The 43,717-nt window shown below is 62.0% G+C and carries 38 protein-coding genes and 1 pseudogene; 21 read left to right on the top strand and 18 right to left on the bottom strand.

The window, feature by feature from the left end; genetic code table 11:
- From DL86_RS14350 to DL86_RS14330, 4 genes are all read left to right on the top strand, one after another.
- The coding region (locus DL86_RS14350; RefSeq protein ID WP_036262826.1) for a malate synthase at positions 1–820 on the top strand (820 nt) is incomplete at its 5' end.
- 199 nt (positions 821–1,019) lie between these two features.
- Positions 1,020–1,985, top strand: coding sequence for a bifunctional enoyl-CoA hydratase/phosphate acetyltransferase (locus DL86_RS14345; protein WP_036262867.1), 966 nt, complete (start codon positions 1,020–1,022; stop codon positions 1,983–1,985).
- Between the two features lie 231 nt (positions 1,986–2,216).
- A complete protein-coding gene (gene adh, locus DL86_RS14335) occupies positions 2,217–3,737 on the top strand; it encodes an aldehyde dehydrogenase (protein WP_036262823.1) in 1,521 nt (506 codons plus the stop codon).
- Between the two features lie 58 nt (positions 3,738–3,795).
- Complete coding sequence (locus DL86_RS14330) at positions 3,796–4,170, top strand: DUF779 domain-containing protein (RefSeq protein ID WP_036262821.1); 375 nt, start codon at positions 3,796–3,798, stop codon at positions 4,168–4,170.
- A 138-nt stretch (positions 4,171–4,308) separates the two neighbouring features.
- On the opposite strand, the gene DL86_RS14325 is transcribed toward DL86_RS14330, so the two are convergent.
- Positions 4,309–4,962, bottom strand: a complete 654-nt coding sequence (locus DL86_RS14325) for a Spy/CpxP family protein refolding chaperone (RefSeq protein WP_084572939.1) — start codon at positions 4,960–4,962, stop codon at positions 4,309–4,311.
- Positions 4,963–5,238: 276 nt separating this feature from the next.
- Between DL86_RS14325 and DL86_RS18840 the strand changes: the two genes are divergently transcribed.
- The 5 genes from DL86_RS18840 (at position 5,239) to DL86_RS14300 (ending at position 9,551) form a co-directional block, all read left to right on the top strand.
- Complete coding sequence (locus DL86_RS18840; RefSeq protein WP_051953481.1) at positions 5,239–5,823, top strand: hypothetical protein; 585 nt, start codon at positions 5,239–5,241, stop codon at positions 5,821–5,823.
- Between the two features lie 148 nt (positions 5,824–5,971).
- Positions 5,972–6,952, top strand: coding sequence for a phosphoserine phosphatase SerB (serB, locus tag DL86_RS14315; protein ID WP_036262819.1), 981 nt, complete (start codon positions 5,972–5,974; stop codon positions 6,950–6,952).
- Between the two features lie 27 nt (positions 6,953–6,979).
- Positions 6,980–7,744, top strand: a complete 765-nt coding sequence (locus DL86_RS14310; RefSeq protein ID WP_036262818.1) for a LamB/YcsF family protein — start codon at positions 6,980–6,982, stop codon at positions 7,742–7,744.
- A 12-nt stretch (positions 7,745–7,756) separates the two neighbouring features.
- Positions 7,757–8,476 (top strand): 5-oxoprolinase subunit B family protein, encoded by a 720-nt coding sequence (locus DL86_RS14305; protein ID WP_036262816.1) that lies wholly within the window; start codon positions 7,757–7,759, stop codon positions 8,474–8,476.
- A 1-nt stretch (position 8,477) separates the two neighbouring features.
- On the top strand, positions 8,478–9,551 hold the full coding sequence (locus tag DL86_RS14300) for a 5-oxoprolinase subunit C family protein (RefSeq protein ID WP_036262814.1): 1,074 nt from the start codon (positions 8,478–8,480) through the stop codon (positions 9,549–9,551).
- On the opposite strand, the gene DL86_RS19945 is transcribed toward DL86_RS14300, so the two are convergent.
- From DL86_RS19945 to DL86_RS14285, 3 genes are all read right to left on the bottom strand, one after another.
- On the bottom strand, positions 9,544–9,873 hold the full coding sequence (locus DL86_RS19945; protein ID WP_210165413.1) for a hypothetical protein: 330 nt from the start codon (positions 9,871–9,873) through the stop codon (positions 9,544–9,546). The two genes, DL86_RS14300 and DL86_RS19945, sit on opposite strands and share 8 nt — an antisense overlap.
- A 341-nt stretch (positions 9,874–10,214) precedes the next feature.
- A complete protein-coding gene (locus DL86_RS14290) occupies positions 10,215–11,459 on the bottom strand; it encodes an argininosuccinate synthase (RefSeq protein WP_036262858.1) in 1,245 nt (414 codons plus the stop codon).
- Positions 11,460–11,757: 298 nt separating this feature from the next.
- A complete protein-coding gene (locus tag DL86_RS14285; RefSeq protein WP_156964669.1) occupies positions 11,758–12,600 on the bottom strand; it encodes a hypothetical protein in 843 nt (280 codons plus the stop codon).
- Between the two features lie 254 nt (positions 12,601–12,854).
- Between DL86_RS14285 and DL86_RS14280 the strand changes: the two genes are divergently transcribed.
- The 11 genes and pseudogenes from DL86_RS14280 to DL86_RS14230 all read left to right on the top strand — a co-directional run bounded on the left by DL86_RS14280 (position 12,855) and on the right by DL86_RS14230 (position 27,273).
- A complete protein-coding gene (locus DL86_RS14280; protein ID WP_036262808.1) occupies positions 12,855–14,027 on the top strand; it encodes a phosphoserine transaminase in 1,173 nt (390 codons plus the stop codon).
- Positions 14,028–14,250: 223 nt separating this feature from the next.
- Positions 14,251–15,837: a phosphoglycerate dehydrogenase gene (serA, locus tag DL86_RS14275; protein ID WP_036262805.1), complete on the top strand. Its 1,587-nt coding sequence runs from the start codon at positions 14,251–14,253 to the stop codon at positions 15,835–15,837.
- 405 nt (positions 15,838–16,242) lie between these two features.
- On the top strand, positions 16,243–17,553 hold the full coding sequence (locus DL86_RS14270) for an outer membrane beta-barrel protein (protein WP_051953476.1): 1,311 nt from the start codon (positions 16,243–16,245) through the stop codon (positions 17,551–17,553).
- Positions 17,554–17,877: 324 nt separating this feature from the next.
- The gene (locus DL86_RS14265) at positions 17,878–18,114 is read left to right on the top strand and encodes a hypothetical protein (protein ID WP_156964668.1); all 237 of its coding nucleotides are present in this window, start codon (positions 17,878–17,880) and stop codon (positions 18,112–18,114) included.
- 8 nt (positions 18,115–18,122) lie between these two features.
- Complete coding sequence (gene kdpF / locus DL86_RS19385; RefSeq protein ID WP_156964667.1) at positions 18,123–18,212, top strand: K(+)-transporting ATPase subunit F; 90 nt, start codon at positions 18,123–18,125, stop codon at positions 18,210–18,212.
- Between the two features lie 12 nt (positions 18,213–18,224).
- Positions 18,225–19,952, top strand: a complete 1,728-nt coding sequence (gene kdpA, locus DL86_RS14260) for a potassium-transporting ATPase subunit KdpA (protein ID WP_036262801.1) — start codon at positions 18,225–18,227, stop codon at positions 19,950–19,952.
- 72 nt (positions 19,953–20,024) lie between these two features.
- The gene (gene kdpB, locus DL86_RS14255; protein ID WP_036262800.1) at positions 20,025–22,142 is read left to right on the top strand and encodes a potassium-transporting ATPase subunit KdpB; all 2,118 of its coding nucleotides are present in this window, start codon (positions 20,025–20,027) and stop codon (positions 22,140–22,142) included.
- Between the two features lie 10 nt (positions 22,143–22,152).
- Positions 22,153–22,749, top strand: a pseudogene (locus DL86_RS20540) (K(+)-transporting ATPase subunit C); the annotation flags it as partial.
- 596 nt (positions 22,750–23,345) lie between these two features.
- A complete protein-coding gene (locus DL86_RS14240) occupies positions 23,346–26,054 on the top strand; it encodes a sensor histidine kinase (RefSeq protein WP_036262799.1) in 2,709 nt (902 codons plus the stop codon).
- A complete protein-coding gene (locus tag DL86_RS14235; RefSeq protein ID WP_036262797.1) occupies positions 26,051–26,749 on the top strand; it encodes a response regulator in 699 nt (232 codons plus the stop codon). Before DL86_RS14240 ends, DL86_RS14235 begins: the two co-directional genes overlap by 4 nt.
- Positions 26,750–26,781: 32 nt before the next feature.
- Positions 26,782–27,273, top strand: coding sequence for a PTS sugar transporter subunit IIA (locus tag DL86_RS14230; protein ID WP_036262796.1), 492 nt, complete (start codon positions 26,782–26,784; stop codon positions 27,271–27,273).
- Between the two features lie 32 nt (positions 27,274–27,305).
- Here the strand turns inward: DL86_RS14230 and DL86_RS14225 are convergent, their stop codons facing one another.
- The 5 genes from DL86_RS14225 to DL86_RS20535 form a co-directional block, all read right to left on the bottom strand.
- On the bottom strand, positions 27,306–28,916 hold the full coding sequence (locus DL86_RS14225) for a phosphoenolpyruvate carboxykinase (protein WP_051953474.1): 1,611 nt from the start codon (positions 28,914–28,916) through the stop codon (positions 27,306–27,308).
- A 244-nt stretch (positions 28,917–29,160) separates the two neighbouring features.
- Positions 29,161–29,940, bottom strand: coding sequence for a HugZ family pyridoxamine 5'-phosphate oxidase (locus DL86_RS14220; RefSeq protein ID WP_036262842.1), 780 nt, complete (start codon positions 29,938–29,940; stop codon positions 29,161–29,163).
- 159 nt (positions 29,941–30,099) lie between these two features.
- A complete protein-coding gene (locus DL86_RS14215) occupies positions 30,100–30,366 on the bottom strand; it encodes a BQ00720 family protein (protein WP_036262795.1) in 267 nt (88 codons plus the stop codon).
- Between the two features lie 52 nt (positions 30,367–30,418).
- The gene (locus DL86_RS14210; protein WP_036262793.1) at positions 30,419–30,841 is read right to left on the bottom strand and encodes an Hsp20 family protein; all 423 of its coding nucleotides are present in this window, start codon (positions 30,839–30,841) and stop codon (positions 30,419–30,421) included.
- A 230-nt stretch (positions 30,842–31,071) separates the two neighbouring features.
- The gene (locus tag DL86_RS20535) at positions 31,072–31,923 is read right to left on the bottom strand and encodes a CarD family transcriptional regulator (RefSeq protein WP_245276385.1); all 852 of its coding nucleotides are present in this window, start codon (positions 31,921–31,923) and stop codon (positions 31,072–31,074) included.
- A gap of 52 nt (positions 31,924–31,975) precedes the next feature.
- On the opposite strand from DL86_RS20535, the gene DL86_RS20530 reads away from it, so the two are divergent.
- Positions 31,976–32,635, top strand: a complete 660-nt coding sequence (locus DL86_RS20530) for a hypothetical protein (RefSeq protein ID WP_245276384.1) — start codon at positions 31,976–31,978, stop codon at positions 32,633–32,635.
- Between the two features lie 466 nt (positions 32,636–33,101).
- Here DL86_RS20530 and fdxA read toward each other — a convergent pair whose 3' ends face one another.
- The 9 genes from fdxA to DL86_RS14155 form a co-directional block, all read right to left on the bottom strand.
- The gene (gene fdxA / locus DL86_RS14195; RefSeq protein WP_036262837.1) at positions 33,102–33,440 is read right to left on the bottom strand and encodes a ferredoxin FdxA; all 339 of its coding nucleotides are present in this window, start codon (positions 33,438–33,440) and stop codon (positions 33,102–33,104) included.
- A 263-nt stretch (positions 33,441–33,703) separates the two neighbouring features.
- Positions 33,704–33,985, bottom strand: coding sequence for an RNA-binding S4 domain-containing protein (locus DL86_RS14190; RefSeq protein ID WP_036262789.1), 282 nt, complete (start codon positions 33,983–33,985; stop codon positions 33,704–33,706).
- A gap of 77 nt (positions 33,986–34,062) precedes the next feature.
- The gene (locus tag DL86_RS14185) at positions 34,063–35,217 is read right to left on the bottom strand and encodes a CobW family GTP-binding protein (protein ID WP_036262834.1); all 1,155 of its coding nucleotides are present in this window, start codon (positions 35,215–35,217) and stop codon (positions 34,063–34,065) included.
- A gap of 112 nt (positions 35,218–35,329) precedes the next feature.
- Entirely contained in the window at positions 35,330–37,021 is a 1,692-nt protein-coding gene (locus DL86_RS14180; RefSeq protein ID WP_084572935.1) for a D-alanyl-D-alanine carboxypeptidase family protein, read from the bottom strand.
- Positions 37,022–37,219: 198 nt separating this feature from the next.
- Positions 37,220–38,500 (bottom strand): FAD-dependent oxidoreductase, encoded by a 1,281-nt coding sequence (locus DL86_RS14175; protein ID WP_084572934.1) that lies wholly within the window; start codon positions 38,498–38,500, stop codon positions 37,220–37,222.
- An 85-nt stretch (positions 38,501–38,585) separates the two neighbouring features.
- The gene (mctP, locus tag DL86_RS14170; RefSeq protein ID WP_036262787.1) at positions 38,586–40,070 is read right to left on the bottom strand and encodes a monocarboxylate uptake permease MctP; all 1,485 of its coding nucleotides are present in this window, start codon (positions 40,068–40,070) and stop codon (positions 38,586–38,588) included.
- Entirely contained in the window at positions 40,060–40,236 is a 177-nt protein-coding gene (locus tag DL86_RS20525) for a DUF3311 domain-containing protein (protein ID WP_245276386.1), read from the bottom strand. Before DL86_RS20525 ends, mctP begins: the two co-directional genes overlap by 11 nt.
- A 226-nt stretch (positions 40,237–40,462) precedes the next feature.
- The gene (locus tag DL86_RS14160; RefSeq protein WP_245276383.1) at positions 40,463–41,980 is read right to left on the bottom strand and encodes a M48 family metalloprotease; all 1,518 of its coding nucleotides are present in this window, start codon (positions 41,978–41,980) and stop codon (positions 40,463–40,465) included.
- Between the two features lie 32 nt (positions 41,981–42,012).
- A complete protein-coding gene (locus tag DL86_RS14155) occupies positions 42,013–42,753 on the bottom strand; it encodes a thermonuclease family protein (RefSeq protein ID WP_162180441.1) in 741 nt (246 codons plus the stop codon).
- Between the last annotated feature and the right edge of the window lie 964 nt (positions 42,754–43,717).

Raw genomic sequence — 43,717 nt, 5'->3', positions numbered from 1 at the left:
CGGCTTCCTCGACCGCACCGGCGACGAGATCCACACCTCGATGGAGGCGGGTCCGATGATCCGCAAGAACGAGATGAAATCGACGCCGTGGATCGCGGCTTACGAGAATGCGAATGTCGATGTGGGCCTCGCCTGCGGCTTGCCGGGGCGGGCGCAGATCGGCAAGGGGATGTGGGCCGCTCCGGACCTGATGGCCGACATGCTGGCGCAAAAAATCGCCCATCCGCTGGCCGGGGCCAGCACCGCCTGGGTGCCCTCGCCGACGGCGGCGACGCTGCATGCGGTGCATTATCACAAGGTCGACGTCGCCGCCCGGCAGGCGGAGCTGCGCAAGCGCGCCCCGGCGCGCCTTGCCGACCTGCTCTCCCTTCCGGTCAGCCGGACCAATTTCGCGCCGGAAGACGTCGAGGAGGAGCTCGACAATAATTGCCAGGGCATTTTGGGCTATGTGGTGCGCTGGGTCGATCAGGGGATCGGCTGTTCGAAAGTGCCCGACATTCATGACGTCGGCCTGATGGAGGATCGGGCGACCTTGCGGATTTCGAGCCAGCACATCGCCAATTGGCTGCATCACGGGGTGGTCGGCGCGGCGCAGGTGCTGGAGCGGCTGAAGCATATGGCGGCGGTGGTCGATCGGCAGAACGCCGGCGATCCGGCCTACCGGCCGATGGCGCCGAACTTCGACGGGCCGGCCTTCCTCGCCGCCCAGGATCTGATCTTCAAAGGCCGCGACCAGAAAAACGGCTACACCGAAGAAATCCTCCACCAAAAACGCCGCCAGGCCAAGGCGCAGCAGGAGAGCCCGATCGCTTCGAACTGACTGAACTCATGCGCTCAATCTATTGTCTCGACGCATGATTCTATCGAAGCGTCCCGCGCCTTCCTGATCTTATCGAGGCGCCTTGCGCTTTCTTGGCGTCTCGCTCTGTCACGATTTTCACGATATTTTGCTCTATCCGGATGGATCGGCGGCGGCGATGGTTCGCCTTCGCGGCCTCGAACCAAAGGGAGCGTCGAGCATGACCAAGGAACGCGGGCACGAGAAATACGAGGCCCTGATCTTCCTCTGTCATGGTCTGGCGCCGGTGCGCACCGCGGTCGCCCATCCTTGCGACGAAAGCGCCTTGCGCGGGGCGCTTGAGGCCGCGAAGGCGCGTCTTATCGAGCCGATCCTGGTCGGTCCCAAAACCAGGATAGAAGCGCTCGCGAGGACGCTTGGCCTCGACATTTCGCCCTTTCGGCTGATCGACGCGCCCCATAGCCATGCCGCCGCCGCAAAGGCCGTGGAACTTGTGAGGATGGGCGAGGCCGATGCGCTCATGAAAGGCAGCCTGCACACCGATGAATTAATGGCCGAGGTGGTGAGCAAGGAGACCGGCATCAGGACCGAGCGGCGCATCAGCCATGTCTTCATCATGGATGTTCCGACCTATCACAAGCCTCTGTTCATCACCGACGCCGCGGTGAATATCTTTCCGACGCTTGAAGACAAAACCGACATTATTCAAAACGCGATCGATCTCGCGATAGCCCTTGGCGTCGCCCAGCCGAAGGTCGCAATCCTTTCCGCCGCCGAGACGGTCAGCTCCAAAATACCATCGACCATCGAAGCGGCGGCGCTGTGCAAAATGGCCGACCGCGGCCAGATCCTGGGCGGTCTGCTCGATGGCCCATTGGCGTTCGACAACGCGATCAGTCCCGACGCCGCCAAGGCCAAGAATATCAAGTCGCCGGTTGCCGGCGACGCCGACATTCTGGTCGTTCCCGACCTCGAGGCCGGCAATATGCTTGCAAAGGTCTTCACCTTTCTCGCCAATGCGGACGCAGCAGGCATTGTGCTCGGGGCGCGCGCGCCGATCATCCTGACCAGCCGCGCCGACACGCTCCGCACGCGGCTGGCGAGCTGCGCAGTGGCGGCGCTCTACGCCCACGCCAAACGCGTCGCCGCGGCGAGCGCCGCCAAGCTTGTTGGATGGACTGCTTAGAGCGCGTCCCGATCACATCGACTCATGTGATCGACAAGGACTCGCTCAAAATCAAAGAGTTGGAGCATGATGTCGTCCGAAAACCGGTTTCCACTTTTCGGCATCATGCTCTAGCGCTGCGCTCGCGCCAAGCCTATTCCAAAATGACGCGCCGGCCCTATTTTAAGGGCAAAAGAGCAGCTGGCGCGTCGCCGCGGCGTCCAAGAACAATTTCCGCTTAGGGAGGCAAAATTGGTCGACAAGATTTTGGCCGACATCGCGCATGAGATCGCAATTCGTCCTCACTACGACAATTTCATCGGCGGCAAATGGGTCCCGGCGGTTAAGGGCCAAACCTTCGAGAATATTTCGCCGATCGATGGTCGTGTGATTTGCACGGTCGCGCGTTCGAGCGCCGAGGATGTCGAATTGGCGCTGGACGCCGCGCACGCCGCGCGGGGGGCCTGGGGCCGCACATCTCCCGCCGAGCGTTCGCTCGCGCTGCTTCGCATTGCCGATCGGATCGAGCAAAAGCTCGACATGCTGGCGATGGTCGAGACCATCGACAATGGCAAGCCCATTCGCGAAACCAAGGCCGCCGACCTGCCGCTGGCGGTGGATCATTTCCGCTATTTCGCCGGATGCCTGCGGGCGCAGGAGGGCGGCATTAGCGAGATCGATCATGACACGGTCGCCTATCATTTTCATGAGCCGCTCGGCGTCGTCGCTCAGATCATTCCGTGGAATTTTCCGCTCCTGATGGCGGTGTGGAAACTCGCGCCCGCGCTCGCCGCCGGCAATTGCGTCATCCTGAAGCCAGCCGAGCAAACCCCGATGAGCGTCATGGTGCTGGTCGATATGATCGGCGACCTATTGCCGCCGGGCGTCCTCAACGTGATCAACGGGTTTGGCGTCGAAGCCGGCAAGCCGCTGGCGCAGAACAAGCGAATCGCGAAGGTCGCATTCACCGGCGAGACGACGACCGGCCGGCTCATCATGCAATATGCGTCGGAGAACATCATCCCGGTGACGCTGGAGCTCGGCGGCAAATCGCCAAACATTTTCTTCGCCGATGTCGCCGATGAAGACGATGATTTTTTCGACAAGGCGCTTGAAGGGTTTTCGATGTTCGCCTTGAACCAGGGCGAGGTCTGCACCTGTCCCTCGCGCGCCTTGGTGCAGGAAAAAATCTACGACCGCTTCATGGAGCGGGCGGTGGCGCGGGTCAAGAAAATCAAGCAGGGCAATCCGCTCGATCCAGCGACGATGATCGGGGCGCAGGCCTCCAACGATCAGCTCGAAAAGATTCTATCCTATCTCGATATCGGGCGGCAGGAAGGGGCCAAGGTGCTGGCCGGCGGCGGACGCGCGGATGTGGGTCCCGAACTAGCGGGCGGCTTCTATGTCCAGCCGACGATTCTCGAAGGCCACAATAAGATGCGCATCTTCCAAGAGGAGATTTTCGGCCCGGTGCTTTCGGTGACCAGCTTCAAGGATGATGAAGAGGCGCTGGAGATCGCCAATGATACGCTCTACGGCCTCGGCGCCGGCGTCTGGACCCGCAATGGGACGCGCGCCTATCGCTTCGGCCGCGCGATAGAAGCCGGGCGGGTGTGGACCAACTGCTACCATCTCTATCCGGCGCATGCGGCGTTCGGCGGCTATAAGCAATCTGGCATCGGCCGCGAAAACCACAAGATGATGTTGGATCATTATCAGAAGACCAAGAACATGCTGGTCAGCTACAGTCCGAAGGCGCTTGGATTCTTTTGAGCGCGGATGCGCCGACCCGTTGCGGTCAAGATATATCAACAAGGGGACTCATTGGGTGATGCAGCGCGTCGTGGCGACCGAAAAAGCCTTGGCGCTGATCGAGCGCCTCAAGGAGACGCATGGCGCCTTGCTGTTTCATCAGTCGGGCGGGTGCTGCGACGGCAGTTCGCCGATGTGTTTTCCGCTGGCGGAGTTTCGCACTGGCGCCAGCGACATTCTGCTTGGCGAGATCGCCGGCTGCCCGGTCTATATCGGCGCCGCGCAATTCGAATTCTGGGCGCATACGCAGCTCATCATCGATGTCGTCGCGGGGCGCGGAGCCGGCTTTTCGATCGAGGCGCCGGAAGGGGTGCGGTTTCTGACGCGCGGGCATGTGTTCAGCGACGCGGAGGCGCAAGCGCTCGAGGAGGAGCCAAAGCCCACTTCGGCCTGACGCCGTGGGCCATGCCGCGCTGGGCGCTTTCGCTTGCATGATTTTGGTATGGAAGGCCTAAAAAGCCGGCTGGGCGCAAGCTCAGCCGGCTGTTGGATTGGAGAGGCCCTGATCCGCTCACATTGAAGCGATCGGCGATTAACGCCGTTCCCACGGGGGAGGAGGAGGACCATTGTCATCATCATCATCGTCGTCGTCCGACCCGTTGTCGTGCGAACCAACGTCGTCCGAATGGTCGCCGCCGCGCCAGCCCTCATGCATCATGCCATGATGGCCGCCCATGCCGTGATGGTCGCCCATTCCGTGAATGCCGCCGAAATGCGGTTTCATTGCATGAAGCAGAATTGGCAGGCGATGTTTCTGCTCGTCGCTCAACGTCGCGTAGAGTGGGGAAGCGGCGTCGGCGATCGCCTTGAGAGTTTCGCCATGCGCGATCTGGGCTTCGCTGATGGCCCGCAGCTTGGCGATAATGTCGGCGGGGCGCTGCTCGGATTGCATTTTTTCACGTCGCTCGGCGGCGGTCTTCTGCGCGGCGCGCAGCGCGGCTTCAATCGGCGGCCAAAGCTTTTCCTGATCCGCAGTGAGCTTCAAGCCGGCATGGAGAGCTGCCAAGCGCGCGTCGAAAAAAGCGGCGCGATCGGCGGACGAAAATTCCCAATGCGGGGCGTGCTTCGCCATTCCCGGCGGGGTAGGAGGAGGGCCGGGCGGCGGCTGTTGCGCATTAGCATCGAAAGCGACGCCGGCGCCGATGAGCGCGGCTAGTGTAAAAGCCATCGGTAAGCGCGATTGCATGTGTGTCTCCAAGAGTTGCACTCTGTTGTGTTAGTCCTCCGCGATATGCGGTTCAAATTAAGCTTTGGTCATGTAGCCAAGGAAAGGCTTGCCAGGCCTTCGCGCGGAGAGCGCCGCGAGCTTGAGAATGCCGCGGCATTGGGCCGCGCCCGGCGGCGGTCCAATCCAACTTCCCGATTAGCAAGACGGTTTCACTTCAAGATGACGCTTTTGTCTTAACTTCGGTTCAATGGCTGGCGTGCAAACTCTCGTGAATTCTTTTCAAACCGCGCCTCGATGGGGTGGGTTGTCGCCATGATCCAGATGAAACGAAACAGCAGCGCCGCCGATTTCGGCGACATTCTCGCCTCGCTCGACCACGCCAAGACGGAGCGGCCTTCTGACGCCGGCGCCGGCAAGGTAAAGGCGGAGGACGATCAAGCCGCGCTGGAGCCCGAGCCGCGGCCGGCTCCGAGGTTGCGGCGGCTCCTGGGAAACATTTCCTGGCGCTGGTGGGGCGAGAACGACGCCGCCCAGTCCGGGCCATCGGCGCCCTACGTAGAGGAAGCCTATGGTCCAGCGGACGCGGCCTCGCCAAATGAGCCTGCGCCACAGGCGTCGGCGCCTTCCCAGTCCGCGCCGCCTGCCCCCGCACCGGCGCCAACTGAAGACGAGGAAATCGCCCAGGAGCTTGGTCTTCATGCGGATCTGGCGAGCGTCGAACTCAAGCGGATCCGTCGCGATTTCGCCAAGATGAACCATCCAGACCGCTTCGCTCCGGCGCAGCGGATCGCCGCCGCCCGCCGCATGACGATCGCCAATATGCTGATCGATGCGCATTTGAAGCAAAAGCCATCGGCGCGCAACGTGGCGGCGGAATAGGCGCCGCGCTGGGGCGAGCTAAAGGCCAGCGGGGACCTAAAAGGGGAATATAATACAGGCTTGCCGTGGGCGGCGTCCTGCGATGAAATGGCGGCGATCGACTTCACCGCCACATCACGGAGGTGACATTTTCACGGAAAGACGCCCCATGACCCATGTCGCGACGCTCGTCTGCAACCCGACCTTTCCGAGCCTGACCGAGAGGCTGCTGCAACTGGCGATCGACGCCTTGCCGAAGCCCGGCCCCTCCCAATGGCTCGACAAGGGCGTAGCGGCCGATATTCCTTTCGCGCCGGACGAACCTGTCGATGCGCGCGCCATCGCGGATGCCGTGCGGGCGGTGATCGGCGCCGCTGAGATCGACGTCATCGTCCAGCCGGCGCAGGGCCGGCGCAAGAAGCTGTTCCTGGCCGATATGGATTCCACCATGATCGGGCAAGAATGCATCGACGAATTGGCGGCGCAAACCGGCAAGAAGCAATTTGTCGTCGAGATCACGCAGCGCGCGATGCGCGGCGAGATCGAATTCGAGCCGGCCTTGCGCGAACGGGTCGCCCTCTTGAAGGGCTTGCATCCCGACACTATCCTGCGGGTGATCGCCAAGAAGATCACTCTGACTCCCGGCGGCCGGACGCTCGTGCAGACCATGCGGCGCGATGGCGCCTATACGGCGCTCATCTCAGGCGGGTTCACGAATTTTACGTCCGTCATCGCCGAGAAGATCGGCTTTCATGAGAATCAGGCCAATGCGCTGCTTTTGGGCGAGGATGGCCGCCTTCTCGGACTTGTCGCCGAGCCGATCCTCGGTAAGGAAGGCAAGCGCGCGGCGCTGCTGCGCTTGCGTGAAGATCATGGCTTACCAGCCGAGGCGACGCTGGCCGTCGGCGACGGCGCCAATGACCTCGCGATGCTTGAGGCGGCGGGCCTTGGCGTTGCCTATCGCGCTCAGCCGATGGTCGCCGCCGCGGCGCATGCGCGGATCGTCCATGCCGATCTTACCGCGCTGCTTTACGCGCAAGGGTACAAGCGCGAGGAGTTCTTCGCGGAGCCGCGTCCACAATTGGATCCTGCCGATTGGAAGCGCAAATATGGCGCGATGGAGAAGGCTCACGAACGCACCCGCTTGTGAGCCATTCGCCGCGGGAATGATGAAGTCATGCGCAGCGTGGATTTGAATTGCGATTGCGGCGAAGGCTTCGGCGCCTATGCGATGGGCGATGACGCCGCCATGCTCGATATCGTGACCAGCGCCAATGTCGCATGTGGCCTGCATGGCGGCGATCCGGAAATCATGGCGCAAGCCTTCAAGCTCGCCAAAGCCAAGGGCGTGGCGATCGGCGCGCATCCGGGGTTTCCGGATCTTTGGGGATTTGGCCGCCGCATGCTGCCCTTTACATCGGGCGAAATCGAGCGGCTTGTCGCCTATCAGATCGGCGCCGCGCAGGCGCTCGCCGCCTATGCCGGGCATCGATTGACCTATGTGAAGATCCATGGCGCCTTGAGCAATCGCGCGATGGAGGAGGCGCCGATCGCGCGCTCCATCGCGCGCGCGGTGAAGGCCGTCGATCCGCGCCTCGGTTTTCTCGCCATCGCCGGAACGGAGCTCGAAGCCGCAGGTCTTGCCGAAGGGCTTTCCGTCGCCCGCGAAATCTACGCCGACCGCGCCTATACGGATGCCGGCCTTCTCGCGCAAAGATCCAATCCGGGCGCGGTGCTGGACGCGCCCAATGTCGTCGCCGATCGCGCGCTCGCCATGGTCGAGGCGGGCGCGATCATCACGGTCTCCGGCAAGCATATTCCGGTCGGCATCGACTCCATTTGCGTTCATGGCGACAGCGCCAATGCGGTGGCGATGGCGAGGGCGGTTCGCTCGCGGCTCGAAGCTGCGGGCATCGCGCTGGCGCCGTTTTTCCGGACTTGAGAAGGCCATGCGATGAAGAACGCCGCGCCGCGCTATCTGCCTGCCGGGGAGAGCGCGCTTGTCGTCGAGTTCGGGCAGGCCATCGATCCCGCGATCCACGACCGGGTCGTGGCGCTTGATGCGGCGATCGCCCAAGCGGAATTGGCCGGGGTGAGCGAGACCGTGCCGACCTATCGGTCTCTCATGATCCACTTCGATCCGCGCCGCCTGACGACGCAGGGCTTGATCGAGGCTCTCGCCGGTCTCAAAGACGCTGAGGTCACGCGCGCGCGGCCAAGGCGCTGGCGTCTTCCTGCCTGTTACGATCCACCCCATGGCGAAGATCTCGCCGAGGTCGAAGCGATCCTCGGGCTGCCGCGAGAGCGCATCGTCGCCTTGCATGCGAGTGCGGTTTACCGGGTCTATATGTATGGCTTCGCACCCGGATTCACATTTCTCGGCGGCCTTCCGGCGGCGCTTACCATCGCCCGCCGCGCCGCCCCGCGCGCGCCGGCGCCGCCGGGATCGCTGCTGATCGCGGGCGGTCAGGCGCTCGTCGCCAGCGTCGCCATGCCGACTGGCTGGTATGCGGTCGGCCGGACCCCGGTGAAGATTTTCGATGCGCGGCGCGAGCGACGTTTTCTCGCCGATATCGGCGATGAGCTTGTTTTCGAGCGCATCGATCCTGCCGCATTCGACGCCTTGAGCGCCGCCGCCGAGGCTGGAGACGCTGGCGCGCTGGAGGAGGCCTGAGATGCGGGCGCGGCTACGGGTGCTTCGCGCCGGTCCTGGCGCGACAATCCAGGACGGCGGCCGCCATGGCTTCCTGCGCTTTGGCGTCACGCCGGCAGGGCCAATGGACTGGACCGCGTTTCGGACCGCCAATCTCACCCTCGGCAATGACGACCGCGCGGCCGCGCTCGAAATATCGGCCGGCGGCCTCTCGGCGCTTTGCGAAGACGCGCCGCTTGCGGTCGCATTCGCCGGCGGCGCCTTTATCTGGCGGCGCGATGGCGTCTTGCTGCCGCAGGCCGCGCGCCTTCTGTTGCGGCCAGGGGAAGTGTTGGCGGCGCAAGCGGGGAGTTTTGGCGCTTGGGCCTATCTTGCGGTGGAAGGCGGTTTCGACGCGCCGCTCGACATGGGAAGCCGGGCGACCCATGTGCGATCTGGCATGGGAGGCGTGGAAGGGCGCATGCTGCGCCAAGGCGATGTCCTGTTCGCCGACCTCTTGCCCGCCGCAGCGCGAATGCAATCATTGGAAGCTTCAGAATTCGACGCGGCGATCGATGCGCCTTGGCTCGCCCGGGACGCCGAAGCTTTTCGCGTCGTCCTTGGTCCCCAAGACGATTATTTCACCGCGGCGGGGCTCACAGCGTTTTTCGCGGAGGAATTCACATTGACGCCGAGGGCCGATCGCATGGCCTATCGGTTCGAGGGACCGGAGATCGCGCATGCGCGGGGCCATGATATTGTCTCGGATGGCATCGCGCTCGGCGCGATCCAGATTGCTGGCGACAAGAAGCCTCTGGTGCTCCTGGCCGACCGCCAGCCCACCGGCGGCTATCCCAAGCTCGGCCATGTTATTTTGGCCGACATAGGCCGCCTCGCCCAGATGCGTCCGGGCGAAGCCTGCCGTTTTGCCGCTGTCGGTCTCACCGAGGCCCGAGCGGCGCTCTTCCGGCTCGAAGACGAAATCGCCGCGACCCCCTCGCTCCTGCATCCTTTGCGCCGGGAGCCCACCTCGAAAGCGCTGATCGAAGCCAATCTGATTGATGGCGTCGTCAATGCTCTCGAGGGATCGAGCCAATATTGCGATTGGCCTAACTAGCGACCGCCGCCGCCATGCCCGCCGCCGCCGCCATGACCGCCGCCACCGCCGCCGTGACCACCGCCACCGCCGCCATGTCCGCCACCGCCATGACCGCCGCCGCCCCAGCCGCCGCCGCCATGACCGCCACCGCCATGACCGCCGCCGCCCCAGCCGCCGCCGCCATGACCGCCGCCGCCCCAGCCGCCGCCGCCATGACCGCCATGCCAGCCGCCGCCATGACCGCCATGCCATCCGCCGCCATGACCGCCATGCCATCCGCCGCCGCCATGCCAGCCGGGGTGACGCCAGCCTCGCCAGCCATAACCGCCGCCCCAGCCATAGCCGCGACGCCACGGATAGCCGCACCAGTACCAGCCTGGCCCATTCCAGCCGTTCGAATACCAACAATAATTATAGCCGCCCCAGTAGAACTGGACCGCTTCTAACGGAAGCGCTTCGCTCGCCGGCGCGTTCACGCCTGCATTCGGCATCGGCCCAGCTTGCGCGGTTCCGCCCAACCCGGCACCGGCCGCTAAAACAACCGCGGCTGCAATGGTCTTAAATCGGAGCATTTGCTTCTCCTTGAGAGTTTCGGTTTCCGCCCCACAGACAGTACATAGTCTAATCTGTGAAATATGAATTGAGACGGATCAAAAGAATTTATCGCCTCGGAACGGATTCTCAGCCGCGGCCGGCGATCTTTCGGGCGCGCTTGGCGAGCGTGCGCAGCCGCAGCGCGTTGAGCTTGATAAAGCCGGCGGCGTCACGGTGGTCATAGGCGACCGCGCCCTCTTCGAACGTCACAAGATCCTGATCATAGAGGGAATTGGGGCTTGACCGCCCGACAACGAAAGCTGAGCCTTTGTAGAGCTTGAGGCGGACCTTGCCGGTGACGAATTCCTGGCTGCGGTCGATCAAGGCTTGCAGCATCTCGCGCTCGGGCGAGAACCAAAAACCATTATAAATGATCTCGGCGTATTTTGGCATGAGTTCGTCCTTCAAATGCGCCGCGCCGCGATCGAGGGTGATCGATTCGATGCCGCGGTGGGCGTAGTAAAGGATAGTGCCGCCAGGCGTCTCATACATGCCGCGCGATTTCATACCTACAAAACGGTTTTCAACGAGATCGAGCCGGCCGATTCCATTAGCGCGCCCGAGGTTGTTCAGATGCGTGAGCAAAGTCGCCGGGGACATGGGCTGCCCGTCGACCGCGACAGGGTCGCCCCTTTCGAAATCCACCTCGATGAAGGTCGGCGCATCAGGCGCGTCCTCTGGATTGAGTGTGCGCGAATAGACGTAGTCCGGCACCTCTTGCGCGGGATCCTCCAACACTTTGCCCTCGGAGGAGGCGTGCAGAAGATTGGCGTCGACGGAGAAGGGCGCGTCGCCGCGCTTGTCCTTGGCGATAGGGATCTGGTTCTTTTCGGCGAAGGCGATCAGAGCGGTGCGCGAGGTCAGGTCCCACTCCCGCCAGGGCGCGATGACCTTGATGTCGGGTTCGAGCGCATAATAGGAAAGCTCGAAGCGGACCTGGTCATTGCCTTTGCCGGTCGCGCCATGCGCCACGGCGTCGGCCCCCAGCTTGCGGGCGATCTCGATCTGCTTCTTGGCGATCAAGGGCCGCGCGATCGAGGTTCCAAGGAGATAGAGCCCTTCATATTGCGCATTGGCGCGAAACATCGGGAAGACATAGTCGCGGACGAATTCCTCGCGGAGGTCCTCGATGAAGATATTCTCGGGCTTGACGCCAAGCAGGATCGCCTTGTCCTGCGCGGGCGAAATCTCCTCGCCCTGGCCGAGATCGGCGGTGAAGGTCACGACCTCGCAGCCATATGTCGTTTGCAGCCATTTGAGAATGATCGAGGTGTCGAGCCCTCCCGAATAGGCGAGAACGACCTTTTTGACGTCTGATTTCGGCTGCGGCATTTGAAGCTCATAAAGGGGGTTTCGGGGCGGGTTTCGAAGTCGCGCGACTATAGTGGGCGGGCCTAGGCGCGCAAGTGAGCGCCTCGCGAGCGAGCGGCAGGCGCGGGGTCGTTTCGGAAGGGCGAAGTTCAATTTTCGAGCGTCCGGCGCTTCCGCCGCTTGAAGCGCCGGCGCGGCGGTCGCCTCGTCCTGGAGCTTGAACAAAAGCCGCCGGCCAAGCGGCGATCGTCAACCGGCGCAGGATCGTGCTGGAGGCGCGCCCGGATATGGCGGGGACGCGGCCAGCCGAGGGCTGGGTCTATTGTCCGGAGGGGAATGTGATCGTGAAAACCTGGCCGCCCTTACAATAATTGTTCGGCTGATATTTGTTCGCTGGCGGATCGAACATCGGGTAAAAATAGGCGTTCTGGCAGGAGGGAGTGCTTTCACAAGCAGCAAATGGATTGCCGCAATGCGAAGGATAGTTTTCAGGTCCATAAGTATTGTTTGCTGGTCCTTGGCAGGCATAATAGGTGACGCCGCTGCAGCCTAGCGTAACCGGGAGATTGTAGGAGGCGCCGCCTGTCCTGGCGCATTGATTTCTTTTCCACAAGGCGTCGGTGCAGTTTGAGGGTATGACGCTGATGTCGAACCAGACGCAGTTTCCTGTCTTGAAGCAGCCTGGAGCGCCGACCGGCAAGAAGATGGTTTCGATCATCGTCTGATGATTCGCTTGCGCATTGTAGCAATTGGCCGGCGGTTGGTTCAAAGCCGCGCAAAAGCGCGAGGACATGCCGTTGCTGGAGACCGTCGCCAAGCAGGTCGCCCCAGCGGCAATCCTCGCCCCTGTCCCGGAGGTTGTGCAGCCTGCGCCCCAAGTAATCGGCCCCGATTTGAAATCGCTGGTCGTAAAGCTCACGAAAATCGGCGCGCTGCGGAGGTTTACGATCTTGACGGGGGCGCTTTTGACCACAGAGAGCGCTGGATTGCATGATTCTACTGCGACCGCCTTGAGCTGAGGATCCGTTATTGGAAGGATCGCGTCTGTATTCGCGTCCTTGAATTGGGGCTCGCTTGTCGCGTCGCTCGGGCAGATCAAGGTCAGGTTATTCTGTGCAGCCAGGACGATGGAGGGGCTTGCCAGCATAGCGGCGATTATCACGAGAATCGCCTGTCGGCGCGCTCTTTGGGTTGTGGGTCGCGTTGGCATTGTTTGACCTCCTCTCGGGTTGCATTCGCGAGATCAAGGCTAACATCTCCGCCTTGCGCCATGCAGACCTGCGCGGCTCGATCCAGTGCGCTCCTTCGAACCTGGCCAGTTGGATGTTCTCCTTGACGACGTCGTATAACGGTCATATCCCCATAGGCGGGACACCTTTCCCCAACGAAAGGCGCCCATCTGAAAGGATGGCTACTATGACAGCGATGGTTCCCGCAGCGCGCCCAGGGTGCGCGAATTTTTCTTGCGGTCCTTGCGCCAAGCACCCCGGCTGGCAATTCAAGAACTTGCAGAGCGCCCCGCTCGGACGCTCGCATCGGGCCAAGATCGGCAAAGCTAAGCTGAAGCTGGCAATCGACCTCACCCGCGAGGTCCTGCAGGTCCCGGCCGATTATCGCATCGGCATTCTCCTGGGCTCGGATACCGGCGCAGTCGAAGTGGCGCTATGGTCGCTGCTCGGCCAGCGCGGCGTCGACGTGCTTGCCTGGGAGACCTTCAGCGAAGGCTGGGTGATCGATGTCATCGAGCATTTGCGCCTGAAAAACGCCCGCGCCATGGTCGCGGATTTTGGCGAGATCGTCGATCTGTCCAGCGTCAATTTCGACAATGACGTCGTCTTCGCCTGGAACGGCACAACGTCGGGCGTGCGCGTCCCTAACGCCGATTGGATTCCCGCCGACCGCAAGGGCCTCACGATCTGCGACGCGACCTCGGCCGCTTTCGCCCAGAAACTCGATTGGCCGAAGCTCGACGTCGCCACTTTCTCCTGGCAAAAAGTGCTGGGTGGCGAAGCCGGCCATGGCATTTTGATTCTCGGGCCGCGCGCCGTCGAGAGGCTGGAGAGCTATACGCCGCCGTGGCCTTTGCCCAAACTTTTCCGCCTGACCCACGAGGGCAAGCTGATCGAGAGCATTTTCGAGGGCGAAACCATCAACACCCCTTCGATGCTCTGCGTCGAAGATTACATCGACGCCTTGAATTGGGGCAAATCGCTCGGCGGCCTCGATGCGCTCGTCGCGCGCGCCGACGCCAATGCGAAGGCGCTCAGCGACTGGGTCGAGAGAACGCCCTGGATCGACTTTCTCGGCAAGGATCCGGCATTTAGATCGAACACCAGCATTTGCCTCAAGATCGTCGACCCGGCGGTCACCTTGCTCGGGCGCGAGGCGGAAGCCAAATTCGCGAAATCGATCGTCAGCTTGCTCGAAAAAGAAAACATCGCCTATGACATCGGGTCATACCGGGATGCGCCGCCTGGCCTTCGCATATGGTGCGGCGCGACGATCGAGACAAGCGATGTCGCGGCGCTGACGCTTTGGCTGGATTACGCCTATCAAAAGACAAAGGGCGATCTCGCCAAGGCTGCGTGATTGCGGCGGGCGGCGGCTTGGTTCGGCGCGGGCGGCCGCCGGCTAGCGATCCTGTCCTGCCCTGCGCTCCGCCGCGCGCGGGATGAGCAAGCGACGCGTCCGCGACGTTTCGGGCGTCTGCAAGACCTGAATATGCTTCAAGCCTGCGTTCCGCTTGCATTTTCTTGACGCGAATCCCGCTCCGCCTTCGCGTGAAAAAATGCTCCAGATATGGAGACGTCCGATGCCGCCGCGCGTGCTTATTTCAGATGCGCTTTCCCTCGCCGCCGTCGCCATTTTCAAGGAGCGCGGCGTCGATGTGGATTTCCAGCCGCAACTTGGCAAGGACAAAGAGAAGCTCGCCGCGGTCATCGGCGCTTTCGACGGCTTGGCGATTCGCTCGGCGACGAAGGTCACCGCCAAAATTCTCGATCAGGCCACTAGGCTGAAAGTGATTGGCCGCGCCGGAATCGGCGTCGACAATGTCGACATTCCAGCCGCGACGGCAAAGGGCGTCATCGTAATGAATACGCCTTTTGGCAATTCCATCACCACCGCCGAGCACGCGATCGCGCTGATGTTTGCGCTAGCCCGCCAGATTCCCCAGGCCGACGCCTCGACGCAGGCCGGAAAATGGGAAAAAAACCGTTTCATGGGCGTCGAGATCACGGGCAAGACGCTTGGCGTCATCGGCTGCGGCAACATCGGCTCCATCGTCGCGGAGCGCGCCATCGGCCTCCATATGCATGTTCTTGCCTATGATCCCTTCCTGACGCCCGAGCGCGCGCTCGCTCTCGGCGTCGAAAAGGTCGAGCTCGAGCCTCTCCTCGCCCGCGCCGACATCATTACCCTGCATGCGCCGATGACGCCGCAGACGAAGAATATTCTGTCGGCCGAAAATCTCGTCAAGACCAAGAAGGGCGTGCGGATCATCAATTGCGCCCGCGGCGGCTTGGCCGACGAGAAAGCTTTGCGCGCGCTCCTCGACAGCGGCCATGTCGCGGGAGCGGCTTTCGATGTCTTCGTCAGCGAGCCCGCAACCGAAAACCCGCTCTTTGGCCACCCGAATGTCGTCTGCACCCCGCATCTTGGCGCCTCGACCAACGAGGCTCAGGAAAATGTCGCGCTGCAAGTCGCCGAGCAAATGTCGGACTATCTGATCCGCGGCGCGATTTCGAATGCAGTCAATTTTCCCTCGATCACCGCGGAGGAGGCGCCCAAGCTCAAGCCCTTCATCGCGCTCGCCGAACGTCTTGGATCTTTTGCCGGCCAGCTCGTCGATAGCGCCATCATGAAGGTGACGATCACTTATGAAGGTTCGGTGGCCGAACTGAAGACAAAGGCGTTGACGGCGGCCGCCATCGCCGGGCTGTTGCGACCCTTGCTTGCGGACGTCAATGTCGTTTCAGCGCCCCTGGTCGCCAAAGAGCGCGGCGTCGCGATCGACGAAGTGACCAGGGCGGCCGACGCGGACTATGAATCGCTTATCACTTTGTCCGTTGAAACCGAGGCGCATAAGCGCTCGGTTTCCGGCACGGTGTTTCACGACGGCAGACCGCGAATCATTTCAATCAACGGAATCCAGGTTGATGCGCTCGTCGCTCCAGCGATGATTTATGTCAGCAATGAGGATAGGCCGGGCTTCATCGGCCGGTTCGCGAGCGTTCTGGGCAATGCCGGCGTCAATATCGCGACCTTCGCGCTGGGCCGCGATCGGGCGGGCGGTTCGGCGGTCGCGCTTGTCGAAGTCGATGGCGTCGCGCCCGGGGATGTGCTCGTCGAAGTCGAAAAGCTTCCCGGCGTGAAGGAAGCCAAGGCGCTGGCGTTTTGAGGGTGCCAGAGCATGTTCAACATGCTCTGCTCCAAATCATTGAATCTGAGCGCTTTCGGATTCCGCAAAATCAGACGCAGCTCTAGCTTTGGTATTGGCAGGCGCTCAAAACAGTATAGGTTAAGGCTGTTGGACGGATGTTGCGCCGTTACGATTGACCGAAATCTATTGTGATTTTTCGCCGTAGAAAAAGGCGCTCTGTTCCTGCTCAATTGCTCGCGATGTGCTGGCGCATTGTTGGGCGATCGGGATAAGGGTCAAGCGAATTGGCGTCTGATGCGCCTGACTGTTGCAGGAAAGCATCGTGGCCCCCGAAAGCAAGTTTGCTTAACCCAACAGATATTGAACCCTTCACCGTCATGTGCGCCTTTTAGTGCTCCAAATCGCCTCTGTGGGAGTGCAAGCATGGCGCATCTACGCAAGTTTTCTGTTTTGCCGACGCTATGCGCCGGTTTGCTCGTGGCGAACGCAGGACAGTTCGCGCATGCCGCGGACCTCGCCGCGACGACTCCCCCGCCTCCGGCCAGTTGGTGGGATACGGTGACGGTTTCCGGCGCCATTGAAGGCGGCTATACCGCAAATCCCGATTATCCCGGCGATGGGTTGAATTTCGGGCATTTGCTCACCGACAAAGCCAACAAGCCGCTGCTCAATCAGGCGCTCCTGACGGTCCAGCGCCCGCTCGATCCGAAATCGACGGATTGGGATTTAGGCTTTCGAGTCCAGTTCATGTACGGATCCGACGCGCGCTATACGCGCTATCTCGGCCAGTTCGATTATCTCATCAATGACTGGAGCCAGTTCACGCCCGTCGAGGCTTGGGGGGTCGTCCACGTTCCCTTGTTTTATTCCGGCGGCATCGATGTCAAGTTTGGTCAATATGCCACCTTGGAAGGCGCCGAGGTCATCTCGGCCGGGGACAATTACCTCTACTCGCATTCCTACATCTTCAATTTTGGCGTCCCGCTCGTGCACACGGGCATCATGACGATCTCGCATGTCGATCCGATGATCGATATTTATGCTGGCGTCGACACCGGCGTGAACACCACCTTCGGCAATCGCCAAGGCGACAATAATGGCGCGATCGCGTTCCATGGCGGCCTCGGCCTCAACCTGCTGGACGGCGCCCTGACGATCATGGCGACCACCCATATAGGTCCGGAAAATCCCGATACCGTCGCCACCGCGCTCGCCTGCAACTGCAATCCAAACAAGGCGCTTCGCTACCTCAGCGACATCACTGCAATTTGGAAGGCCACCGAGTCATTGACCTTCATCACCGACCTCAACTACATCCAGGACAACGGGTTTCGGGCGAGTGGCTATGGCGTCGCTCAATATGCGATCTATGCGGTCAATGATTGGCTGAAGCTGGTCGGCCGCGCCGAGGTGTGGCGCGACCAAAACAATTTCTTCGTCGCCGCTTTCCCTGGTAATTTCGATTTCGTCAATATCCAATATGGTTTCCCGAACACGGCGATCTTCGGGCCGTCGCCGACCCCCTATCTGGAGTTGACCGCGGGCCTCAACATCACCCCGCCGCTTCCGGAGGGGCTGCCATTGGTCAAGTCGATCGTTCTGCGGCCGGAAATTCGCTACGACTCCTCGTTGAATGGAACGCCCGCTTTCAATGGCCAAGGCTATCCCAATTTCGGGATCGGCACGAAAACGTCGCAATTCACCTTTGGCGGAGACGTTATCGTGAAGTTTTAGAGAATAATTCCGTTAAGGCGCGGAGTTTCCCTCGAGATTATACGAAGCCGCCCGGCCAAAACTCTTTGGCCGGGCGGTTCTTTTTTGAGCGCGACCATCGGAAAAAGTAACCCAGGCGTCCGATTTTGTAGATGTTTGCGGGCTCGGCGGTGATGAGACGCCGTTGGTTTTGGCTTTATTACTTTTGATCCACGCAGCTGACCTTCGCCGTCAAGGCCGCTGTTGATCCAGCTCAATGCGGATTGCCATCGTCTATATGAAACTTATATGCGGCAAGCATTTAAGCGCTCTCGATCCTTTATCCCCTGCTTGCGATATCAGGCCGTGGGAGCCCCGCGATCCGTCGGCAAGCATCCCGATACGCTCGGACGGGGTGGGGTTCATCTCTTTGATTTGCGCATGATCCTATCGTCAAACCGGCGTCCGCCTGTGCGGATCATGCTGCAAGGATCGAAAGGACTTCCGATGGAAGGCGTTATCCTCGACTTTGTATTCGTCGTGATCGGCGCGGCGGCCTTTGCCGGCACGGCGCTCTATCTCGACGCATGCGCCAGCTTATGAGGGCAGCCATGACATTCGACAACATACTCGGCGCGATGGCGATCGCCATCGTCATGATCTATCTCGTCGTTGCTTTAATACGTCCCGAGCGCTTTTGAGGAATAGTTTCGATGACCGCTAACGGTTTCATCCAGATCGCGCTTTATTGCGTGGTCGTTATGCTGCTGGTCAAGCCGCTCGGCTATTACATGACACGCGTTTTCAACGGCGAGCGCACCTTCCTGTCGATTCTGTTGCGTCCAATCGAGCGCGGGCTTTATTTCATCAGCGGCGTCAGAGAAAAGGAAGAGCAGAGCTGGCGCGGCTATGGCCTCGCGATGCTTGCCTTTTCGCTGGCCGGTTTTCTCGCCCTCTACGCGCTGCAGCGCCTGCAAGCTGTTTTGCCATTCAATCCACAACAACTCGATGCGGTCGCTCCCGATCTCGCCTTCAATACTTCGGTGAGCTTCGTCACCAACACCAACTGGCAATCCTACGTGCCCGAGACCACGATGAGCTATCTGACCCAGATGGCCGGGCTCACCATGCATAATTTCGTTTCGGCGGCGACCGGCATAGCGCTCGCGATCGCCCTTGTCAGGGGTTTTGCACGGCGCTCCGTGCAAACAATCGGCAATTTCTGGGTCGATATGACCCGCGCTGTTCTCTATGTGCTCTTGCCGGCGTCGATTGTGGTTGGATTGTTCCTGGTTTGGCAGGGCGTGCCACAGAATTTGAACGCTTACGTCGAAGCGACGACTCTCGAAGGCGCTAAACAGGTGATCGCCCAGGGGCCGGTCGCTTCGCAGGAAGTCATCAAGGAGTTGGGCACAAATGGCGGCGGCTTCTTCAACGCCAATTCGGCGCATCCTTACGAGAACCCGAACGCCTTGACCAATTTCGTCCAGATGGTGCTGATCTTCTCGATCGGCGCGGCGCTCACCAATGTTTTCGGTCGGATGGTCGGCAAGGAGCGCCAAGGCTGGGCGATCTTCGCGGTTATGGGAATTTTGTTCCTGGCGGGCGCATTTTTCGTCTATGGGACCGAGAGTAAAGGCAATCCGGATTTCGCCAGCCTTCCAATCGACGCCGCCGCGGGTCCGCTTCAGGCCGGCGGCAACATGGAAGGCAAGGAGGTGCGTTTCGGCATCGCCAATTCGTCCCTCTTCACGACCGTCACCACCGACGCCTCCTGCGGCGCCGTCAACACGATGCACGACAGCCTGCTGCCGCTCGCCGGCATGATCCCGATGGTCAACATCATGCTGGGCGAGATCATCTTCGGCGGCGTCGGCTCCGGTCTTTACGGCATGCTTCTCTTTGCGATTGTCGCGGTTTTCGTCGCCGGCCTCATGGTTGGCCGCACGCCGGAATATCTCGGCAAGAAGATCGAGGCTAAGGAAGTTAAAATGGCGATGTTGGCGATTTTGATCCTGCCTCTGTCGATCCTCGGCTTCACCGCGCTCGCGGTCGTTCTACCGGCCGGGCTTTCGAGCCTCGCCAACGCCGGCCCGCATGGCTTCAGCGAGGCGCTATACGCCTACACCTCGGCCACGGGCAACAATGGCAGCGCCTTTGCCGGGATTAGCGCCAATACGCCTTTCTACAATACGACGCTCGGCCTTGCGATGTGGATCGGGCGCTTCCTGTTCATCGTTCCGATGCTGGCGATCGCCGGGTCTCTCGCCAGCAAGAAACTCGTCCCGGCTTCGGCGGGCACCTTTCCCACCGACGGCGGGCTTTTCGTCGGCCTGTTGATCGGGGTGATCCTGATCATCGGCGGCCTGACCTTCTTTCCCGCCTTGGCGCTTGGCCCAATCGAGGAACATCTCGCCCTGCGCGCGGGCGATCTTTTCTGAGCGCCGCGAGAGTCGGCGAAGCGGAAAACCGTTCGCCGGCAAGGCCCTTTAGCAAATTGCAAGGTCAATCCAATGGAAACCAGAGATAATCCGCGCAGCACTGTGCGCTCCCTGTTCGATCCGGCGATCATCCTGCCGGCGATCGGAGGCGCGTTCCGCAAGCTCGACCCACGCCTCATGGTCCGCAATCCGGTCATGTTCGTCGTCGAGATCGTGAGCCTGCTGGTGACGATTTTGTTCCTGCGCGACCTCATCAAGGGAGGCGCAGATTTGAAATTCAGCTTCCAGATCCTCGCTTGGCTCTGGATTACCTTGCTGTTCGCTAATTTCGCCGAGGCGGTGGCCGAAGGCCGCGGCAAGGCGCAGGCGGCGACATTGCGCAAGGCGCGCACCGATGCGCGGGCAAAGCGTCTCGCGTCGCCGCAGGATCACCGCGTCGAACTGGTTCCGGCGGCGGCCTTGAGACAGGGCGATCTCGTGTTTGTCGAAACGGGCGACATCATTCCAAGCGATGGCGAGATCATCGAAGGCGTCGCCTCGGTCGATGAATCGGCGATCACCGGCGAATCCGCGCCGGTGATTCGCGAGAGCGGCGGCGATCGCTCTGCGGTGACCGGCGGCACGCGCGTTCTTTCCGACTGGATCAAGGTCCGCATCACCGCGGCGCAAGGATCGACGTTCCTCGATCGGATGATCGCGCTTGTCGAAGGCGCGCAGCGGCAGAAGACGCCAAATGAGATCGCGCTCAACATTCTCCTCGCCGGCCTGTCGCTGATCTTCGTCTTCGCGGTGGCGACGATCCCGAGCTTTGCGAATTACGCCGGCGGCGAAGTGTCGGTCATCGTCCTCGTCGCGCTTTTCGTCACCCTGATCCCGACGACGATCGGTGCGCTGCTCTCGGCGATCGGAATCGCCGGCATGGATCGCCTGGTGCGGTTCAACGTTCTCGCCATGTCGGGACGCGCTGTCGAGGCGGCGGGCGACGTCGACACCTTGCTTCTCGACAAGACCGGCACGATTACCCTCGGCAACCGGCAGGCGGCGGAGTTCGTTCCGCTCGCCGGGGTCACGGCCCGGGAGCTTGCCGACGCCGCTCAGCTTGCATCCCTGTCCGACGAAACGCCGGAAGGCCGCTCGATCGTCGTGCTCGCCAAAGAGAAATACGGCATCAGAGGCCGGGACATGAGCGAACTCAACGCCAAATTCATCCCCTTCAGCGCCTACACGCGACTGAGCGGGATCGATGCCGGCGCGAGCGTGATCCGCAAGGGAGCGGTGGATGCGGTCCTGGCCTTCGTCCGCTCGGAGGCCGCAAATCCTCCGCCCGATGCCGAGGGCGCGGCCGTCGCGGCGCGCTCATTGGTCTCGGAAGCGGCGGTTCACGACCTGAACGCAAGCGCTGATCGCATTGCGAAACTGGGCGGGACTCCGCTTGCGGTCGCCAAGGATGGCCGTCTGCTCGGGGTTATCTATCTGAAGGACATCATCAAGGGCGGCATCAGGGAGCGCTTCGGCGCGCTGCGCCAGATGGGAATCCGGACGGTGATGATCACCGGCGACAATCCTTTGACGGCGGCGGCGATCGCCGCCGAGGCCGGGGTCGATGATTTCCTCGCCCAGGCGACGCCCGAGGCCAAATTGAAACTCATTCGGGACGAGCAGGCGCAAGGCAAGCTTGTCGCCATGTGCGGCGACGGGACCAATGACGCGCCGGCCTTGGCGCAGGCGGATGTCGGCGTCGCCATGAACACTGGAACCATGGCCGCGCGGGAGGCGGGCAACATGGTCGACCTCGACAGCGATCCGACGAAGCTGATCGAAATCGTCGAAATCGGCAAGCAGTTGCTGATGACGCGCGGCGCGCTGACCACCTTCTCGATCGCCAATGACGTCGCGAAATATTTCGCGATTCTTCCGGCGATGTTCGTCGCCTTCTACCCGCAGCTCCAAAGCCTCAACATCATGAATCTCGCCACGCCGCAAAGCGCGATTCTTTCGGCGATCATTTTCAACGCCTTGATCATTGTCGCGCTCATTCCCCTTTCGCTGCGCGGCGTCGCCTATCGTCCGGTCGGGGCGGCGTCGATCTTGCGGCGCAATCTGCTCATCTATGGCGTCGGCGGCCTCGCCGTTCCTTTTATCGGCATCAAGCTGATCGATCTCGCGGTCGGCGCGGCTGGCCTTGCGTGAGGATTCCAAAGTGATCAAACATCTGTTTCCCGCGGTGATGCTGACCGTCCTCATGACCGCGCTGACCGGGCTCGCCTATCCGCTCGCGATGACGGGCTTGGCCCAGCGCCTTTTTCCCTATCAAGCCAATGGCAGCCTGGAGATCGGGCAAGATGGAGCCATTATCGGATCGGCGCTGATCGGGCAGAGTTTCACCCGAGAGGACTATTTCCATGGAAGGCCCTCCGCCACGGGCGGCGCCGACCCCAATGATGCGACGAAATCCATACCTGCGCCCTATAACGCCAGCAATTCGGCGGGATCGAATCTGGGTCCGACGTCGAAGGCGTTGATCGAACGGGTGAAGGAGGAATCCGAGGCGCTCAAGGCGCAAAATCCATCCGCGCCGGTTCCCGTCGATCTCGTCACGACATCCGCGAGCGGCCTTGATCCCGACATCACGCCGGCGGCGGCGCTGTTTCAGATTCCGCGGATCGCCAAGGCGCGCAAGCTTTCGGAAGATGCGCTGCGCAGCCTTGTTGAAGACAATACCACCGGCCGTCTGCTCGGCATTCTGGGCGAGCCGCATGTCAACGTGCTGAAACTCAACTTGGCGCTCGACAAGGCCTTTCCGACGCGCGAAAGCCGTAAGAGCAAGGAAAACTCGGCCACAGCTGAGGCGACTCCGGCGCCTGCTGTTGTGCCGTCAATTGCTGCGCCGCCTGCGCTCGAGACGCCCGCAACGACTGCGGATGCCTCGCCTGTTGTCGCCGCGCCTGCGCCGCCGGCCCCCGTCGTCGCCGAGGCGGCGGCGTCGGCCCCCGCGATCGATGCGCCGGTTGCACCTGCTGTCGCGCCTCCATCCGCTAATCCCCCCAAGACAGCGGCGTCAGAGCCGGTAGCGCAAGCTCTGTTTCCCTCGGAAATTTCTTCCGCCCATGCCGACAAGAAGCCGTCCGTTGCGCGCCTCAAGACCTGTTCCGACCAATTCCGCGCCAACGCGGCGACCAACTCCAATGGCGGCCTGAAATGGATGGACTATTGGAGCGCGTGCAAGAAGCGCTTGAAGGGCTGACTCAACATATTGAGCTAGACAAATGAGTAGAAAAGGCCAAGTATTTTCAACGCGAATTCGTTCTCGCTTGGAGCCGTTTTCTCTTCGATAAAGGATAGAGTGCTTCTGATCGTCCCAGCTAAGCACTCTAAGCGAAAGCGCCGGCCGGCATGGAGAAACGCGATAACGCCGAACGTCGGCCTTCACCCGACGCTCTCCTGCGCGATGCGCAGCACGCCGAACAAGGCCGCCTGAAAATCTTTCTTGGCGCCGCGCCGGGCGTCGGCAAGACCTATGAAATGCTGATGACGGCGCAGGCCAAGAAGGTCGAGGGGCTTGATGTCGTCGTCGGCGTCGTCGAGACGCATGGGCGCAAGGAGACCGAGGCGCTGCTGCGCGGTCTCGAAGTCGTTCCGCGCCGCAGCATCGTCTACAAAGGCCATGTCCTCGCCGAGATGAACATTGACGCCATTCTGGTCCGCGCGCCCAGTCTCGTTCTGGTCGATGAGCTTGCGCATACCAATGCGCCGGAGAGCCGCCATCCCAAGCGCTACATGGATGTCGAAGAACTGCTCGCAGCCGGGATCGACGTCTACACGACGCTCAACATTCAGCATGTCGAAAGCCTCAACGACGTTGTCGCCCGGATCACGCGGGTCCGGGTCCGCGAGACCGTGCCGGATTCGATTATCGACCGCGCCGACGATATCGAGTTGACCGATCTGACGCCGGAAGATCTGATCGCGCGGCTGAATGATGGCAAGGTCTATGTGCCTGATCAGGCCGAGCGGGCGATTGCGCATTATTTCTCGCCGGGCAATCTGACCGCCTTGCGAGAGCTGGCGTTGCGCCGCACCGCTCAGCGGGTCGATGAGCAGATGGTCGATTACATGCGGCTGCATGCGATCGAAGGGCCCTGGCCGGCTGGCGAACAGGTGCTGGTCCTCATCGACGCGACGAAAAGCGGCAATGCCGTCGTGCGCTACGCCAAGCGAATGGCCGATCGCCTGAAGGCGCGATGGGCGGCGATTTATGTGGAGACGCCAGCCGACGCGCGCGCCAACGAGGCCGAGCGGGACGCCATCGCGCAGAGCTTGCGCCTTGCCCAACGGCTCGGAGCGGAGGCGATCTCGATCCCGGGCCAGGATGTCGCCGACTCTGTCGCCGAATATGCGCAGGCCAATAATTTCACCCATATCATCGTCGCCAAATCGGAGCATTCGCGTTGGCGCGATTTTTTTGGCGAATCGGCCGCCCAGAAACTGATCCGCGTCGCCTCTGGCGCGAGCGTTCACGTCATCGCACGCCCGACCGACGGGGCCCTCAGCGCCCCCGCGAGGATCGAGCCCGGCAAGAGGGAAGTGAAGCCGGGCGCCTTCATAGGCTATGCCGCGAGCCTTTTCTACGTCGGCGTCGCGGCCATCATCGCCATTCTGCTCCGGCAAAATGGCGTCTCGAATGTTTCGCAGGCCTTTCTGATTGCGGTCCTGGCGAGCGCTGTGAGTTTTGGACTATGGGCCTCGCTGCTCGCTTGTCTCGTCAGCGTGCTCGCCTATAATTTCTTTTTCCTGCCGCCGCTCTACACATTCACGATCGCCGACCCGGAAAATGTCGTCGCGTTGTTCTTCTTCGCGGTCGTCGCCATCATTGCGAGCAACCTCGCGGCGCGCGTCCGCGCCCAGGCGATCGCCGCGCGCCAACGCGCGCGGATCACCGAGGATCTCTATCTTTTCAGCCGCAAGCTCGCGGGCATCGCAACGCTTGACGATCTCCTTTGGGCGACCGCGCATCAGATCGCGCTGATGCTGAAGGTGCGGGTCGTTCTCCTTCTGCCCGAGGAGGGCCGCCTTGACGTCAAAGCGGGGTTTCCTCCCGAGGACATGCTCGACGAAGCCGATCTCGCCGCGGCGCGCTGGTGCTTTGAAAAAAATCAGGCGACGGGACGCGGCGCCGATACGCTGCCGGGCGCAAAGCGCCGCTTCATGCCCTTGCGCACGGCGCGCGGCGCCGTCGGCGTCGTCGGGATCGACCGCGACAAGCCGGGGCTCTTGCTGACGCCCGAAGACTCACGTCTTTTCGACGCGCTCTCCGATCAGGCCGCCGTCGCGATCGATCGCGTCAACCTCGCCAAGGACATCGATCGCGCCCGCCTCGCCGAGGAGACCGATCGCCTGCGCTCGGCGCTGCTCACCTCGATCTCGCATGATCTTCGCACGCCTCTCGCCTCGATCCTCGGCTCGGCGACGAGCCTCGTCAGCCACGGGCGGGAGTTCGACGATTCGGTTCAAGAGAGTCTGCTGCGCACCATTCAGGAGGAAGCCGAGCGGCTCAATCGCTTCATCGGAAATCTTCTTGACATGACGCGGCTCGAATCCGGCCCGCTCAAGCCGCAATCAGGGCCGGTCGACCTCTCCGACATCGTCGGCGCGACGTTGCAAAGGGCCGGCAAGATCTTGGCCGAACACGAGGTCGATATCGATCTCGAGGCCGGATTGCCAATGCTGGATGTCGACATGGTGCTGATGGAGCAGATCCTGTTCAATCTTTTCGACAATGCGGCGAAATACGCCCCGCCTCATTCGCTCATCACGATCGCAGCGCGGCGCGAGAACGGCAGCGTCGCCATTCGAGTCCTGGACGAAGGCGAGGGCATTCCCGAAGCTGACCTCGATCGAATTTTCGATAAGTTCTACCGGGTTCATCGCTCCGACCGGCAGCGCGCCGGCACAGGCCTTGGTCTTGCGATTTGCCGCGGCTTCATCGAGGCGATGGGAGGCTCGATAACGGCGGCGAATCGGATCGACCGGCGCGGCGCGGCTTTCACAATCAAGCTGCCGGCGCTCATCGCGCCAGGGGCGCAGTCTGAGGCCTTGTCTTGACGCCGCGCGCGGGTCCGCTTCGCGTTCTAGTCGTAGACGATGAGCCCGCGATCCTGCGATTTCTGCGTGCGACCCTGGAGAGCCAAGGCTATGTCGTGGCGACCGCCGCCAGCGGAGGCGCCGCTCTCGACATGGTCCGCCGCCACGCCGCCGATCTTCTCGTCCTCGACCTTGGGTTGCCCGATGTGGATGGCCTCGAGGTCATCAAAACCATCAGGGCCGCGAACGAGGCCTTGCCGATCATCATCCTATCGAGCCGGGAAAACGAAAGCGCCAAAGTGGCGGCGCTCGACCTCGGCGCCGATGATTATGTGACGAAGCCTTTTGGCGTTGATGAGCTTTTGGCGCGCATCCGGATGGCGCAGCGGCACCGGTTGCAACAGGAGGGCGAAAAGCCCTTGTTCCGCGCCGGCGATCTTTGCATTGATCTCGTCCGGCGCATCGTCACCGTGCGCGGTAAGGAGGTCAAGTTTTCGCCGCGCGAATATGAGGTCTTGCGCCTCATGGCGGCGCATGCGGGGAAGGTCCTGACCCACCGCTTCATGCTGCATGAAATTTGGGGCGGCGACGCGGATGTGCAATATCTGCGCATCTACATTCGCGCCTTGCGCCAGAAGATCGAATCGGACCCGGAAAGACCTCGTCATATTCTTACCGAGACCGGAGTCGGCTATCGTTTGCGCGAGCCGGATTAGATCAGATCAAAATCCTTTGCTAAGGCATATCCATGGATCTCGCCGATTTTATCGATCCGAGCCGGGTCATTTTTGGCGCCCGCGCGAGCAACAAGGAGCAATTGCTCCGCGATCTCGCATCGAGGGCCGCCGCCCAGCTCAACCTTGACGCTCAGACGATCTGCGCCGCCCTGCAGGCGCGCGAGGAACTGGGGTCGACGGGGCTTGGCGAAGGATTTGCCCTGCCGCATGCGCGAATCGCCGGGCTCGACGCCTTCTTCGGCATGTTCGCGCGGCTCAACCGGCCGATTCATTTCGACTCGATCGACGGCAAGCCGGTCGATCTCGTGTTTCTTCTCCTCATTCCGGCGAATGCCGGCGGCGAGCACCTCGCCGCCTTGGCCGCCGTCTCCCGGCATCTGCGCGACAAGGAATGCGCGGCGAGATTGCGCAAGGCGGCCAGCGCCGCGGCGCTTTGCAGCCTCCTCTGCGACCGCGCGATTCCTGAAGCAGCGCGGTTGGAGCAAAATCAGAAGAAGGTATAGGCTTCTCTGATGGGTCGGCGCGAAGCAAAACTTTACGCCACAGTGAAAAATCCGGGCTGCGCCTCCAGGACCTCGGCGTCGACATGTGGTTCGAATTTCACGAAATTCGCGCGGAACATCTCGACAAGTTTCTTCGCCGTCGCGGCGAATTCTTCCTCTGAAGCCCAGGTCCTCACCGGATCGAGCAGATCCTGTTCGATTTCCGGAACGGACTGCGGCGCCAGCAGGCCAAACCAGGGATCCCGGCGAAAACTTGCGCGCGCGAGCGAGCCGTCTAGCGCCGCGGTCAAAAGCTTGCGCGTGACATGGATCGGCATGCGCCGGCCGACGCCATATTTGCCGCCGGTCCAACCGGTATTGACCAGCCAGCAATCCACCTCATGCGCGGCGATCAGGTCGCGCAGAAGATTGCCATATTCACAGGCGTGACGCGGCATGAAGGGCGCGCCAAAACAGGTCGAGAAGGTGGCTTGCGGCTCGCTCACGCCTTTTTCCGTCCCGGCGACTTTCGCGGTATAGCCGGACAGAAATTGATACATGGCCTGCGCGGGATCGAGTTTGGCGATCGGCGGCAGAACGCCGAAGGCGTCGCAGGTCAGCATGACGATGTTTTTCGGATGGCCGGCGCGTCCGCTCGCCGAGGCGTTGGTGATGAAATCCAGCGGATAGGCGATGCGGGTATTCTCGGTCTTCGAATTGTCGTCGAAATCCAGGGCGCGCGTCAAAGGATCGACCGCGACATTCTCCATGATCGTGCCGAAACGCTCCGATGTCGCATGGATTTCAGGTTCGGCCTCGCGCGATAGTTTGATCGCCTTGGCGTAGCAGCCGCCCTCGAAATTGAAGACGCCCGCCGCGCTCCAGCCATGCTCGTCGTCGCCGATCAGGACGCGCGAGGCATCCGCGGACAAGGTCGTTTTGCCGGTGCCGGAAAGACCGAAGAAAAGCGCCGAATCGCCCTGCGGGCCGACGTTGGCCGAGCAATGCATCGGCATGACGCCAATCGGCGGCAGGACGAAATTGAGATAGCCGAAAATCGACTTCTTGATTTCGCCGGCATAGCTGGTGCCGCCGATGAGCACGATTTTTCGGCTGAAATCGACCGCTATCACGGTCTCCGAGCGGCAACCATGCCGCGCCGGATCCGCTCTGAAAGAGGGCAGATCGAGGATGGTCATCTCGGGGACGAAAGCCGCCGCTTCCTCTTCCGAAGGGCGGATCAACAGGTTCCGAATGAAGAGAGAGTGCCAGGCATATTCGGTGTAGACGCGGACTTTCAATTGATGTTCAGGGTCAGCGGCGGCGAAGAGATCCTGGGCGAACAGATCCATTCCCTTGGCATGGGCGATCATGTCGGCCTGTAGAACGTCGAAATTTTCGGGCGTCATCGCATTGGCGTTTTCCCACCAGATCGTCCGATCGGTGAGCGCATCGCGCACGATGAACTTGTCTTTTGGCGAACGTCCGGTATGGGCTCCGGTTTCGGCGACGAGAGCGCCGCCTTTGGCGATTTTCGCCTCGCCCCGCAAAATGGCTTCTTCATAAAGGCGCGGGGCTTCGAGATTGTAGGAAATGCTTTTCAAATCCTTGAGGCAGAAAGACCCGGATTCAAAAGAGGGGATGAAATGATTGGCCTTGAGCATCGTCTTCTCCGGCGCGTTCGCACCAAGCGCTCTTGCGCTGGGGCGTAGAGACAACGCTGGACGACGAGATAAGATCAGCGGAAATCGCAAATCGGCGCTTGTCGATGCGATTTCATTTGATGGAAGCGCTCTAGATCACGATGCTTTTAGATGGAAACATCCAAAAGCATGAAACGTGATCTATTGTTGAGAAGAGAGCGGGATTTGACGCGAAAAACCGGATTCCACTTTTTCGCATCCCGCTCTAGGCTTCTTGGTCGTGAGGCGCGGCGTTTTGCTGGGCTTCATTGGCGAGTTCCGCCAGCACCCTGCGCAAAGCCTCAAGCGTGCGAACGGGCCCCGGAAAGGCGATGCGGACGGTTTCATCGCCGCTGACGAGATCGAGGCCGTCTGGATCGATCCCGCTCGCGCGCCATTCCCCTTCCGACTTGGCGGAGCAGGCGCCCGCGTAAAGCGCGAGCGCGTCCTTATGCTCGGCGTTGAGATGCGCAAGCGCTTGCGCTTCGGCCGCAACGAGCGCCTCGGCCCCCTCGAGGGATGTGAGGATCAATGCCGCGTCGAAACTTCCCGCCCGGCCAAATCCGCCGTTCAAATGGGCATGGTCGATCGTGACGCGCCAAAACGAAAAGTCGGCGAAATCGGCGTAGAGAGCGGATTTCGGATGTCTCGCCAGGAAGCGCGCTTTCAACTCGGCGCGGCGGATCGGGTTGTCGGCGCGCTCGGCGAATCCTGTGAGGGTGAGGCGCGGATGGGCGAGAGGATCTCCTTCTCCGCCCTGCGCCAGAAGAAGCGAAAGACGCGGGTCGGCCTCAAGGTGCCTTGTATGGGCGGCCAGCCGCGACATGAGCAAAATTGGGCCGCCGTCAGGCGCCGTCGCGACATTGACGAGACTTGCGAAAGGCGCGTGCTGAGCGGTTACTGTCGCCAAGGCTCCGGCGCGAACGGTGCGCAACAGCTGCTTAGCTTGCGCCAAGGCGTCGTAAGAGGGAGCGGCGGCCTCAATGCCAGCGGGAGCGTCGGTCAAGAGGCGCCGCGTTCGATTTCTAGCGCCTTCATCGCGCAACCGGCCTCGCGGCATGGATTTTCACTGAAGCGAACGCATCGAAAACAGTCTCCAAGCTCTCGCAATCATGCTTCAGGGCTTGCCATGCGTCAAACATGCTTAGGGGTCGTGACGCGAGCGTCAGTGGACGCTCACCATCTCAAGCTCGTGCTGCATGGCGTTCGCGACGGCGGCATCGCGTGAATCGGTCACAGCGATCGGCGTGCCATCGGCGGCGAGCAGCGCGAAAAGCCGCAAGCCCGGCTGGAGTGGAGGAGCGGCCGGAAAGAGTCGGGCGACATCTTCCGAACGGATCGGCTTTAGATAAGCCACCCTCCCACCCCCAAGATTGGCGAGCTGTTCATTGCTCAGCAGAGGGGCGGGTTCGCTCTTGGTTGCGGTCAACATGATCAAATCTCCTGTGTTGCGGTCCCGTAGAGACCCGCATTCGTGCGAACCATCAGTCTCGCACCGTTATGTCTATCTTTTGGACGGCTCGCTCCGCCTCCGGCCGAACCAACTCGATGCAAAGAAGGCCGTGATCCAGAGTAGCCCCGGCCACTTGCATGGCTTCGGCGAAGTGAAAGACCCGCTGAAATTGCCGCGCAGCGATCCCCCGGTGGAGATAGACCCGCGCTTTTCCCTCACTCTGGCGGCCGCGTATGATGAGCTGCCCTTGCCCCTCCGTGATCTCGAGTTGAGCCGCAGTGAAGCCGGCGACAGCCAAGGTGATCCGCAACCGGTCGGCCCCATTATTGGCGAACCGCTCAATATTATAGGGCGGATAGCCGTCCGAAGCAGTCCTCGCCATCCCCGCTGCGGTTCGTTCGATCTCGTTGAACCCAAGCAAGAATGACGACTTTAAAATGGGCGCTGACGCCATCTGCGAAGCCCTCAAGCCTTCGTCGGAGGGACCCTGAAGAGGCGTCCCACGGCGCTTGCCGTTTCTCGAATATGGCGTAACCAGGCGCTGATTCAAGAGCCCTGGCGGCCCGGAGCATGGCGCGAAAAACGCCGCGACGGTGAGCGGATCCAATGGGATCGCTTCGCCGACCAAAGAAAAACCCGGCGAAGAGCCGGGTTTTTTACTTCTTTTCAGTCCGACGCCGGCGCTTACGCGGCTTCTTCTATATCGGCCTCGTCGGCTTCGATTTCTTCGGCCTTGCCGCGACGGGGGCCTTTTTGAAGCTGCGCCTCAATCGCTTTCAACGATTCTGACTCGGTCAGCTTCTGGACCACGACGACTTCCCGCGCCATGCGATCGAGCGCGGCTTCGTAGAGCTGCCGCTCGGAATAGGATTGTTCCGGCTGCGCGTCGGAGCGATAGAGGTCGCGCACAACTTCGGCGATCGCGATCAAATCGCCGGAGTTGATCTTGGCTTCATATTCCTGCGCCCGGCGCGACCACATGGTGCGCTTGACGCGCGCCCGGCCAGTCAGGGTGTCCAGCGCCTTCTTGACGACATCGGCGTCGGCGAGTTTGCGCATGCCAACGCTCGCGACCTTCGGGGTCGGCACCTTCAGGATCATCTTGTCCTTGATGAAGCTGATCACGAAAAGCTCGAGCTTGAAGCCGGCGACCTCTTGTTCCTCTATCGCGACGATCTGGCCGACTCCATGCGCCGGATAAACGATGAATTCATGCGGCTTGAACCCCTGTCTCGGCGCAGTGGAAGCCTTGCCCGGCCTGACGGGCGGCGCGACGGGCCTGTCGCTTGGCTTCGACTCGGCCGGTTTCAGCTCCGCCGCGGCAGGCGCGGCCTCAACTGTGGCGGCCGCAGATGGGCTCGCCGGACCGCTGGGAGGAGGCGACGCCTTCGTCGCCGGGGTCTTCGCCGGCTTTTCAAGCGCCGTGACCGTAGAGTCCAAAGCTACGCGCGCCGCGCCCTTAAGGGGCTCGACTGTGGAGTCCGTGGCAATGGAAACCGCCGCCACCGCTGTTTTCTTTTCAATCTTTTTTGTCACCGTCGTCCGCTCATTTGCCCCTGGAGTGGGATTCAAGGATAAGGCAGCCCCTTTGGGGGGAGCCGCCGGGTTCAAGGCTCGTCTCGATTTCGTCGCGCGAATCGTCGCCGCTAACGTGGTGGACTGGGCCGCAACCGCCGTGGACGCGGCCGGGCCGCTCACCTTGCGATTGGTGGCCGACCTGGTGGAACGGGACCGCGCCGACGCGAGACGCGCAGAAGTGGAGCCGCTCCGATTGCTTTCGCGCTGGACCGCGGCCGCTTTGGCGGCTTTCGCGGACGGGCGGACGGTGCTGGCGCCAGACTTGCCTGTTCGCGAGTTGCTTGCCTGTCCTCCTTGGGCCTTTTTCGGCGGCAAGGATTTAATGGCGGGCGCCGCGGTTCGTCCCGTGGTCTTGACCGATCTTGCCGCGCCCTTTGAAGCGGGGACTGTTCGGGTGACAATCTTCGCGGCGGCGGGTGTTGCCGACTGGCCGCGCTTCTTTCTGGCGGGGCTGGCGGTTGCCGAAGCAGTCCTGGCTTTTTTTGGCGCGAGCGCGGGGCTCGCGGTTGAAGATTTCCGGGCAACTGGGGCGTTCGAATTTCTCTTGCTGGCGCCCCGCTTGGCCGCTGCCGCCCTCGATGCGGCGGCGACGGTTTTCTTTGATTTCGGTTCGACGGCTTCCTTGGAGTTTGCTGCTTTGGGTTTTCGCGTTTGCGCCCGTTCCGGCTGAGGAGGGGCTGGCCTTGCCTTGGACGATTTTACAGTCTTCTTGACGGACGCCATAAGCAGCGCGCTCCTTTGCTTGTCCCGCTTTGGAGACGGGACGGGTCATCAACGGCGGAACATAGGTCCGCCGCTCAGAGAACGCCGCGTTTCGGCCCTGGAAAGGCGCGCTGCGGGTCGCTCCTATACGATGATCATCCGTGCATGACGTGGCGAGATGAACGAAGCGAGGCTTCGACTCGAGCGCGGCGTCACAAAATAATCGCCTTGGCGCTTTGCGGAGCCTTCCAAGACGCGGACGATTGACAGATGGCCGAAAGTTTGCACTTTGCTGACCAATAAAAAACACTCTAGCACAAAAAAGAGTGAAAATCAAAGAATATGCTTCTTGTCGGCGGGCAAGGCCGATTTGACGCAAATGCTGGGGCCTCGCCTAAGGTTGCGGAGGCGTGAAAGCGGATCGACTCCGGGCCTCAGTCCCCTTTGCCTGGCTCGGCGGAAAAATAGGCGTCGAACTTGCCTGGCTTGCCATCGAACGCCTTGGCCTCTGGCAGGGCGTCGCGCTTGACCGTCACGTTCGGCCAGGACCGGGCCATGTCGAGATTGAGCTGAAGCCATTTCTCAAGCCCGCGCTCGGTATCAGGCTTGATGGCTTCGGCGGGGCATTCGGGCTCGCAGACGCCGCAATCGATGCATTCGTCCGGATGGATGACGAGCATGTTCTCGCCTTCATAAAAGCAATCCACCGGGCAGACTTCGACGCAATCCATGTATTTGCATTTGATGCAATTTTCGATGACGACATAGGTCATGATCTTGTTCCTTGGCGGGGTAATGCCAGCGAAACGTCGCCAGCGCATCAGGTCTGCCGCGGGTTGCGATTCGGTCCTGCCCGGCCCTTGCGGCGTTCCGTCAGGAGCTTGAGCCTAAACCACAACTATCTGATTTCGTGGAATGAATTCTCCGCCAGATGCGAGTCATCCGATGGGATCGATCAACTACCGCCTTTGCGCCAGTTAGGCAAGGATGTTAGCGGCTCGCGCCGCGGCCGCCGCGCGCGACTCCCACCTGAGAGTCATTCATGCGCGACCTCGCCGGGGGATAGATCCTCGAACAAAAGCTTGGCTTCGGGGTAGCCGCCGCGCCGGGTTCCAGGAGCCGTGACCTTCAAGACTCGCACTTGGCGTTCGAGCGCAATCGTCAGAATGTCGCCGGGCGCCACCCCCTTCGCGGGAGTTTCGATCCGGCGCGCATTGAGGCGGACGTGACCGTCGGCGACGAGCCGGGCCGCGAGGCTTCGCGTCTTCGCCACGCGGGCGTACCACAGCCATTTATCCAGCCGTTGCGTTCCGTCCATCCGTTGCGTTCCGTGGACGCCTTTCCTTCATAAGCGCGGACGCGGTCCAAGAGATTTATTCATTGCAATCGGCTTTATCAAGCGAGCAGCCCGCGCGCCGAGGGCGCCAAGGGATTGGCGGCGAGGGCGGCGCCATCCGCGCGGTCGATGGCTGGAACGCCCGTGAACGCGCTCCAGAGCCCCTCGACGAAAGCCGGCTCCAAGTCGCGCAAAATGAATATGACGCGGGTGTCGCGATCATCGTCAGGCCAAGCCGGCAGGCGCGCCGGCGGATGAAAAACATGCTGCACGCCGTGGATGACCACCGGCCGCGACGGATCGTCGGAGAGGGCCACGATCCCCTTGACGCGCAAGAGGCTCGGGCCGTGCGCATTGCGCAGCAATTCAAGGAAGAGGTCGAAAGCGGCGGGCGCGATCGCCTCGGCGCGGCGCATGCAGAAGGCGCGGATGCGGGCGTCATGGCGATTGACGTCATGGTCATGGCGGGTGTGATTGTGGCCGGCGCGATGATGGCCGCGCGGCTCATCTAAAGCGAAAGCTTCGGCGTTCAGCCATCGACGCACATTCGGGCTCTTGCGCTCGGGATCGTAAAGGCCGGCGTGCAGAAGCGCCGCCGCCGTCGCTTCGCCCTTGGCCGCGTCGAGCTGAAGCGCGCCCGGATTGAGGCCGGCCAGTCGCTCCCGCAAAGAGGGCAGGCCCGCTGCCGCGTCGTCGTCGAGAAGATCGGTCTTGGCGATGACTAGGCGGTCGGCCATTGCCGCCTGTTTGACCGCCTCTTCATGCGCGTCGAGCGTCGCCGCGCCGTTCACTGCGTCCACGAGGGTGACGACGCCATCGAGACGAAACCGCAGCATGAGATAGGGGTGATGCATGATCGTGTGCAGAACCGGGGCCGGATCGGCAAGGCCGGTGGTCTCGATCAGGACCCGTTGAAAGGGCGTGATGCGGCCATTGTCGCGCCGGCGCAGGACATCCTCGAGCGTCGTGATGAGATCGCCTCTGATCGAACAGCAGAGGCAGCCCGAAGTCATGACCAGCATGTCGTCGCCGGACTTCTCGACGAGAAGATGGTCGAGGCCGATTTCGCCGAATTCATTGATGATGACCAACGTGTCGGCCAGCGCCGGATCGCGCAGCAGGCGGTTCAGCAGGCTGGTTTTGCCAGCGCCGAGAAAACCGGTGACGATCGTCAGCGGGAAAGGCGGGGGCGGCCGCCTGTCGAGATCCGTCATCCGCGCCGGCATCCTTTATCGTCTCAATTTCAACTGGCCGATCTTATCCCACTCCGCGCCGTTCAACAGGCTGTCTTCGATCGGCAACGCCGGCCGCGCGGTGACGCCTAACTCACTCTCCGGCATGGGCGGCGCCTGTTTTCGCCTTAGGGGCGGGCGGCGCGGCTTTCGCCTCTCTGTTCGGTTTTTTGGCGGGTTTGGCGGCGGGCTTGGCCGGGGCCGCTGGATGCACAGCGGCGACAGGCTTGGCGGCGGCGCCCTTTTTGGCGGAGGCGCCGGGTTTGGAAGAGGAATGCGCGTCCGTGGCCGGCTTGACCATCACCGTTTTGGTTTCAACGCCTTGGCCTTTTGCAGCCCTGCTTTGTTTGACCGGAGCGGCCAAGACCTTGCTGTCTCTTGCCGCCAATGCCGATTTTGTCGGGGTGGTCGCCGGCGCATGGCGATGTTTCCGAGCCGCTTGACGGGCATGTTTGCCGCGAAGCTTTAACGGAATTGCGCCGGCATCGGGCTGCAGCGGCGAACCGCCTTCGGCAAGCGTCGGCTCCTTGACGGCGGCATAGGCGCTCGCCGTTCCTGGGGGCGGTTCGGTTCCGACCGGAGAATGCGCCGGGCGCGCTTGCGCAATCGCTCCGGCATAGCCATCGGGCGCTCCGATAGAGACCGGCACCGGGTCGTAGGATGGGGCCGGCACCAGTGCGATGCGCCGCGCCATCGGCGCCGGCCTTGCCAGCGCATTGGCGTCGATGACGGACGAACCCTCGCGCCCCGCGAAAGCGCGGCCATTGGCCGCCTCCAAAGGCGCGATAAGGCGTTCGTTCTCGGCGTTGAATTCGGCGATGGCCTTGCCGCGCTTGTGGCAGATCGAATTGCGCATATCTGGCGGCGCGGATCCTTGCCCGGGGAGCGCGGCCACGGGGCCGCCGGGACGATCTATTCCGGCGAAGCCGCGGTCGAACAGAGCCGCGGCTTTAATGGTGCGCAGGGCGACATTCGGCGCCCCCAGCACCACGGCGATAAGCTTCCTGCCGCCTTGGTTGGCGCTGGCGACCACATTGAAACCGGCGGCGCAGGTGAAGCCGGTCTTCATGCCATCGACGCCCGGATAGCGGCCAAGGAGATTATTGTGATTTGTGATGATGGCGCCGCCGAGCCGCAAGGCGCCGATGCTGAACAGGTCCGCTTGTTCCGGAAAAGTCACATAGAGCGCCCGGGCTAGAATGGCGAAGTCGCGCGCCGAGGAGACATGGCGCGGATCGGGCAGGCCATTGGGATTGACGAAATGGGATTGGGAAAGGCCCAGCGACGCCGCGGCCTCGTTCATCTCGTCGGCGAAGGCTTCGACCGAGCCTGAAACCCCTTCCGCAATCGTGACCGCTATATCGTTCGCCGATTTCACCATGAGCATTTTCAAGGCGTTGCCAAGCGTTACCAGAGAGCCAGGGCGGAAGCCCATTTTGGATGGCGGCATCGACGCCGCGCGGGCGGAGACGGCGAGCGGGGTCTCGAAAGCGATGCGGCGCTCGCGCACGGCCTTCAACGCGACATAGACCGTGACCAATTTGGTCAAGGAGGCCGGATACCAGGGCTGGGTCGCTTGCTCCTCGTAGAGAACCGCGCCGGACGACGCCTCGATCACGATGGATGGGGCGGCCAAGGACGTTCCAGCGAGGGCGGTCCAAATCCCGGCGGCTATGGCCAAGGCGGCGAGGCGGCGGGGTCGAGGCGGCTGCCCATGCCGGGGAAGCCTTGAACGATCTGGTCCCAGCTTCGCCAAAGGATGCTCCTGGCCATGGGAAGGGTCCATATTTCTTGATCCTTGGCGGAATCGAGAAAGCCGCGGCGGCGCAATGCTCGACCTTATTTCTACTGCGCGAGAGCCCGATTGGAAAGCGCCATAGCGAAGCTGTCGCGTTCGGCGGCGAAAGTGCGGCTGTTTTGCCACACCTCCTCGCAGCGAGGCTTCCACCAGCTCCGCGTTATGTGGCCGCGGCCTTGGCGCGCGTCATTGCTCACTGGGGAGGGAGATGGCCGGCGCGCGGACCCGCTCGGGTCTGACCCCGATCCCGATCAGGCGGGCGGGCAACCGCCGCAGGATCGGCAGATAGATAAAGAGGCGCAGGAACCATGGCGGCTCGATCTTGCCGCCAGCGGCGAGAACGCGGGCGACCATGTTTTTCTGAAGGAAGACCTGGATGCCTTGCGTCGCCTTGGTCGGCCATTCCCGTCGCGCCTGGACCTGGGCCAGACTCTCGTCCGGCGGCCGTTGCTGGTCGAGCAGGGGGCGCGCGAGAATATTGGCGGCGGCGATCGCATCCTGAATGGCGAGATTGATGCCGACGCCGCCGATCGGCGACATCGCATGGGCGCTATCGCCGATGCATAAGAGGCCTGGCCGGTGCCAGAGCGGCAGCCGGTCGACCGCGACCGTCAAGAGTTTGACGTCATCGACGCTGGCCAGTTCAGCCACGCGATCGGCGAGGAAGGGCGCCAGCGTCGCGATCCGTTCGCGCAGAAGGCCGATGCCCTTCGCCTTGATCTCGTCGGCGGAACCTTTGGCTATGACATAGCCGCATTGCCAATGTTCGCCGCGATTGATCAGGGCCAGGATCTGTCCCGCGTCGATCCGGCCGAAGCTTTCCAAAGGGTCGTCGGCTTTGCGCGACAGCCTGAACCAGAGCACATCCATCGGCGCGCCAATGTCCAGCGGCGCGAAACCGGCGGCTTGCCGCACCCTGGAGTGGCGCCCATCCGCGCCGATGGTCAGGTCGGCGCGGATTGACAAAGCGCCGTCCTTGGTCCGCGCCGTAACGCCGGCCACTCTGCCGCCCTCCTCGATAAGGCCAATGACTTCGGTCGACATCATCAGCCGGAAGGTCGGATAAAGCTTGGCTTTCGCCGCCAGAAAATCGAGGAAATCCCATTGCGGCATGAAGGCGACGAATTTGGCGCGGGTCGGCAAATGCGAGAAATCCGCTAAGGGGATCGTGACGTCGCCGACCCGCGCCTTGAGTTCGCGGGCCTCCTGGTGCGGCAGCTTCAGAAATTCATCGAGCAGGCCTATGTCGTTCAGAGCTTCGAGGGTGGAGGGATGAATTGTGTCGCCGCGGAAGTCGCGCAGGAAATCGGCGTGTTTTTCGACGACGATCGTATCGATTCCGGCGCGGGCGAGGAGAAGTCCAAGCATCATCCCGGCGGGCCCGCCGCCGACCACGCAGCAGCGGCAGGAGGCGTTTTCTGGAAGGGCCTCGCGTTCGCGAGCGTTCTCTTGAGCGTTCGGTTCCATCGTTTCGTCCCTGGTTCGTTTCGATCGAACAGAATCCATAGATCGCGGACGTCAAGACCGGGTGAACGAAGGGCTCTTCCTTAAATCACCGAGGTTCTAAAGCGTGGCGCGATCGCAGGCGGAGCGCGGCGCTGACGAGGCTCGCCACTAGAATATTGGCCGCGAGCGCCAGCAACCCTGAATAGACGGCGACGCGCGTCTCGCCGAAAGCCAATGTGTGCAAAGGCTTATAGTTGTTCAGCCAGACCAGCCAGGTGCCGCCGAAGAACCCGATCGCCCAGCCGGCGAGCAGGCCGGAGGCGCGGAACCAGCCGGTGTAAAGGCCGAAAATGACCGACGGAAACGTCTGCAGGATCCACAGGCCTCCGAGCAATTGCAGGTCGATCGCGAATTGGGTCGGCAGAAACAAGATGACGAGGAGCGCGCCGACCTTGACGACAAGCGAGGCCGTCTTCGCGACCTGCGCCTCTCCCGCCGGCGTCACGCCAGGATCGACATAGGCCTTCCAAAAATTGCGGGTGAAGAGATTCGCCGCGCCAATGCTCATGACGGCGGCCGGCACCAACGCGCCGATCGCGATCGCGGCGAAGGCGAAGCCGGCGAACCAGCCGGGAAACAAAGTCTTGAACAGAGCCGGGACCACGTCGTTATTGTTCGAAAGGGTCAGGCCGGCGGCATGGCCCATGTAACCCATGAGGGCGAGCAGGCCGAGAACGAGCGAATAGGTCGGCAGCAACATGGCGTTCCGGCGGATCGTCTTGGCCCCGGAACTCGCAAAAATAGCGGTAAGCGCGTGAGGATACATAAAAAGCGCCAATGCCGAGCCGAAAGCCAGCGTCAGATAGGGGACGTACTGGCTTGGCGCGAGCAAGATGCCGCCCGATCCCTTGGCCTTGAAGGCGGCGTCGGCGGCGTCGAATACGGCGCCATAGCCGCCAAGCTTCAAGGGGATCAAAGCGGTCGCGGCGATCACCACGATGTAGATCATCGTGTCCTTGACGAAGGCGATGAGCGCGGGCGCGCGCAGGCCGGATGAATAAGTGTAGAACGCCAGGATCAGGAAGGCGAGAATGAGCGGAATTTCTCCCTTCAGGCCCAGCGCGTGGATAATGGTCTCCATGCCGATCAGCTGGAGCGCAATATAAGGCATGGTCGCGATGACGCCGGTCAAAGCGACGGCGAGCTCGAGCGGGCGCGACCCGTAACGGCCGTGGACCACATCGGCCGCGGTCACGTAATTGTTCTCCTTCGCGACTTTCCACAGGATCGGCATCACGGCGAAAACGAAAGGATAGATGATGATCGTATAGGGCATGGCGAAGAAGCCAAACGCGCCGACGGCATAGACGAGGGCCGGCACGGCGATCATCGTATAGGCGGTGTAGATGTCGCCGCCGATCAGAAACCAGGTGATCCAGGTTCCAAATTGGCGCCCGCCAAGGCCCCATTCGTCGAGATGCGCCAGCGTTTTGGGGCGCCGCCAATGGGCCGCGATGAACCCCAGCACCGTCACGAGCGCGAAGAAGAAAATAAAGACGGCGAGGGCCGGGTAGTCGAACTCACCGGTCATCGCGGATCCGCCGATAGACAATATAAATCAATCCGGAGGTGACCGGCACGAAAAGCAGTTGATACCAATAGAAAAACGGGAAACCGAAAAGCTCGGGCAGGCTCTTGTTGTAAAACGGAACCCATACCAGCGCGGCGTAAGGAACGAGCAGAAAGAGCCAGATCAAGCGCAAAGGAAATATGCTTTCATCTAGAGCATGATGCCGATAAGGCGCCGGCTCTTCAGGTAAATCATGCGTCAAAACAAAGAGATATCGCGCCGATCGATTTCCGCGGACATAGCGCTGCAGGGCGCCCTCCCGACCGGATGGACGCATCGGATCGAAAAGGACTCCCTGAAATTCAATGGGTTAAAGCATATTTTGGACTTTGGTCAAGCGCCCCGCCGAGACTCTATTCCGTCACGATTTTGTAAAACTCCCCGGCCTGCAGCGGACCTTTGCGTTCGAGCCCGTTGATCAGCAGAAAAAAGTCGAGCTGACGGTCTGGAACCGCCATCCGCTCCGCGAAGGCGTCGGCGTCGTCGCCCGGCTTGGCTGCGACGACGCCAATGCGCAAGGGTCGCATCGCCGCGATCTCGTCCGGTGAGGCATGGTGGAACGATTCGATCGCAGCGCGAAAGCGCCGCTCGGTTTCGTCGGTCAGCGCGCGCGCTGCGAAAATCAGCCGATAAACCTGCCCCGGCTCGAATCGGATCACGGCGAGCCGAAAATTCCATTCCCCGGCGCGGGCCGTGGCGATCGCGGCCGGAGCGTTGTTCACCGCGATGGTTTGGATCGACCTCTCCATCAAGCCGTCGATCCAGCCGGAGGCGAGATAGGTTTCGAGCGGAGTCGAGGACGCCAGCTTGACGCTGTCGAGGCGCAAGGCCTCCGCGCCGCCCCCGCTCACGCCAAGGACGGCTTGAGACGAATTTTCGAGACCGAAGCCTTCTGGCGCGGTAAATGCGAAACCCAGGCGGCCATGCAGAAATTTCCGGCCGCGGATGGAGCCTTCGGCCGGATCGTCGCCAAAAATCATGCCGTCGATCGCGGCGAGATATGACGCCTTGTCGGTCGCGCCAAGGCCCGGCGCGCCGATCTGGCGGGCGGCGTTGATCGCCTGCGCGGTCCGCTCCGGGGCGGTGGGATGGGTCGCGAGCATATCCGGCTTGTTGGCGCTGGCGTTCTGGCCGATGAGCGAGGTCCGCAGCGCCGCCGAGCGGCCGAGAGCGGCGAGAAATCGCGACGCGCCGTAAGGATCAAAGCCGGCCCGCGCGACCACCTTGATGCCGATCTGATCCGCGTCAAGCTCTTGCTGGCGCGAAAAGCTTGCGATTGTTCGCCGCGCCGACGCGGCGACCTCCTCGCTTTTCTGTTTGTTCTGGATCACGCTCGCCGCCTGGCTGATCACCGCGGCGCGCTTTTCCTCCTCCTCACGGCGCAGAGCGTGCCTTGCCGTGATGTGGGCGATTTCATGCGCCATGACCGCCGCGACCTCGGCGGCGTCATTGGCGAGCGCCAGCAGGCCGCGGGTCACATAGAGGTTGCCGGGAGGCAGCGCGAAAGCGTTCACGATCGGCGAGTTCAGGATGATGACTTTATAAGGCTCGCTTGCGTTCTCCCCGGCATTGGCCAGCTTGACCAGGATCTCGTTGAGATAGCGCTCCGCCGGCGGATCTTTATATTCTCCATCGAACAGGGCGATCATGCGCCGATGTTCGGAGGCTCCCTTGGCTTCGATTGCCGGAGGGCGGGAGGGCGTCGGCGCCGGAGGCGCCGCCACTTGGAACGGCCGGCCGCTATGCGGCTCCATCGAAGCGCAGGCGGCTAAGGCAAAGGCGGCCGCAACTGCGATCGCCGCTCTAGCGCCGAGCCCGCGCGTCCGCGACGCGGCGATTTTCGCCGGCCGCAGCGACCGGAGGATATCCACGAGACTTTCCATTTTCCTGCCGACGACCTGTTTCAGCGCCGCAAGGGAGCCGGAGCGAGGGAGATCTCGCCTTGGTCCTCGGAGACCACCTCGATTTCATCGGGGTTGGCGATCTCGATCTGGGGTCCGAACCGCATGTCGAGGAGACCCCGCACGCGAAGGGTATGGCCTGCCAGTCCAGCCAAATTGAATCCTGCGGCGTCGAATATCTTGATGTTGCGTTGCAATATCGTGACCGAAAAATGCCAGCCCCGGCGTGGCCCGAATAACAGAGTGGAGCGGAATTGGCCGCTTTCGACGCCGGTGACGCGGCCTTCGACAATGACGGATGTCCCGGCCTTTTCCGGAAAGGACGCGCGGTCGGTCGCCGGGATAATCGCATAGTACGGATCCGCCCAAAGTCCAAGCGCAGCGGCGCGCGCGCCCGATTCCGCCGCTAGCAACGCCGCGCGGCATTGCCGCGCCTCGGGACCTGGTTCAAATCGGGCGAGCCCGGCGTCGAGCAGGGCTTCCGCGAGCGGCAGGGGCGGCGATCTTGGCGACGCGGCTGGCGCGAAGACGAGCGCGGGAAGGCGCCCCCAGCGATCCTGGCGCTGTCCCATCGGCCGATATAAAATTTCTTGTCCGGCGAGCCATTGGCCCAGCCGATCGCGAGATTTTGCATCGATGGTGGGTTGGTCTGGCGTGGGGCGGGGGGGATCGACGCCGGCGATCTTCAGCGTTTGCCCATCGACAAGGGTCAATTCAAGCCGTTCGTTGACGGACGCGACCACGCCGCGGCTGGCGCTCTTTGCCGAACAATCGCCATCCGCGCTTGCGGCAGCGGCGTTTGCGATGGTTTGCGCGAGGACGCCAAGACAGGCGGCGCGCAAACGAAATGAACGGCCGCGGCGTTTCGTCGCGCTGGACCCTAATTCCGATGCTTGCGGCGTGGCTCCCCTCCTCGCTTTGTCCAGTTAGTGATCATCAGCGGGTCCCTCGGTCGGAACCCTTCGCCATATCCGCGGCGGGCGCGGGACGCGCGGCAATTCAGCCCGGCTTTCGCCTTGGTTGCGCCACTATTTAGGGGCCGAGGCCCTTCCGGATGGGCGGCGCCTTCCATCCCCCGGGACCTTTTCCACGGCCCAGCGCCCCTCTTGGCGCGCCAAATTCCTTCGTCATCGCCGGCGTTGTCGCGCTGCTCTGGATCAAGCTTGCGGTTCTATCTCGAACATCCTGTGCAAATACCTAATGCTAAAGGCTTTATCGCCCGAACCAGTTGGCGCCGCGCTTGAGCAAAACGCCGCTTCGAGAGCCGTCTTCTCCGATGACCTATCCTAGTGGGTAGTCTCGACCTACCTGAACAAATGTCATCACCACCCGCCTGACCGAATATTGTAGCTGCACGTAGACCGATCTAATCGTTGGCGCGGACAATCGACCGATCTGTCGGCCTCATTGACCGAAATGGCGCTGACAATGAACCTGGTCCGCGGGAGCAGAATGCGGCCACTGGCTAGGTGCTTGGTCTAAATCCCACAAAAAAAAGAAAAACGATCTTATCCCCAAGAGCTGAGAGGCACGTGAGATGAGTTTAATTACAGAAACAAGTCCTTCCCGCGCGGAGGCTGGAGCCGCCTCCGCCGCGGCGAAGATATGGGATCCGGTGCCGATGTTCATCGGCGCTGGCGTGATGTGCGCCTTCTATCTCGGCGTGCGCATCTACGAGCAGAAATTCGGCTGGCTTTACGGGCTCGA

This window comes from Methylocapsa aurea (assembly GCF_000746085.1).
GTDB lineage: Bacteria > Pseudomonadota > Alphaproteobacteria > Rhizobiales > Beijerinckiaceae > Methylocapsa > Methylocapsa aurea.
Note: the sequence above shows the minus strand (reverse complement) of the source record. Positions and strands in the feature narration are given on the sequence as shown.

Coding starts and splice junctions, on each gene's coding strand:
- DL86_RS14215 (WP_036262795.1), bottom strand. CDS start 30,366: ATGTTGACCGCAACCAAGAGCGAACCCGCCCCTCTGCTGAGCAATGAA.
- DL86_RS14345 (WP_036262867.1), top strand. CDS start 1,020: ATGACCAAGGAACGCGGGCACGAGAAATACGAGGCCCTGATCTTCCTC.
- serA (WP_036262805.1), top strand. CDS start 14,251: ATGCCGCCGCGCGTGCTTATTTCAGATGCGCTTTCCCTCGCCGCCGTC.
- DL86_RS14210 (WP_036262793.1), bottom strand. CDS start 30,841: ATGGCGTCAGCGCCCATTTTAAAGTCGTCATTCTTGCTTGGGTTCAAC.
- DL86_RS14190 (WP_036262789.1), bottom strand. CDS start 33,985: ATGGACGGAACGCAACGGCTGGATAAATGGCTGTGGTACGCCCGCGTG.
- kdpB (WP_036262800.1), top strand. CDS start 20,025: ATGGAAACCAGAGATAATCCGCGCAGCACTGTGCGCTCCCTGTTCGAT.
- DL86_RS14300 (WP_036262814.1), top strand. CDS start 8,478: ATGCGGGCGCGGCTACGGGTGCTTCGCGCCGGTCCTGGCGCGACAATC.
- fdxA (WP_036262837.1), bottom strand. CDS start 33,440: ATGACCTATGTCGTCATCGAAAATTGCATCAAATGCAAATACATGGAT.
- DL86_RS14305 (WP_036262816.1), top strand. CDS start 7,757: ATGAAGAACGCCGCGCCGCGCTATCTGCCTGCCGGGGAGAGCGCGCTT.
- DL86_RS14270 (WP_051953476.1), top strand. CDS start 16,243: ATGGCGCATCTACGCAAGTTTTCTGTTTTGCCGACGCTATGCGCCGGT.
- DL86_RS14230 (WP_036262796.1), top strand. CDS start 26,782: ATGGATCTCGCCGATTTTATCGATCCGAGCCGGGTCATTTTTGGCGCC.
- DL86_RS19945 (WP_210165413.1), bottom strand. CDS start 9,873: ATGGCTGGGGCGGCGGTTATGGCTGGCGAGGCTGGCGTCACCCCGGCT.
- DL86_RS14325 (WP_084572939.1), bottom strand. CDS start 4,962: ATGCAATCGCGCTTACCGATGGCTTTTACACTAGCCGCGCTCATCGGC.
- DL86_RS14310 (WP_036262818.1), top strand. CDS start 6,980: ATGCGCAGCGTGGATTTGAATTGCGATTGCGGCGAAGGCTTCGGCGCC.
- DL86_RS14240 (WP_036262799.1), top strand. CDS start 23,346: ATGGAGAAACGCGATAACGCCGAACGTCGGCCTTCACCCGACGCTCTC.
- mctP (WP_036262787.1), bottom strand. CDS start 40,070: ATGACCGGTGAGTTCGACTACCCGGCCCTCGCCGTCTTTATTTTCTTC.
- DL86_RS18840 (WP_051953481.1), top strand. CDS start 5,239: ATGGGGTGGGTTGTCGCCATGATCCAGATGAAACGAAACAGCAGCGCC.
- DL86_RS14185 (WP_036262834.1), bottom strand. CDS start 35,217: ATGACGGATCTCGACAGGCGGCCGCCCCCGCCTTTCCCGCTGACGATC.
- DL86_RS14175 (WP_084572934.1), bottom strand. CDS start 38,500: ATGGAACCGAACGCTCAAGAGAACGCTCGCGAACGCGAGGCCCTTCCA.
- DL86_RS14290 (WP_036262858.1), bottom strand. CDS start 11,459: ATGCCGCAGCCGAAATCAGACGTCAAAAAGGTCGTTCTCGCCTATTCG.
- serB (WP_036262819.1), top strand. CDS start 5,972: ATGACCCATGTCGCGACGCTCGTCTGCAACCCGACCTTTCCGAGCCTG.
- DL86_RS14225 (WP_051953474.1), bottom strand. CDS start 28,916: ATGCTCAAGGCCAATCATTTCATCCCCTCTTTTGAATCCGGGTCTTTC.
- DL86_RS14280 (WP_036262808.1), top strand. CDS start 12,855: ATGACAGCGATGGTTCCCGCAGCGCGCCCAGGGTGCGCGAATTTTTCT.
- kdpF (WP_156964667.1), top strand. CDS start 18,123: ATGACATTCGACAACATACTCGGCGCGATGGCGATCGCCATCGTCATG.
- kdpA (WP_036262801.1), top strand. CDS start 18,225: ATGACCGCTAACGGTTTCATCCAGATCGCGCTTTATTGCGTGGTCGTT.
- DL86_RS14330 (WP_036262821.1), top strand. CDS start 3,796: ATGCAGCGCGTCGTGGCGACCGAAAAAGCCTTGGCGCTGATCGAGCGC.
- DL86_RS14180 (WP_084572935.1), bottom strand. CDS start 37,021: ATGGACCCTTCCCATGGCCAGGAGCATCCTTTGGCGAAGCTGGGACCA.